The 55,699-nt window shown below is 64.9% G+C and carries 57 protein-coding genes and 5 tRNA genes (1 of these 62 cut by a window edge); 56 read left to right on the top strand and 6 right to left on the bottom strand.

Features of this window, described 5'->3' with window-relative positions; translation table 11 throughout:
- Positions 1-173: 173 nt before the first annotated feature.
- The 4 genes from ppk2 to hemA all read right to left on the bottom strand — a co-directional run bounded on the left by ppk2 (position 174) and on the right by hemA (position 5,194).
- Positions 174-956 carry a polyphosphate kinase 2 gene (gene ppk2, locus ARC23_RS11060; protein WP_057497288.1) on the bottom strand — a complete coding sequence of 261 codons (783 nt, stop codon included), beginning with the start codon at positions 954-956 and terminating at the stop codon, positions 174-176.
- A gap of 176 nt (positions 957-1,132) precedes the next feature.
- Positions 1,133-2,845, bottom strand: a complete 1,713-nt coding sequence (locus ARC23_RS11065; protein ID WP_057497289.1) for an O-linked N-acetylglucosamine transferase, SPINDLY family protein — start codon at positions 2,843-2,845, stop codon at positions 1,133-1,135.
- Positions 2,846-2,850: 5 nt separating this feature from the next.
- Positions 2,851-3,933, bottom strand: coding sequence for a peptide chain release factor 1 (gene prfA, locus ARC23_RS11070; RefSeq protein ID WP_005415394.1), 1,083 nt, complete (start codon positions 3,931-3,933; stop codon positions 2,851-2,853).
- The gene (hemA, locus tag ARC23_RS11075; RefSeq protein WP_057497290.1) at positions 3,911-5,194 is read right to left on the bottom strand and encodes a glutamyl-tRNA reductase; all 1,284 of its coding nucleotides are present in this window, start codon (positions 5,192-5,194) and stop codon (positions 3,911-3,913) included. Before hemA ends, prfA begins: the two co-directional genes overlap by 23 nt.
- Before the next feature lie 63 nt (positions 5,195-5,257).
- Here hemA and ARC23_RS11080 point away from each other — a divergent pair, with 63 nt between their 5' ends.
- From ARC23_RS11080 to ychF, 8 genes are all read left to right on the top strand, one after another.
- Entirely contained in the window at positions 5,258-6,943 is a 1,686-nt protein-coding gene (locus ARC23_RS11080) for a tetratricopeptide repeat protein (protein ID WP_203226355.1), read from the top strand.
- Complete coding sequence (gene lolB, locus ARC23_RS11085; protein WP_057497292.1) at positions 6,940-7,602, top strand: lipoprotein insertase outer membrane protein LolB; 663 nt, start codon at positions 6,940-6,942, stop codon at positions 7,600-7,602. The genes ARC23_RS11080 and lolB overlap by 4 nt, the downstream gene beginning before the upstream one ends.
- The gene (ispE, locus tag ARC23_RS11090; RefSeq protein ID WP_057497293.1) at positions 7,599-8,468 is read left to right on the top strand and encodes a 4-(cytidine 5'-diphospho)-2-C-methyl-D-erythritol kinase; all 870 of its coding nucleotides are present in this window, start codon (positions 7,599-7,601) and stop codon (positions 8,466-8,468) included. The genes lolB and ispE overlap by 4 nt, the downstream gene beginning before the upstream one ends.
- 11 nt (positions 8,469-8,479) lie before the next feature.
- Positions 8,480-8,556 (top strand) — tRNA-Gln (locus tag ARC23_RS11095).
- Between the two features lie 140 nt (positions 8,557-8,696).
- The gene (locus ARC23_RS11100) at positions 8,697-9,656 is read left to right on the top strand and encodes a ribose-phosphate diphosphokinase (protein WP_005415400.1); all 960 of its coding nucleotides are present in this window, start codon (positions 8,697-8,699) and stop codon (positions 9,654-9,656) included.
- Between the two features lie 110 nt (positions 9,657-9,766).
- Positions 9,767-10,384, top strand: a complete 618-nt coding sequence (locus tag ARC23_RS11105; protein ID WP_005415401.1) for a 50S ribosomal protein L25/general stress protein Ctc — start codon at positions 9,767-9,769, stop codon at positions 10,382-10,384.
- A 48-nt stretch (positions 10,385-10,432) separates the two neighbouring features.
- Positions 10,433-11,011 carry an aminoacyl-tRNA hydrolase gene (gene pth, locus ARC23_RS11110; RefSeq protein WP_005408192.1) on the top strand — a complete coding sequence of 193 codons (579 nt, stop codon included), beginning with the start codon at positions 10,433-10,435 and terminating at the stop codon, positions 11,009-11,011.
- Positions 11,012-11,128: 117 nt separating this feature from the next.
- A complete protein-coding gene (ychF, locus tag ARC23_RS11115) occupies positions 11,129-12,220 on the top strand; it encodes a redox-regulated ATPase YchF (RefSeq protein ID WP_057497294.1) in 1,092 nt (363 codons plus the stop codon).
- Positions 12,221-12,804: 584 nt separating this feature from the next.
- Here ychF and ARC23_RS11120 read toward each other — a convergent pair.
- Positions 12,805-15,543: a TonB-dependent receptor plug domain-containing protein gene (locus tag ARC23_RS11120; RefSeq protein ID WP_057497295.1), complete on the bottom strand. Its 2,739-nt coding sequence runs from the start codon at positions 15,541-15,543 to the stop codon at positions 12,805-12,807.
- 170 nt (positions 15,544-15,713) lie between these two features.
- On the opposite strand from ARC23_RS11120, the gene ARC23_RS11125 reads away from it, so the two are divergent.
- The 47 genes from ARC23_RS11125 to ARC23_RS11355 all read left to right on the top strand — a co-directional run bounded on the left by ARC23_RS11125 (position 15,714) and on the right by ARC23_RS11355 (position 52,287).
- Complete coding sequence (locus ARC23_RS11125; protein ID WP_057497310.1) at positions 15,714-16,730, top strand: cyanophycinase; 1,017 nt, start codon at positions 15,714-15,716, stop codon at positions 16,728-16,730.
- 105 nt (positions 16,731-16,835) lie between these two features.
- A complete protein-coding gene (locus ARC23_RS11130) occupies positions 16,836-17,852 on the top strand; it encodes an isoaspartyl peptidase/L-asparaginase family protein (protein ID WP_057497296.1) in 1,017 nt (338 codons plus the stop codon).
- A 137-nt stretch (positions 17,853-17,989) separates the two neighbouring features.
- Positions 17,990-18,075 (top strand) — tRNA-Tyr (locus ARC23_RS11135).
- Positions 18,076-18,099: 24 nt separating this feature from the next.
- A tRNA-Gly gene (locus tag ARC23_RS11140) sits at positions 18,100-18,173 on the top strand.
- Between the two features lie 49 nt (positions 18,174-18,222).
- Positions 18,223-18,298, top strand: a tRNA-Thr gene (locus ARC23_RS11145).
- 41 nt (positions 18,299-18,339) lie between these two features.
- A complete protein-coding gene (gene tuf, locus ARC23_RS11150; RefSeq protein WP_057497297.1) occupies positions 18,340-19,530 on the top strand; it encodes an elongation factor Tu in 1,191 nt (396 codons plus the stop codon).
- A 102-nt stretch (positions 19,531-19,632) separates the two neighbouring features.
- Positions 19,633-19,708 (top strand) — tRNA-Trp (locus tag ARC23_RS11155).
- Positions 19,709-19,757: 49 nt separating this feature from the next.
- Entirely contained in the window at positions 19,758-20,171 is a 414-nt protein-coding gene (secE, locus tag ARC23_RS11160) for a preprotein translocase subunit SecE (RefSeq protein WP_057497298.1), read from the top strand.
- A gap of 10 nt (positions 20,172-20,181) precedes the next feature.
- The gene (gene nusG, locus ARC23_RS11165) at positions 20,182-20,742 is read left to right on the top strand and encodes a transcription termination/antitermination protein NusG (protein ID WP_004154362.1); all 561 of its coding nucleotides are present in this window, start codon (positions 20,182-20,184) and stop codon (positions 20,740-20,742) included.
- Between the two features lie 257 nt (positions 20,743-20,999).
- The gene (gene rplK, locus ARC23_RS11170) at positions 21,000-21,428 is read left to right on the top strand and encodes a 50S ribosomal protein L11 (RefSeq protein ID WP_004145248.1); all 429 of its coding nucleotides are present in this window, start codon (positions 21,000-21,002) and stop codon (positions 21,426-21,428) included.
- Between the two features lie 4 nt (positions 21,429-21,432).
- Complete coding sequence (gene rplA / locus ARC23_RS11175) at positions 21,433-22,131, top strand: 50S ribosomal protein L1 (RefSeq protein WP_004154350.1); 699 nt, start codon at positions 21,433-21,435, stop codon at positions 22,129-22,131.
- 383 nt (positions 22,132-22,514) lie between these two features.
- Positions 22,515-23,051 (top strand): 50S ribosomal protein L10, encoded by a 537-nt coding sequence (gene rplJ / locus ARC23_RS11180; RefSeq protein ID WP_005408203.1) that lies wholly within the window; start codon positions 22,515-22,517, stop codon positions 23,049-23,051.
- A 63-nt stretch (positions 23,052-23,114) separates the two neighbouring features.
- Entirely contained in the window at positions 23,115-23,483 is a 369-nt protein-coding gene (rplL, locus tag ARC23_RS11185; RefSeq protein ID WP_057497299.1) for a 50S ribosomal protein L7/L12, read from the top strand.
- Between the two features lie 330 nt (positions 23,484-23,813).
- Entirely contained in the window at positions 23,814-27,968 is a 4,155-nt protein-coding gene (rpoB, locus tag ARC23_RS11190; RefSeq protein WP_057497300.1) for a DNA-directed RNA polymerase subunit beta, read from the top strand.
- Between the two features lie 87 nt (positions 27,969-28,055).
- Positions 28,056-32,279, top strand: coding sequence for a DNA-directed RNA polymerase subunit beta' (gene rpoC / locus ARC23_RS11195; protein ID WP_057497301.1), 4,224 nt, complete (start codon positions 28,056-28,058; stop codon positions 32,277-32,279).
- A gap of 284 nt (positions 32,280-32,563) precedes the next feature.
- The gene (gene rpsL, locus ARC23_RS11200) at positions 32,564-32,938 is read left to right on the top strand and encodes a 30S ribosomal protein S12 (protein WP_004145320.1); all 375 of its coding nucleotides are present in this window, start codon (positions 32,564-32,566) and stop codon (positions 32,936-32,938) included.
- Positions 32,939-32,950: 12 nt separating this feature from the next.
- The gene (gene rpsG / locus ARC23_RS11205) at positions 32,951-33,424 is read left to right on the top strand and encodes a 30S ribosomal protein S7 (protein WP_004145321.1); all 474 of its coding nucleotides are present in this window, start codon (positions 32,951-32,953) and stop codon (positions 33,422-33,424) included.
- Positions 33,425-33,562: 138 nt separating this feature from the next.
- Positions 33,563-35,704: an elongation factor G gene (gene fusA, locus ARC23_RS11210; protein WP_057497302.1), complete on the top strand. Its 2,142-nt coding sequence runs from the start codon at positions 33,563-33,565 to the stop codon at positions 35,702-35,704.
- Positions 35,705-35,756: 52 nt separating this feature from the next.
- The gene (tuf, locus tag ARC23_RS11215) at positions 35,757-36,947 is read left to right on the top strand and encodes an elongation factor Tu (protein WP_057497303.1); all 1,191 of its coding nucleotides are present in this window, start codon (positions 35,757-35,759) and stop codon (positions 36,945-36,947) included.
- Between the two features lie 332 nt (positions 36,948-37,279).
- Complete coding sequence (gene rpsJ, locus ARC23_RS11220) at positions 37,280-37,591, top strand: 30S ribosomal protein S10 (RefSeq protein WP_005408208.1); 312 nt, start codon at positions 37,280-37,282, stop codon at positions 37,589-37,591.
- Positions 37,592-37,602: 11 nt separating this feature from the next.
- Positions 37,603-38,253, top strand: a complete 651-nt coding sequence (rplC, locus tag ARC23_RS11225) for a 50S ribosomal protein L3 (RefSeq protein WP_004145336.1) — start codon at positions 37,603-37,605, stop codon at positions 38,251-38,253.
- Positions 38,254-38,265: 12 nt separating this feature from the next.
- Complete coding sequence (rplD, locus tag ARC23_RS11230) at positions 38,266-38,871, top strand: 50S ribosomal protein L4 (protein WP_057497304.1); 606 nt, start codon at positions 38,266-38,268, stop codon at positions 38,869-38,871.
- Positions 38,868-39,167 (top strand): 50S ribosomal protein L23, encoded by a 300-nt coding sequence (gene rplW / locus ARC23_RS11235; protein ID WP_004145338.1) that lies wholly within the window; start codon positions 38,868-38,870, stop codon positions 39,165-39,167. Before rplD ends, rplW begins: the two co-directional genes overlap by 4 nt.
- A 10-nt stretch (positions 39,168-39,177) precedes the next feature.
- Entirely contained in the window at positions 39,178-40,005 is an 828-nt protein-coding gene (gene rplB / locus ARC23_RS11240; RefSeq protein ID WP_004145339.1) for a 50S ribosomal protein L2, read from the top strand.
- 6 nt (positions 40,006-40,011) lie between these two features.
- Positions 40,012-40,281, top strand: a complete 270-nt coding sequence (gene rpsS / locus ARC23_RS11245; protein ID WP_005415413.1) for a 30S ribosomal protein S19 — start codon at positions 40,012-40,014, stop codon at positions 40,279-40,281.
- A 12-nt stretch (positions 40,282-40,293) separates the two neighbouring features.
- Positions 40,294-40,629, top strand: a complete 336-nt coding sequence (gene rplV, locus ARC23_RS11250) for a 50S ribosomal protein L22 (RefSeq protein ID WP_080375339.1) — start codon at positions 40,294-40,296, stop codon at positions 40,627-40,629.
- 18 nt (positions 40,630-40,647) lie between these two features.
- Complete coding sequence (rpsC, locus tag ARC23_RS11255; protein WP_004145350.1) at positions 40,648-41,382, top strand: 30S ribosomal protein S3; 735 nt, start codon at positions 40,648-40,650, stop codon at positions 41,380-41,382.
- Positions 41,383-41,387: 5 nt separating this feature from the next.
- The gene (gene rplP, locus ARC23_RS11260) at positions 41,388-41,801 is read left to right on the top strand and encodes a 50S ribosomal protein L16 (protein WP_025879305.1); all 414 of its coding nucleotides are present in this window, start codon (positions 41,388-41,390) and stop codon (positions 41,799-41,801) included.
- Positions 41,801-41,986, top strand: coding sequence for a 50S ribosomal protein L29 (gene rpmC, locus ARC23_RS11265; RefSeq protein WP_004154487.1), 186 nt, complete (start codon positions 41,801-41,803; stop codon positions 41,984-41,986). The genes rplP and rpmC overlap by 1 nt, the downstream gene beginning before the upstream one ends.
- Positions 41,987-41,997: 11 nt before the next feature.
- Entirely contained in the window at positions 41,998-42,267 is a 270-nt protein-coding gene (rpsQ, locus tag ARC23_RS11270; RefSeq protein WP_053519744.1) for a 30S ribosomal protein S17, read from the top strand.
- A gap of 12 nt (positions 42,268-42,279) precedes the next feature.
- Complete coding sequence (rplN, locus tag ARC23_RS11275) at positions 42,280-42,648, top strand: 50S ribosomal protein L14 (protein ID WP_010483978.1); 369 nt, start codon at positions 42,280-42,282, stop codon at positions 42,646-42,648.
- A 16-nt stretch (positions 42,649-42,664) separates the two neighbouring features.
- The gene (rplX, locus tag ARC23_RS11280; RefSeq protein ID WP_053519745.1) at positions 42,665-42,982 is read left to right on the top strand and encodes a 50S ribosomal protein L24; all 318 of its coding nucleotides are present in this window, start codon (positions 42,665-42,667) and stop codon (positions 42,980-42,982) included.
- A gap of 11 nt (positions 42,983-42,993) precedes the next feature.
- On the top strand, positions 42,994-43,536 hold the full coding sequence (gene rplE / locus ARC23_RS11285; RefSeq protein ID WP_004145361.1) for a 50S ribosomal protein L5: 543 nt from the start codon (positions 42,994-42,996) through the stop codon (positions 43,534-43,536).
- 18 nt (positions 43,537-43,554) lie between these two features.
- On the top strand, positions 43,555-43,860 hold the full coding sequence (gene rpsN / locus ARC23_RS11290) for a 30S ribosomal protein S14 (RefSeq protein ID WP_057497305.1): 306 nt from the start codon (positions 43,555-43,557) through the stop codon (positions 43,858-43,860).
- A gap of 258 nt (positions 43,861-44,118) precedes the next feature.
- Positions 44,119-44,517 (top strand): 30S ribosomal protein S8, encoded by a 399-nt coding sequence (rpsH, locus tag ARC23_RS11295; protein ID WP_005415417.1) that lies wholly within the window; start codon positions 44,119-44,121, stop codon positions 44,515-44,517.
- A gap of 18 nt (positions 44,518-44,535) precedes the next feature.
- On the top strand, positions 44,536-45,060 hold the full coding sequence (gene rplF / locus ARC23_RS11300) for a 50S ribosomal protein L6 (RefSeq protein ID WP_049401434.1): 525 nt from the start codon (positions 44,536-44,538) through the stop codon (positions 45,058-45,060).
- An 80-nt stretch (positions 45,061-45,140) separates the two neighbouring features.
- Positions 45,141-45,500: a 50S ribosomal protein L18 gene (rplR, locus tag ARC23_RS11305; RefSeq protein ID WP_203226356.1), complete on the top strand. Its 360-nt coding sequence runs from the start codon at positions 45,141-45,143 to the stop codon at positions 45,498-45,500.
- Positions 45,501-45,661: 161 nt separating this feature from the next.
- Positions 45,662-46,204, top strand: coding sequence for a 30S ribosomal protein S5 (gene rpsE / locus ARC23_RS11310; protein ID WP_005415419.1), 543 nt, complete (start codon positions 45,662-45,664; stop codon positions 46,202-46,204).
- Complete coding sequence (gene rpmD, locus ARC23_RS11315) at positions 46,197-46,388, top strand: 50S ribosomal protein L30 (RefSeq protein ID WP_004145412.1); 192 nt, start codon at positions 46,197-46,199, stop codon at positions 46,386-46,388. Before rpsE ends, rpmD begins: the two co-directional genes overlap by 8 nt.
- Positions 46,389-46,394: 6 nt before the next feature.
- A complete protein-coding gene (gene rplO, locus ARC23_RS11320; protein WP_004154498.1) occupies positions 46,395-46,838 on the top strand; it encodes a 50S ribosomal protein L15 in 444 nt (147 codons plus the stop codon).
- Between the two features lie 7 nt (positions 46,839-46,845).
- A complete protein-coding gene (gene secY, locus ARC23_RS11325; RefSeq protein WP_005415420.1) occupies positions 46,846-48,213 on the top strand; it encodes a preprotein translocase subunit SecY in 1,368 nt (455 codons plus the stop codon).
- A gap of 347 nt (positions 48,214-48,560) precedes the next feature.
- Complete coding sequence (rpsM, locus tag ARC23_RS11330; protein WP_004154500.1) at positions 48,561-48,917, top strand: 30S ribosomal protein S13; 357 nt, start codon at positions 48,561-48,563, stop codon at positions 48,915-48,917.
- A gap of 11 nt (positions 48,918-48,928) precedes the next feature.
- The gene (gene rpsK, locus ARC23_RS11335; RefSeq protein WP_004145443.1) at positions 48,929-49,318 is read left to right on the top strand and encodes a 30S ribosomal protein S11; all 390 of its coding nucleotides are present in this window, start codon (positions 48,929-48,931) and stop codon (positions 49,316-49,318) included.
- Positions 49,319-49,333: 15 nt separating this feature from the next.
- Positions 49,334-49,963 (top strand): 30S ribosomal protein S4, encoded by a 630-nt coding sequence (rpsD, locus tag ARC23_RS11340; protein ID WP_004145446.1) that lies wholly within the window; start codon positions 49,334-49,336, stop codon positions 49,961-49,963.
- A gap of 56 nt (positions 49,964-50,019) precedes the next feature.
- The gene (locus ARC23_RS11345) at positions 50,020-51,018 is read left to right on the top strand and encodes a DNA-directed RNA polymerase subunit alpha (RefSeq protein ID WP_005408216.1); all 999 of its coding nucleotides are present in this window, start codon (positions 50,020-50,022) and stop codon (positions 51,016-51,018) included.
- A 193-nt stretch (positions 51,019-51,211) separates the two neighbouring features.
- Positions 51,212-51,595, top strand: coding sequence for a 50S ribosomal protein L17 (rplQ, locus tag ARC23_RS11350; RefSeq protein ID WP_053519752.1), 384 nt, complete (start codon positions 51,212-51,214; stop codon positions 51,593-51,595).
- 185 nt (positions 51,596-51,780) lie between these two features.
- Positions 51,781-52,287 carry a disulfide bond formation protein B gene (locus ARC23_RS11355; RefSeq protein WP_057497307.1) on the top strand — a complete coding sequence of 169 codons (507 nt, stop codon included), beginning with the start codon at positions 51,781-51,783 and terminating at the stop codon, positions 52,285-52,287.
- A 105-nt stretch (positions 52,288-52,392) separates the two neighbouring features.
- Here ARC23_RS11355 and ARC23_RS11360 read toward each other — a convergent pair whose 3' ends face one another.
- On the bottom strand, positions 52,393-54,519 hold the full coding sequence (locus tag ARC23_RS11360; RefSeq protein WP_057497308.1) for a TonB-dependent receptor: 2,127 nt from the start codon (positions 54,517-54,519) through the stop codon (positions 52,393-52,395).
- Positions 54,520-54,739: 220 nt separating this feature from the next.
- On the opposite strand from ARC23_RS11360, the gene ARC23_RS11365 reads away from it, so the two are divergent.
- Positions 54,740-55,699: the 5' portion of a class II 3-deoxy-7-phosphoheptulonate synthase gene (locus ARC23_RS11365; RefSeq protein ID WP_057497309.1), read on the top strand. The gene runs 432 nt beyond the window's last position; the window shows 960 of its 1,392 coding nt (coding positions 1-960); its start codon is at positions 54,740-54,742; its stop codon lies off the right edge, out of view.

Here is a 55,699-nt window from a genome sequence, read left to right on the forward strand (position 1 = left end):
GGGTGGGCAGGACCGTTGGCGCCATGGATGGCGCCATCGAGCCTCCATGGACGGGTCTACGGCGTGTCCTGCCCACCCGCACCGCCCCGCCATCCTGCGGATAGCCCGCTGTTGCCGTTGCCGTTGCCGTTGCGTTGAGCAGGTGCAGGGCCGCAGCCCCAGCCGAACAAACCCTAATCCTCGATCGGGAAGTCCTCGATCGGCTTCAGCACGTCGTAGTGCTCGCGGTGCAGCTTGCCTTTCAGCTTCGGCAGCTCCGGCAACGGTGCATCCACCCGTGTATCGGGCAACCGGTCCAGCAGGTTGCGCACCAGGGTCAACCGCCCAAGCCGCTGGTCGTTGAAATCCACCAGCGTCCACGGTGCCGCCTCGCGATGCGTCGCGCGCAGCATCGCCTCGCGGGCTTCGGTATAGGCGCTGTACTTGCTGCGCGATTTCAGGTCCACCGGGGACAGCTTCCAGCCCTTCAGTGGGTCGAGGTGGCGCTCGGCAAAGCGCTTCTCCTGCTGCTCCTGGTCCACGCACAGCCAGTACTTGAACAGCAGGATGCCGTCGTCGACCAGCAGCTGCTCGAACACCGGTGCCTGGCGCAGGAACTGCTGGTACTCGGTCTCGCTGCAGTAGCCCATCACCCGCTCGACGCCGGCACGGTTGTACCAGCTGCGGTCCATCAGCACGATCTCGCCAGCGGCCGGAAGATGCGCGGCGTAGCGCTGGAAATACCACTGCGTGGCTTCGCGGTCGGTGGGCTTGGGAAGTGCCACCACCCGGCATTGGCGCGGGTTGAGATGCTGGCTGATGGCCTGGATCGCGCCGCCTTTGCCGGCTGTGTCGCGGCCCTCGAACAGGACCAGCAGGCGCTGCCCGCTGTGCTGCACCCAGCGCGCCATCGCGGTCAGTTCCAGCTGCAGCGGCAGCAGCAGTTCGTCGTAGTCCTTGCGCTTGAGCTTGGCCATCGTCACACCACGCGGGGAGGAAGCCCGAGCGTAGCGCAGCGGTGGCTCAGGCGATGTCGACGCCTGGTAGAGTCGACTGTCAGTCGACTATCGCGCGCAGCGCGGGGTTTTAGGCTTCCTGCCGAGGGCAGTCGACTGACAGTCGACTCTACCCAGTCGACATCATCCAATCGACATTACCCAGTCGGTACGGTTGTTCCCAGCCAGCCATGTTCGCGCGCCAGCTGTTGCAGCAGTGCCGACAGGTCGCGGGCGAACCCGGCCATGTCGAACAGGCCACTGCGTTCGCGCGCCTGCGCCAGATCGGCGCGCAGCGCGGCCAGGGCCGATGGGTCGTTGCCCAGCGCAGTGGCGGTGGCGATGAAGGCGGCATCGTCGGTGACGTTCATGTGCACCAGCCCCAGATGATGATTGAGGCTGCCGGCCACGCGCGCGGCAAAGGTATCGCCCGGGCAGGTCAGCACCGGGCAGCCGGCCCACAGCGCATCGGAAGCGGTGGTGTGCGCGTTGTATGGATGGGTGTCAAGGAACAGATCGGCCAGTCGATAGCGGGCCAGGTACTGTGGATGCGGCAGCTTGGGCATGAACACCACGCGCCCCGGATCCAGGCCGGCGGACTGTGCCGCTGCGCGCAGCCGGGCATCGGCCTGGCCGGGGCCGGACAACAGCCACAGCACACTGCCCGGCACTGCATGCAGTACTGCGAAGGCCCGGCCCATGCTGCGCGGGTTGAGCTTGTAGCTGTTGTTGAAGCAGCAGAACACCACGCCCTGTGCGGGCAGGCCGCAGTCGGCGCGGGTCGGCGCGGGTTCCAGCACACGGGTGTTGTCCGAGGGCTGGAAGGCGCGCGGCAGCCGCAGCACGCGTTCGCTGTAATAGGGCTCCAAGGTGGATGGCAGGACGAAGGCATCGCCGACCACCGCATCCATCCACGGCGCGCCCGACGTGCCCGGATAGGCCAGCCAGTTCAATTGCAACGGGGCCGGGCGCATCGCCAGCACCTCCGGCGTGCCGCCACCGCCCCAGCCACGCAGGTCGAACAGCAGATCGATGCCGTGTGCACGGATGCGTGCGGCCGTTTCGGCGTGTCGCAGCCCTGCCACATCGTGCAGCTGGGTCGCCCCCTGCAGTCGCTGGCGGATGCGGCTGCCGTCATCGCGGTTCAGTGCGTACAGATGCAGCTGCAACGCCGGGTCGTGACGCAGCTGCTCGAACAGGGCCACGGTCAGCAGACCGGTTGGATGCGCGCCAAAGCCATTGGAAAGGAAGCCGACCCGCAGCGGGCCGTGCTCGCGAACCTTCACTGCAGGAAGGGGGCGCACCGCCGACGCAACGACCGCGGCGCGTGCGCGCGCACAGGCCAACTGTTCGGCGGCGCTGGCGTCCTCGCTGAGGAAGGCGAACGGTTCGACCACGCCCTGGCCGGAGGCCAGCGCGCCGCGTACCTGTGCGGCCAGGGCCTCCAGGTCCTGCCAGTCGCACAGGCGGCGCTGCCAGGCCAGGCGCTGGGCGGCGATGTAGGGCTCAGCAGGCATCAGCGTGTGCGCGCGCCGATAGGCCGCAGCCGCGCCCTCGGCATCATCGGCATCTTCCAGTGCGTGGCCCAGCCACAGCGCAATGCCGGGATGCCCCGGCGCCAGCGCCGAGGCCTGGCCAAGCAGCTTTGCCGCGTCGGCATGCGCACCGGCCATCCAGGCCACGCGGCCCAGGCGCGCCAGTGCCTCGGGGTGGTTCGGGCGCAGTTGCAATGCACGTCGTGCCGCCTGCTCGCCGGCGGCGATGTCGCCGGCCTCCAGTTCCAGGTCGGCCAGCATCACCCAGGCGACGAAGTCGCCGGGCTGGCGGGCGATCGCCTGTTGCAGGTGCTGCCGCTGCTGCCAGGCCGACATCGCGCTCAGCCCGCCGACAGCTGGGCCAGAGCGTCGACCTGGTGCTCGTGGCTGAGCCGTTGCAGCAGCGGGTCGAGGTCGCCGGCCAGGATGTTGGGCAGGTCGTACAGGGTCAGGCCTTCCACGCGGTGATCGGTGATGCGGCCCTGTGGGAAGTTGTAGGTGCGGATGCGCTGGCTGCGGTCGCCGCTGCCGACCTGCAGGCGCCGCGATTCGGCCTGTGCCGCGTCCTGGCGCTGGCGCTCGGCATCGAGCAGCTGCGCCTTCAGGCGCTTCATCGCCTTGTCGCGGTTGGCGTGCTGGCTGCGCTCGGTCTGGCACTCCACCACCACGCCGGTGGGCACGTGGGTGATGCGGATCGCTGATTCGGTCTTGTTGACGTGCTGGCCACCGGCGCCGGAGGAGCGGAAGGTATCCACCTTGAGGTCAGCCGGATTGATGACGATGTCATCGACTTCGTCGGCTTCGGGAATGATCGCCACCGTGGCGGCGGAGGTGTGGATGCGGCCCTGCGATTCAGTGGCCGGCACGCGCTGCACACGGTGCGTGCCCGATTCGAATTTCAGCCGCGAGAACGCACCGCGGCCGACCACGCGCGCCACCACTTCCTTGTAGCCGCCGTGCTCGCCGGGGTTGTCCGATTCGATCTCGACCTTCCAGCCCTGGCGCTCGGCATAGCGCGCGTACATGCGGAACAGGTCGCCGGCGAAGATCGCGGCTTCGTCGCCGCCGGTGCCGGCGCGTACTTCAAGGAACAGGTTGCCTTCGTCGCGCGGATCGCGCGGCACCAGCAACAGGGCCAGTTCCTGTTCCAGCTCCTGCAGGCGCGCCTGGGCGGCGGCGATTTCCTCGTCGGCCAGCTCGCGCAGATCGGGGTCGGCACGCATGCCTTCGGCGGCGGCCAGGTCGGCCTTGGCACGGGCTTCATCGGCGAGCGCGGCAGCGACCGGCTCCAGTTGGGCGAATTCGCGCGAAAGATCGCGGAAACGGGTGTTGTCGGCGACCACATCGGGTTCGGCGAGCAGGCGTTCCAGTTCTTCGCGGCGCTCGGCCAGCGCTTCCAGCTTACGGCGCAGGGTCGGCGTCATCGGGTCTCACGGGGGAATGGTGGTAACCCGGCGTGGCCGGGAACAGGCGCTGCGCGGCGCGCGTCAGGTCGGCATCGCCGCTCAATGCGGCCGCGCGCAACGCAGCGGTGGGCGGGTGCAGCAGGCGGTTGGTCAGGCCGTGGGCCAGCAGTTCCAGCACTTCATCGGCCGGCTTGCCATTGGCCAGCTGCTGGCGCGCGCGCTCCAGCAGCTCGGCGCGGGTGGCCTCGCCGAACGCGCGCAGCTGCCGCAGCGGGGCCTGGTGGGCGCTGGCCTGCTGGGTCTCGATGAAGCGCGACACCTGCAGGTCGATGATCGCCTCGGCTTCGGCGGCGGCCTCGCGACGGCCACGGCGGTTGTCTTCCACCGCGCGCTCGAGATCGTCGACGGTGTAGAGGAAGGCGTCGTTGAGTGTGCCGACCTCGGCTTCGATGTCGCGCGGCACGGCCAGGTCGAACAGCAGCATCGGCTTGTGCCGGCGCGCGCGCAGCGCCTTGGCGACCATCTCGCGGTGGATCACCGGTTCGCGCGCGGCGGTGGCCGAGAACACCACGTCGGCCTCGGCCAGGTGGCGGTCCAGCTCGGTCAGCGGCAGCGCCACGCCACCGTGGCGGGTCGCCAGCTCCTGGGCGTGGGCGAGGGTGCGGTTGGCGATCAGCAGCCGGCGCACCTTGCCTTCACTCAGGTGGCGCGCGGCCAGTTCAATGGTCTCGCCGGCACCGACCAGCAGTACCGTGGAATCATCCAGGCGCGCGAATGCATTCTGCGCCAGGCGCACCGCCGCCGAGGCCACCGATACCGGGTTGGCCCCCACCTGGGTGTCGGTGCGGGCGCGCTTGGCCACCGAGAAGGTCTGCTGGAACAGCCGGTCCAGGCGCTGGCCCAGCAGGCCGTGGTCGCGCGCGGTGGACCAGGCATCCTTCACCTGGCCCAGGATCTGCGGCTCGCCCAGCACCATCGAGTCCAGCCCGGTGGCGACGCGGAACAGGTGGCGCACGGCCTCGGCATCGGCGTGCTGGTACAGGTAGCCCTGCAGGTCGCCGGCCTGGCTGTGCAGCCACTGGTCCAGCGCCTGTGCCGAATCGGCCACGGCGTACAGTTCGGTGCGGTTGCAGGTGGACAGCAGGACTGCCTCGGCAATCTGCGGGGTGTCGCGCAGCGAACCCAGCGCGCGCGGCAGCGCCTCACCGGCGAAGGCCGCGCGCTCGCGCAGCTCCACCGGTGCGGTCTGGTGATTCAGTCCGAGCACCCACAGGGTCATTGTTCAGTTGCTTGCGATAAGCTGCTGGCCATTGGACGACATTTTAAGGCCCCGATGCCGACGATGCCCGCATTGATTCGCATCCCCAGTGTTCTGCTGCTGTCCCTGGCCTGCGGCCAGGCCCTGGCGGCAGTGCCGGCCAAGGCCCCGGTGCGGGTCCCGGCCACTGAGGAACTGGCGCTGGAACCGGTGATGGCCGGTGAGTTCGCGCTGCAGGCCGGCAAGTTGGCCGAGGCCGCGCGCTGGTACCTGCAGGCGGCCGAGCAGACCGACGGCGATGCCGGCCTGGCCGAGCGTGCCACCCGTATTTCCATGCTGGCCAACGATGATGCCAGCGCCGCAAAGGGCCTGGCCCTGTGGCAACAACGCGCGCCGCGCTCGTTGACACTGCGCAGTGCCGCCGGTGCGCTGGCCATGCGCCAGGGCGACGTGAAGGCGGCCCGCGCCGAGCTGCAGGCACTGCTGGCTGACCCTGATGAACGTGGCTGGAAGTTCGCCCTGGCCGCGCTGATCGGTGGTGGCCGCGATCCAGCGGTGCCGGCACAGGTGCTCGGCGAGCTGGTCGACGCCAACGCCATTCCGCCGAAAATCGAGGCCTGGCAGGAGTTCGGCCGCCTCGCCCTGCGCATGGACAAGCCCGAACTGGCGCGGCGCATGATCGATGAAGTGGTCAAGCGCTTCCCCGAAGAGCCGCGCGTGGCCCTGCTGCGTGCCAGCCAGCTGCAGCAGGCCGGCGAGACCGGCAAGGCACTGGCGCTGCTGCACGACGTCGAGCCGAAGACCCGCCAGGACCCGGAACTGCGCAACGCGGTGGCCATCGCCTACGACAGCCTCGGCCAGCCCTCCGCGGCCGAGCGCGTGCTGGCGTTCGGCCCGCAGGACGTGCAGACCTGGGGCATGCGCGCCTCGCTGCTGGCCAAGCAGGGTGACAAGGCCGCGCTGTCCAACCTGTACAACGAGCTGTCGCGGCAGGCGGCCAAGCCGGACCCGGCGCAGCGCCTGCTGCTGGGCAAGATCGCCGAGTATCTCAAGCGCTATCCCGAGGCGGTGCAGTGGTACCACAGCGTGCCGGGTGGTGATGAGCTGAGCGAGGCGCGCCTGCGCGCAGCCAACGCCCAGGCCCTGGCCGGGCGCCTGCCGCTGGCGCTGGATGAAGTGCACGCGATCCAGTCCGATGCGGTCGTCGATGACGATGTGCGCCGCGACGCCTACCTGCTGGAGGCCGAACTGCGCCAACGCGCCGACGACAGCGCCGGTGAGCTGGATGCGCTGGCCCGCGGCCTGGCGGCGTTCCCCGATGACAACGGCCTGCTGTATGCGCGCGCGCTCACCTGGGAGCGCCGCGATGACATCCCGCGTGCCGAGGCCGACCTGCGCAAGATCCTGGTGACCGACCCGGAGAACGTGCCGACGCTGAACGCACTCGGCTACACCCTGGCCGACCGCACCGGGCGCCTGCAGGAGGCACTGGAGCTGATTGACCGTGCGCGCGTGGCCGAGCCGGACAATGCGGCCATCGTCGACAGCTATGGCTGGGTGCTGTACCGCCTGGGCCGCAAGGAGGAAGCACTGGTGCAGCTGCGCCGCGCCTGGACCCTGGCCAAGGACCCGGAGATCGCCGCCCATGTCGGTGAAGTGCTGTGGGTGCTGGGCAAGCACGACGAGGCCCGCCACTTCTTTGAAGAAGCGGCCAAGCTTGATCCCGAGAACCGCGCGCTGCTGCGCGCCCGCGAGAAGTTCAATCCATGAGTGTTTCCCTGATCCGGCCGTTGTTGTTGGCGGCCGCGACCCTGGCGGTTTCTGCCTGCACCAGCGTGGGTACCCAGAAGACGGCGCCGCCGGCCGTGGTCGAAACGGTTTCGGCCGAGGCGGCGCAGGCCGAAGCGACGCGCGTGGCTACACTGCAGGCACAGCCGGACTGGGCCTTCCAGGGCCGGGTCGCGGTCAGCAAGGGCAAGGACGGCGGCAGCGGTCGCATCGACTGGAAGCAGGAAGGGCGCCGTTACGTGGTCGAGCTGAGCGCGCCGGTGACCCGGCAGAGCTGGAAGCTGAGTGGCGATGCCCATTCCGGAGGGGGGCGCCTGGAAGGGCTGTCCGGCGGTCCGCGCGAGGGCGAGGATGCCCAGCAGCTGCTGCTGGAAGCGACCGGCTGGGACATCCCGGTCAACCAGCTGCCCGAGTGGATCCGCGGCCTGGTGGCGGCTGGCGCCGGCGATGACGCGCAGGCGATCGAACGCGACGGCGAGGGCCGGCCGCGTCGCATGCAGCAGATGGGCTGGCAGGTGCAGTACCTGGACTGGTATCCGGCCGAGGCCGGGCGCCCGGCAGTGCCGCGCCGGATCGAGGCCAGCCGGGGCGATGCCAAGGTGCGCCTGCTGGTGGACCAGTGGGCGCAGGGCGCCCCATGAGTGGCGTAGCCGACGACGCGGGCTGGTCCTGGTGGCCGGCCCCGGCCAAGCTGAACCTGTTCCTGCATATCACCGGCCGCCGCGCCGATGGTTACCACGAGTTGCAGACCGTGTTCCGCCTGCTCGACTGGGGTGACCGCATCGGCCTGCGCCTGCGTGAAGATGGCCAGGTGCGCCGGCAGGGCGAGGGGCTGGCCGGCGTGGCCGAGGCCGATGACCTGGCAGTGCGTGCCGCGCGGCTGCTGAAAGAAGTGGCAAATGTCGCGCAAGGTGCCGACATCATCGTCGAAAAGCATGTTTCTGCCGGTGGCGGCTTTGGGGGCGGCTCCTCGGATGCGGCCACCGTGCTGGTGGCGCTGAACCGGCTCTGGCGGGCCGGCCTGGACGAAGATGCGCTGGCTGCGCTGGGCCTGCGCCTGGGCGCGGACGTGCCGGTGTTCGTGCGTGGCCGCAACGCCTGGGCCGAAGGCGTGGGCGAGCGCCTGCGTCCGATCACGCTCGCTCCGGCCTGGTATGTGGTGGTCGAGCCCGGCGTTCATGTTCCCACCCCGGCCCTGTTCGCAGACCCGGATTTGACGCGCGACAGCCCAGTGGCGAAAATAGAGGACTTCGCTTCCGGGACCCTGGTCGGGAACGCGTTCGAACCGGTGCTGCGCCGCCGTGAGCCTGCCGTCGAGGCCGCGCTCGCAGCGTTGAGCGGCATAGGATCGGCGCGGCTGACCGGTTCGGGAAGTGGTTGTTTCGTCGAGTTCGCATCGCAGTCTGCTGCAGAGCAGGGACGGTCGAAGTTGCCGAAGGAGTTGCGGGCAAGGGTGGCAGCGGGCGTTGCGCGTTCGCCACTGCTGGATGCACTCGAGCAACACTGATTTATCAATGCAGGGGCGTCGCCAAGAGGCCCAAGGCACCAGGTTTTGATCCTGGCATTCGTAGGTTCGAATCCTACCGCCCCTGCCAATAGCGGCTGTGTCCGCGCCTTCCAGCGCATCGCCCGCGCGGGACGTGGAAACAACCGCGGTGTTGTCAGCAGCAAGGGTCCATCGGGGTCCTTGCCGACTCCGGATCCCCGCCACTCGTCCCCGCCCGAGACAATCATGATGCAAGAGTCCCCGAACCTGCTGGTCTTTTCCGGCAACGCCAACAAACGTCTGGCGCAGAACATCTGCAAGGAACTGGGGGTTCGCCCGGGCAAGGCGCTGGTCTCGCATTTCTCCGATGGCGAAGTGCAGGTGGAGATCGAAGAAAACGTCCGCAAGCAGGACGTGTTCGTGATCCAGCCGACCTGCGCGCCGAGCGCGGAAAACCTGATGGAACTGCTGGTGCTGATCGACGCGCTCAAGCGCGCATCGGTGGCCAGCGTGACCGCCGTGGTGCCGTACTTCGGCTACTCGCGCCAGGATCGCCGCATGCGTTCCTCGCGCGTGCCGATCACCGCCAAGCTGGCGGCGAAGATGTTCAGCACCGCTGGCGCTGACCGCGTGCTGACCGTCGACCTGCACGCCGACCAGATCCAGGGCTTCTTCGATATTCCGGTCGACAACGTGTATGCGTCCCCGCTGCTGCTGGCCGACATCTGGCGCGCCTACGGCACCGAGAACCTGATCGTCGTCTCGCCGGACGTGGGCGGCGTGGTCCGCGCCCGTGCAGTGGCCAAGCGCCTGGATGACGCCGACCTGGCGATCATCGACAAGCGCCGCCCGCGCGCCAACGTCTCCACCGTGATGAACATCATCGGTGACGTCGAAGGCAAGACCTGCGTGATGGTCGATGACATCGTCGACACCGCCGGCACCCTGTGCGCCGCTGCCGCTGCCCTGAAGGCGCGCGGTGCGCTCAAGGTCGCCGCCTACTGCACCCACGCGGTGCTGTCGGGCCCGGCGGTGGACAACATCACCAATTCCCAGCTCGACGAGCTGGTGGTGACCGACACCATCCCGCTGAAGGACGCGGCGCGGGTGTGCAGCAAGATCCGCCAGCTGAGCGTGGCGGAAATGCTGGCCGAAACGATGCGCCGCATCGCCTTCGGCGAGTCGGTCAGCTCGCTGTACGTCGACTGAGTTTTTCGCCCCTGCCGGCAACGGTGGGGGCATACCCCGGGTGCTTCTGGTCGCGGAAGCATCTTCAACCGCCACGCCGCAGGGCGCGGCAACAACCTGAGTAGTCGAAAATGTCGAAGACCCATGAAATCAAGGTCACCAAGCGTGAACTGCAGCGTAAGGGTGCGAGCCGCCGCCTGCGTCACGCCGGTGTGATCCCGGCCATCGTGTACGGCGGCAACGCCGAGCCGGTCGCCATCAGCCTGGACCACAACGAAATCTGGCTGGCCCAGCAGAACGAGTGGTTCTATGCCTCGATCCTGGACCTGAACCTGGACGGCCAGGTGCAGAAGGTCCTGCTGCGTGACATGCAGCGCCACCCGTACAAGCAGCTGATCATGCACCTGGACTTCCAGCGCGTGAACGAGAACGAAGCCCTGACCGCTTCGGTCCCGCTGCACTTCGTCAACGAAGACACCTCGCCGGCCGGCAAGGCTGCCGACGTCGTGGTCACCCACGAACTGAAGGAAGTGACCATCACCTGCCTGCCGAAGGACCTGCCGGAGTCGATCGAAGTCGACCTGGGCGAGCTGAAGGCCGGTGACGTGGTGTACCTGTCCGACATCAAGCTGCCGAAGGGCGTGGAAATCCCGGCCCTGGCGCTGGGCAAGGACCACGACGACGCCATCGTCACCGCCAAGGCCGGCAAGGCCGATGCGGCTGACGAAGAAGCGGCTGCCGCCGAGTAATACCGCTACGGTGCCTGCCTCCGGGCAGGCACCGTACTGGAAGGAACCATGGCAGGACTGCGACTGATCGTCGGTCTGGGCAATCCCGGATCGGAACACGCCCGGACCCGGCACAATGCCGGGTTTCATTTCGTTGAGGCCCTGGCGGAAAAAGCCGGTGCACGATGGAATGTGGACAGCAAGCTGTTCGGTGAGACCGCCAAGGTCGAGATCGCCGGGCAGACGGTGTGGCTGCTCAAGCCCGCCACCTTCATGAACCTCAGCGGCAAGTCGGTCACCGCCGCACAGCGGTTCTGGAAGATCGAGCCGGAGGAAACCCTGCTGGCCCACGACGAGCTGGACCTGGCGCCCGGCGTGGCACGATTGAAGTTCGACGGCGGCCACGGCGGCCAGAACGGCCTGCGCGACACCATCCGCCTGCTCGGCCACGGCAAGTTCCATCGCCTGCGCGTAGGCATCGGCCATCCCGGCCACAAGGACCGCGTGGTGGGCTGGGTGCTCGGTCGCCCATCCAAGGAAGACGACGTGCTGATCGCGCGCGCCATCGACGATGCGATCGACGTGATGCCGCTGGCAGTGCAGGGCGATTTCAGCGAAGCGATGAAGCGGCTGCACACCCCGAAGTAGCCTGCTTTGGGTAGGTGCCAACCCTGGTTGGCACACAATGATCGACACCGAGACGGATTGGCCAAGCAGCGCGCGCGCTGTTTCACCAATCACTTTCACCCCAGAGAGCTGTCACCCATGGGTATCAAATGCGGCATCGTCGGCCTGCCCAACGTCGGCAAGTCGACCCTGTTCAATGCGCTGACCAAGGCGGGCATCGCCGCGGCGAACTTCCCGTTCTGCACCATCGAGCCGAACGTCGGCATCGTGCCGGTGCCGGATCCGCGCCTGAACGAGCTGGCGGGCATCATCAACCCGCAGAAGGTCATCCCGACCGCGGTCGAGTTCGTCGACATCGCCGGCCTGGTGGCCGGTGCCGCCAGCGGTGAAGGGCTGGGCAACAAGTTCCTGGCGCACATCCGCGAAGTCGATGCGATCACTCACGTGGTGCGCTGCTTCGAGCACGGCGACATCGTGCACGTGGCCGGCAAGGTCGACCCCATCTCGGACATCGAAACCATCGACACCGAACTGGCGCTGGCTGACCTGGACAGCGTCGAGAAGGCGCTGAACCGTGCCGAGCGTGCGGCCAAGGGTGGCGACAAGGACGCGGCGGCGCGCAAGCCGGTGCTGGCCAAGCTGCAGGCCGCACTGTCCGACGGCAAGGCCGGTCGCTCGGCCGGCCTGGACGAGGAAGAGAAGGCGCTGGTGCGCGACCTGTTCCTTCTGACCCTGAAGCCGGTGATGTACATCGCCAACGTGCTGGAAGACGGTTTCGACAACAACCCGCACCTGGAAGCCGTGCGTGCGCATGCTGCCGCCGAAGGCGCGCAGGTGGTGCCGGTGTCGGCCGCGATCGAAGAAGAGCTGTCCCAGCTCGACGACGAGGACCGCGATACCTTCCTGGCCGACCTGGGCCTGAGCGAGCCGGGCCTGAACCGCGTGATCAACGCGGCCTACAGCCTGCTCGGCCTGCAGACCTACTTCACTGCCGGCGTGAAGGAAGTCCGTGCGTGGACCGTGCGCAAGGGCGCCACCGCCCCGCAGGCCGCGGCGGTCATCCACACCGACTTCGAGAAGGGCTTCATCCGCGCCGAAACCATCGCGTATGACGACTTCATCAAGTACAAGGGCGAAGCCGGCGCCAAGGAAGCCGGTCGCCTGCGCCTGGAAGGCAAGGAATACCGTGTGCAGGAAGGCGACATCCTGCACTTCCGCTTCAACGTCTGATCCAGCGGCATCGGATCGGCCCCGGACGCCCCGCCTTGCGCGGGGCGTCTGCGTTTCCGGTATGGACAAAAAAACACCACGTTGCGAAACGCTTGCGGCGTGATGCTTGCCGGCACTTGTCCACAGCAAACTCCCATCGCTTTCCACGTCGGGTGTGGAAAACCCCGCGTACCGCCGTAGAGCCGAGCCCATGCATCGGCTGATGCCAGCCGGAGCCGAGCATGGGCTCGGCGCTACACGAGCCTGCCCGCGTCACCTGGACAAAATTTCACCGCGCGCGAAAACGCCTGCCGCGTAACGCTCGCACCCACTTGTCCACATCAAGTTCCCATCGCTCTCCACGTACCGTGTGGAAAACAATCTGGGTCGTGGACAAAAAATAACCACGCCCGGAAACGCCTGCGGCGCAGTGCTCCCGCCCACTTGTCCACACCAAGTTCCCATCGCTTTCCACGTACGGTGTGGAAAACCCCGGATGGCCCGCTCTGGCAGTCGCCCACCAAGGTGGGCATCAACCAAGGCCGCAAACAACAAGGCCCGCCAATGGCGGGCCCTGCTGTCCACATCCTGCAATGCGGCGTGCCTTACAGCGCGCTGCCGCCGAACTTGTGGGTGTACTGCAGGTTGATCGTGCGGCCGACACTGTCGAACCAGGACACGTCGTAGTACGGGTAGGCCGTATAGGTCAGGTCCTTCGGCGGCATCTTGTTGAACACGTTGACCACCGACAGCGACAGGCGCGAATGGTCGTCGAAGCGGTACTGCACCGATGCGTTGTAGCGGTAGGTTGCCTTGACGTACGGGCTGTCGCCGCTGTCCCAGTCGAATACCTGGTCGTAGCTGTCCGAGGTCGGCAGCTTGCCCAGGCGCGAGCCGTAGACCGTGGCCGACCACGCCGCCTTCTCCCAGGTCACGCTCAGGCTGGTCTTGGTTCGCGGAATGTCGAAGCCGCTGTTGACTGCGAACTGGTCCTCGCTCACATCGCCAGCGAAACGCTGGAAATCATGCTGCTTCACCCAGGTGTGGGTGCCGTTGAGGATGAAGTCACCGATGCGGGTCTGCAGGCGGTAGCGCAGGCCGACGTCGATGCCGGACGTGGACTCGCGGGCGACGTTGATCGGCTCTACGCGCACGCCGTACAGGCGGCCGTCGGCGGTACGGGTGATGCGGCCAAGCGCGTCCACGCAGGTCGGCGAGCGGATGTCTGCGCTGCCAAGGCGGCAGTTGGCTTCATTGGCCAGGATCGTGCGCACGTCCATATCCTGCACCTGGTTGCGCATGTCGATGTCGAACCAGTCCACCGACAGGTCCAGGCCGATGGCCGGCGACCAGACGAATCCGGCGCTCCACGAGGTGCTGGTTTCCGGGTCGAGCTGGCGGTTGCCGGTGCGGCTGCGGACCAGATCGCGCTCGTAGTCGGCGCAGTCGCTGGCCTCTTCCAGGCGGCAGGTGTACAGATCTTCGGCGCTGGTCTCGTCGTTGCCCGGGCCTGCGAACACGTAGTGCAGGTCCGGCGCCCGGAACGCGGTGCCATACGAACCGCGCACCAGCAGGGAATCGATCGGGCGCCATTCCAGGCCGCCGCTCCAGGTGGCCTTGCCGATGGTGTGGCCGGAATAACGGTACTGGTCGTAACGGCCGGCCACGCTCAGGTTGACCGTCTCATGCAGGGGCAGGCGCAGTTCGGCGGCGGTGGCCCAGCGGTTGCGCGAGCCCTTGCCGTCTGAATCCTTCCAGCTGTAGTAGTAGTACTGCGTCGCCAGCGGATCGGGATTGAGCGAGTACGCCTGCTGGCCCACTTCCACGGTGGCCGCGAAGCCGGCATCGCCCCCCGGCAGGCCGAACAGTTCGCTGTTGGTCAGGGTGAAGGCCGCCGTCTCCGTGCGCGACTTCGGGGTGTAGGTCGTGCGCGCGGCAATCGAATCGTACTCGGCGCGGGTCAGCGGCCGGTACAGGCGCGACGGGTCGGCGTTGTAGATCGGGAAGCCTTCATCATCCTCGCCCAGCTGCGGGCCCAGGAACAGGTCATTGGCCCTGGCGGCGACGATCTGCGCCCAGCTGATGCGGGACTGGTACTGCGAGTGGCCCAGGGCAGCTTCGTAGTCCCAGTTGCCGGCCAGATTGCCCTTGAAGCCGGTGGTCACGCTGAAGGTGCGCTGCGTGCTGCGCACCATGGCGTTGCGCAGTCCGCCCATTTCCTCAGGGGAGAACTGCCGCTGCCAGAACTCGATCCCGCCGGTGGCTTCGTTGTTGAAGTAGCCCGACTCATCGCCGTTGGCGTCCATGCGGCCCCACGAGGTGACGTCGCGCATCAGCGACAGCGTGTGGTAGCCCAGCTGTACATCGGCGAACCACTGCTGGCCGTTGTCGAAGTCGTAGCTCAGCGACGCGTAGCCGTTGGCGCCGCGGCGCTTGTTCAGGATGGTGCCGTAACCGATCGATGCGTCGCTGCCGCAGTAGTAGCCGTAACGCGGCCGGTAGGCGTGGTAGGTGCTGCCCTGGTTCTGTGCGGCCAGTGCATCGCAGGTGGCCACACCCGGGTCCAGATAGTCATCGTTGTAGTCGGTGCGCAGATAGGCGCGACGGCCGATGCGCGAACCTTCGGTGGGGCCGTCCTGGGTCGAATCCTGGATGCCGCGCTGGTAGGCCCACAACGGGGTCTGCGACTGCAGCTCGACGCTGTACACGGCGTTGAAACCGCCGTGGCTGAATCCACTGGCGATGCTCATGTCGAACGATTCGCCACCGCCTTCAGTGGTGGTGCCCATGCGCAGGTCAACCGTGGTGCCGTCGGCCTTCTTCTTCAGGATGAAGTTGACCACGCCGGCGATCGCATCCGAACCGTAGATGGCCGAGGCGCTGCCGGTCAGCACTTCGATGCGCTCGATCATCCCCAGCGGAATGTTGGAGACGTCGGTGAAATTGCTGCGGCCCTTGAACGGCATCGGGAAGTCGGCGATGCGGCGGCCATTGACCAGCACCAGGGTGTGGTTCGGGCCAAGCCCGCGCAGGTCTACCTGCTGCGCGCCCGGCGAGAAGTCGGCGCCGTTGGACGATTGCTGGCTCTGGGTCTCGCCGCCGTTCTGGGTCATCGCACGCAGCACGTCCGGCACGCTGGTGAAACCGCTCGAGCGGATCTGCTCGGCATTGATCACCGTGATCGGGGCGGGGCCTTCCACCTGGGCGCGCGGAATGCGCGAACCGGTGACCTGCACCGCATCCAGTTGTTGAACCGAAGAAGAAGCCGGTGCCTGGGCCGCTGCGGAAGCAGCCACGCCCAGCAACGCCAGCTGGATCGACCACGCCATCGCCTGTCTACGCATGAGGAATTCTCAAGAATGATGCCGGCCCGCAGAGGAGGGGCCCTGTCCCCCATTCATGTTTGAGCAATGGGCGCGCGCATTTAACGCCTTTTTCATGCTCTTGACTACTGGGTGGCCATCTGGCAAAGAGTGAAAACGCTTGCAGGTCGATTTTGTTCAGGGAGATCAAGATGCGACGCCTCCATCGGGCCCTGGCCCCGATCACCTGGCTGGTGGTCCTGGTGCTGGCCTGGCCGCTGGCCACGTCCGCGCAAGACCTGCACGGTCCGGGCTTTGCCTACTACGAAGTGGGCGATCTGGACGCGCCGCGCCCCGGTCCGCGCGCCCCGGCCATGATGCTGATGGGCGGTGGTGAATGGGTGCCCGGCGCCTTCCAGTGGTGGTTGCGGCAGGCCGGCAACGGGCGCGTGCTGATCCTGCGTGCCTCCGGCAGCGATGAACTGCAGGACCGGCTGTACCACGACATCGGCGGCACCACCGCCGTGCAGACCCTGGTCTTTGACAGCCGCCGTGGCGCCGACGATCCGGCCGTGCTGCGCGTGGTGGCGGCAGCCGACGCCATCTTCATCGCCGGTGGCGACCAGTCGCGCTACATCCGCTTCTGGAAAGGCACCGCGCTCAACCGTGCGCTCAATGCACACGTGCGTGCCGGCAAGCCGATCGCCGGCACCAGTGCTGGCCTGGCGATCCTTGGCGGCTACGCCTATGGCGCGCTGGATGGGGGCAGCATCACCTCCGCCGGTGCGCTGGCCGATCCCATGGGCAGCGCGGTCACCCTGGACCATGGTTTCCTGCAGATGCCTTACCTGCAGCGCGTGGTCACCGACACCCACTTCGACAAGCGTGACCGGCTCGGTCGCCTGATCGTGTTCGTGGCGCGCGCCGCGCAGGACAGCGGTGATCCCGGCATCGTCGGCATCGGCGTGGATGAAGACACCGCGCTGTGCGTGGAACCCGATGGCCAGGCCCAGGTCTACAGTGCCGATGGCGAGGGCAAGGTCTGGGTGGTCAGTCCCGGTCGCGATGCCGACCGACTGGTGGAGGGTGAACCCTTGCGCTTCCATGCGGTGCCGGTGAGGGTGGTCGCCAGCGGCAGCCGCATGCGGCTGGATGATGTCCAGGCCGGGGCCGACTACCACGCCCTGGCCGACATCGACGACGGCGCAATCGAGTTCACGCTTCGGTAGTGCCGGCCGCTGGCCGGCAACGCACATTCCCTGATACGCCCCTCGCCGGCCAGCGGCCGGCACTACCCTGCAATCCATTCCTCGTTACTGCTGGAGACGTACCTGATGAAACTGCGCCTGGCGCTGTCCGCGCTGTTGTCCCTGCCGATGCTCGCCCAGGCCGCGCCGGCGGCTTCGCCGCTGCTGGTCATCCACGGCGGTGCCGGTGTCGAGCGCAAGGATCTGTCGCCGGCCGAAGAGAAGGCCGCGCGCGAGGCACTGCGTGCCGCGCTGCTGAAGGGCCACGCCGAACTGGCCGCCGGCCGTCCGGCGCTGGCCGCGGTCACGGCGGCGATCACCGTGCTTGAGGACGATCCCACCTTCAATGCGGGAAAGGGGGCCGTGTTCACCCACGACGGCCGCAATGAGCTGGATGCCGCGGTCATGGACGGCGCCACCCTGGCCGCCGGTGCGGTGGCAGGCGTGCAGCGGGTGCGCAACCCGATCCTGCTCGCGCAGACGGTGATGCAGAAGTCCAGGCACGTGATGATGGTTGGGCAGGGCGCTGAGGCGTTCGCAGTGGAGCAGGGCACGGCGTTGGTCGATCCGTCGTACTTCCGCACCGAAAAGCGCTGGCAGCAGCTGCAGCGTGCGTTGAAGGAAGAGGCCAGCGGCCAGGCCCATGCCGACCTGGAGACCGCAAGGCATTTCGGAACTGTCGGTGCGGTCGCCCTGGATGCGCAGGGGCAGCTCGCGGCGGGCACCTCCACCGGCGGCATGACCAACAAGCGCTATGGCCGGGTGGGCGACTCGCCGATCATCGGTGCGGGCACCTGGGCCGATGCGCGCTGCGCCGTGTCAGGCACCGGCTGGGGCGAGTACTACATCCGCACGGCCGCAGCGTACGAGATCTGTGCACGCATGCGCTACCAGGGGCAGACCCCGGAACAGGCGGGCAAAGGCGTGATCAACGAATCGATTCCGAAGATGGGCGGCGACGGCGGCGCGATCGTGCTCGCGGCGGACGGAAAAATGGCCACGCCGTTCAACACCCAGGGCATGTATCGGGGCTGGATTGGCGCCGACGGTGTCCCTCATGTCGCAATTTTCGCCAGCGAGACCCTGCCGGTCCCCGGGCAATAACCTTGCGTATCAATGGGTTTGCGACAACGTGTGAAAAAGATGGAAAAAAGCGTTGACAGGCCTCCGTCCCATCAGCAGAATAAGCGGCTCACCACCACACACCGCAACGCTTCGGCGGCAACGGAACGGGGTGGTAAGGAGGGATACCCAAGCGGCCAACGGGGGCAGACTGTAAATCTGCTGGCTTACGCCTTCGGTGGTTCGAATCCACCTCCCTCCACCAGTTTCACGTTGTGACATTCCCGGCGCGGGAGTAGTTCAATGGTAGAACCTCAGCCTTCCAAGCTGATGGTGCGGGTTCGATTCCCGTCTCCCGCTCCATTGAATGAACTTTGAATATTATCGAGTTCATGTCATAATGCAAAACTCGGCTCACGTAGCTCAGTCGGTAGAGCACTTCCTTGGTAAGGAAGAGGTCGAAGGTTCGATTCCTTTCGTGAGCACCATCTTCAGCATCACCTCTCAGACGAATTCGAGATAAGCAGCCATGGCCAAGGGTAAGTTCGAGCGCACCAAGCCGCACGTCAACGTCGGCACCATCGGTCACGTCGACCACGGCAAGACCACGCTGACCGCCGCACTGACCAAGATCGGTGCCGAGCGCTTCGGTGGCGAGTTCAAGGACTACTCCGCGATCGACGCTGCGCCGGAAGAGAAGGCGCGTGGTATCACGATCTCGACCGCGCACGTCGAATACGAATCCCCGACCCGTCACTACGCCCACGTTGACTGCCCGGGCCACGCTGACTACGTCAAGAACATGATCACCGGTGCCGCCCAGATGGACGGCGCGATCCTGGTGTGCTCGGCCGCTGACGGCCCGATGCCGCAGACCCGCGAACACATCCTGCTGTCGCGTCAGGTCGGTGTGCCGTACATCGTCGTGTTCCTGAACAAGGCCGACATGGTGGACGACGCCGAGCTGCTCGAGCTGGTCGAGATGGAAGTGCGCGAGCTGCTGAGCAAGTACGAGTTCCCGGGCGACGACACCCCGATCATCGCGGGTTCGGCCCGCCTGGCGCTGGAAGGCGACCAGAGCGACATCGGCGTGCCGGCCATCATCAAGCTGGTCGAGGCGCTGGACACCTGGATTCCGGAGCCGGAGCGTGCGATCGACAAGCCGTTCCTGATGCCGGTGGAAGACGTGTTCTCGATCTCGGGTCGCGGCACCGTGGTGACCGGTCGTATCGAGCGCGGCGTGATCAAGGTCGGCGACGAAATCGAAATCGTCGGTATCCGTCCGACCCAGAAGACCACCGTCACCGGCGTGGAAATGTTCCGCAAGCTGCTGGACCAGGGTCAGGCAGGTGACAACGCCGGTCTGCTGCTGCGCGGCACCAAGCGTGACGACGTCGAGCGCGGTCAGGTTCTGGCCAAGCCGGGTTCGATCACCCCGCACACCGAGTTCGAAGGCGAAGTCTACGTCCTGTCGAAGGACGAGGGCGGCCGTCACACCCCGTTCTTCAACGGCTACCGTCCGCAGTTCTACTTCCGCACCACCGACATCACCGGCGCTGCCAAGCTGCCGGAAGGCGTCGAAATGGTGATGCCGGGTGACAACGTCAAGATGGTCGTCACCCTGATCAACCCGGTGGCCATGGACGAAGGCCTGCGCTTCGCCATCCGCGAAGGTGGCCGTACCGTCGGCGCCGGCGTGGTCTCGAAGATCATCAAGTAAGCCTGCAGTGCCGGCGGTTGCATAGCGCTGCCGGTTACGCGAATGGCGGGCCGGGAACCTCGGTCCGCCTTCGCCGTCTAAGGGAAGGCAAGTTTCAAACGTACGCCAGTAGCTCAATTGGCAGAGCAGCGGTCTCCAAAACCGCAGGTTGGGGGTTCGAGTCCCTCCTGGCGTGCCATCTGCCCACCTTATCCAGCGGCCTGGGCCGCTAAAGCAGACACAGCCGGATGAATAGCAAGATCGAACACTCCAAGGACACCTCCGCCACGGGCGGGGATATCGTCAAGTATGTCGCCGCATCGCTGCTGGTGCTGGCCGGTCTGTTCGTCTGGTTCTGGTTCTCCGCCGACTCCGGTCGCGCCGCCCAGCTGGGTGCGTGGGGCGGTCAGTTGCGTGCGTTGGCGGTTGTGGTCGGCCTGGTTGGCGGTATCGGCGTGTTCATGCTGACCGGCAAGGGGCGCGACACCCGCGAATTCCTCTCCGAGTCGCGTTTCGAACTGCGCAAGGTGGTCTGGCCGACGCGCCAGGAAGCCATCCGCATGACCTGGGTCGTGATGGTGGTGGTAACCATTCTCAGCCTGCTGCTGGGTGGGTTCGATTACGTCATTCAGTGGCTGGTTCAGCTGTTCCTGAGCCGCTAAGGAGATTTGCATGAAGCGTTGGTACGTCGTTCACGCCTATTCGGGCTTCGAGAAGTCGGTGGCGCAGGCTCTGCGCGATCGCATCGTCCGTGACGGCATGGAAGAGCGCTTCGGCGACGTCCTGGTCCCGACCGAAGAAGTGGTCGAGATGCGCGCTGGCCAGAAGCGCCGCTCCGAGCGCAAGTTCTTCCCGGGCTACGTGCTGGTCCAGATCGAGACCCACGAAGAAGCCGGCATCCCGCGCATCGACAACGAAAGCTGGCACTTGGTCAAGGAAACCCCGCGTGTGATGGGCTTCATCGGCGGCACCGCCGATCGTCCGTTGCCGATCGCCGACTCCGAGGCCGAAGCCATCCTGAATCGTGTTCAGGAAGGTGTCGAGAAGCCGCGCCCGAAGGTGCTGTTCGAGCCGGGCCAGATGGTCCGCGTCACCGACGGCCCGTTCAACGATTTCAATGGCGTCGTCGAAGAAGTCAACTACGAGAAGAGCCGTCTGCGCGTCTCGGTACTGATCTTCGGTCGTGCCACGCCCGTCGAGCTCGAGTTCGGCCAGGTCGAAAAGGCCGTCTGATCCAGCTGTAGAGTCGAGCCATGCTCGACTCCTGAACAGAAACCGGGCTTGGCCCGGTTTCTCTCGTTTACGTGCCGCTTCAGGCATGTGAAGGGAAAACCTGTTATAGTGCGCGGCTCCCCGCTGGGAAGCCAGCGGGACGAGGCCGCCGGAAGGTGGCCTTCGGCATGATTTCAAAACGCGATGCCGGGACGCGTGATTCCCGGTCCGATGGGGAGCCTGTTGTCGAAAGGCGCTAGCACCCGGAGAGCACTCACATGGCAAAGAAAGTTGTCGGTTACATCAAGCTGCAGGTGAAGGCCGGTCAGGCCAACCCCTCGCCGCCGGTCGGTCCCGCGCTGGGTCAGCGTGGTCTGAACATCATGGAATTCTGCAAGGCGTTCAACGCTGCCACGCAGAAGCTCGAGCCGGGTCTGCCGGTTCCGGTGATCATCACGGCCTACTCGGACCGTACGTTCACCTTCATCACCAAGAGCACCCCGGCCACCACCCTGCTGAAGAAGGCCGCTGGCATCTCGTCGGGCTCCAAGCGCCCGAACACCGAGAAGGTCGGCAAGGTCACCCGTAAGCAGCTGGAAGAGATCGCCAAGGCGAAGGAACCGGATCTGACTGCCGCCGACCTGGACGCCGCCGTGCGTACCATCGCTGGCTCTGCCCGTTCCATGGGCCTCGTGGTGGAGGGTTAATAAGATGGCACAGACCAAGCGTGAGAAGGCCATCAAGGCCGCCGTCGTTCCGGGCAAGGCATACGCCTTCGAGGACGCGATCAACATCCTGAAGAGCGCCACCAAGGCCAAGTTCGTCGAGTCGATCGACGTTGCCGTGCGCCTGGGCGTCGATGCGAAGAAGTCCGACCAGCAGGTCCGTGGCTCCACCGTGCTGCCGGCCGGTACCGGCAAGTCGGTCCGCGTTGCCGTGTTCGCTCCGGCCGGTGCCAAGGCTGACGAAGCCCTGGCCGCTGGCGCCGAAGCCGTCGGTATGGATGACTTGGCCGAGAAGATGCAGGCCGGCGATCTGAACTACGACGTCGTCATCGCGACCCCGGACGCCATGCGCGTCGTCGGTAAGCTGGGCACCGTGCTGGGCCCGCGCGGCCTGATGCCGAACCCGAAGGTCGGCACCGTTTCCCCGAACCCGGGTGAAGCCGTGAAGAACGCCAAGTCGGGTCAGGTCCGTTACCGCACCGACAAGGCCGGCATCATCCACTGCACCATCGGCAAGGCCGACTTCGCCGAAGACGCGCTGAAGTCGAACCTGACCGCGCTGCTGCTGGACCTGATCAAGGCCAAGCCGGCCACCTCGAAGGGCACCTACCTGCAGAAGGTTTCGGTCAGCTCGACGATGGGCCCGGGCGTCACCGTCGACCAGTCGTCGCTGACCCTGAAGTAATTGTTTGAAGCGGTCACGGTGCCCCGGGTGCCGTGACCGTGACATTTGAAGGCATCGCTGGCAGTGCATCGCCGGTGGTAGCCGTCAAAGACCGCAGGCGCGGTCGTGGCAATACCGGCGACGGGCACGGAAGCTCGATCTGGCAAGGAGTCGCCGCCGGAGCAGTCATGAGCGCTTAATCGATTCCCCGGAATCACCCTGCGTAGATGGTGCCCTTCTGGAGTTTTTCTGGTTCACGCATGTCTGGGATTTCCCTGATTGCCTCCAGGTCTGGAACGGCCCACCCCCGGAACATCATCCCGATGTTCCCGGCGTCCAGGACGGATGCCGCACAGGACCGCACACGGCAGGAGCCGTAAGCGGAGTTCAATAGGAGGAGTGCAATGGCTCTCAATCTGTCCCAGAAGCAAGAAGTAGTCGCCGAGCTGGCAGACGTCGCCGCCAAGGCCCACTCCTTGATCGCAGCCGAATACGCTGGCACCACGGTCGCCCAGATGACCGCGATGCGCAAGCAGGCTCGTGAAACCGGTGTTTTCTTGAAGGTTGTCAAGAACACCCTGGCTTCGCGCGCCGTTGAAGGCACCGAGTTCGCAGTCGCCCAGGACCAGATGGTTGGTCCGCTGCTGTACGCGTTCTCGCTCGAGGAGCCCGGCGCTGCCGGTCGCCTGATCAAGGAAGCCGCCAAGGGCAACGACAAGCTGAAGGCTAAGGTCGTCGCCATCGGTGGCGAAGTGTTCCCGGCAAGCCACGTTGACGTGCTGGCCTCGCTGCCGACCCGCGATCAGGCCCTGGCCATGCTGGCCCGCGTCCTGACCGAGCCGGTCACGATGTTCGCCCGCGCGATCAAGGCTGTTGGCGAGAAGCAGGGGGGTGGCGACGTCGCCGCCGACGCTGCCGAGCCGGCCGCCGAGACCGCCTGAGTTTCGACTTACCGTGGTTCCTGACGGAACCTCAACCCAGAAAATCATCCAAAGGTATTTATCATGTCCCTTACCAACGAACAGATCGTCGACGCCATCGCCGAGAAGTCCCTGATGGAAGTGATGGAGCTGGTCAAGGCCATCGAAGAGAAGTTCGGCGTCTCCGCCGCTGCTCCGGTTGCCGTGGCTGCTGCCGCCGGCCCGGCTGCTGCTGTTGAAGAGCAGACCGAATTCACCGTCACCCTGAAGACTGCCGGCGAGAAGAAGGTCGAAGTCATCAAGGCCGTCCGCGCCATCACCGGCCTGGGCCTGAAGGAAGCGAAGGACCTGGCCGAAGCCGGTGGCGTCCTGAAGGAAGCCGCTTCGAAGGACGAAGCCGAGAAGATGAAGAAGGACCTGGAAGCTGCTGGCGCGACTGTCGAAGTCAAGTAAGCACTTCCCTTGCATCGTCATCGATTCACGGCGATGCAGCCAAGGCTGGGGGCGTAAGCCCCCGGCCTTTGGTCGTTGTTGCGGTACCGGTAGGGTCGACTGTTAGTCGACTGTTTCAAAAGCAGGAAAAAGCCCAACACGGGCTGCGGTCAGACCCCGGCAGGCCAGCGCAGAGCGCGGCAGCGGGGGAGTGGATGCAGACGAGTTGGCAGTTGGAAGTAGCGGGAGAAGGCGTGCTGGTGCCGGCAATACCAGCGACTTCCAACTGACAATTTCAAGTTCCCTTCAGGGTCGTGGACGCACGGCCCGCACAACAAGGTGGAAGACCTCATGACGTCCTATTCGTTCACCGAAAAAAAGCGTATCCGCAAGGATTTCGGCAAGCAGCGCTCGATTCTCGAAGTGCCGTTCCTGCTTGCCATCCAGGTGGATTCCTATCGTGAATTCCTGCAGGAAAACGTCGATCCGGCCAAGCGCACGGACCACGGCCTGCACGCTGCGCTGAAGTCGGTCTTCCCGATCGCCAGCTACAGCGGCAATGCTGCCCTGGAATACGTCGGCTACAAGCTGGGCGAACCGGTCTTCGACGAACGCGAGTGCCGCCAGCGCGGCATGAGCTACGGCGCCCCGCTGCGCGTCACCGTGCGCCTGGTGATCTACGACCGTGAGTCGTCGACCAAGGCCATCAAGTACGTGAAGGAGCAGGAGGTCTATCTGGGCGAAATCCCGCTGATGACCGAGAACGGCACCTTCATCGTCAACGGCACCGAGCGCGTCATCGTCTCGCAGCTGCACCGCTCGCCGGGCGTGTTCTTCGACCACGACCGTGGCAAGACCCACAGCTCGGGCAAGCTGCTGTACAGCGCCCGCATCATTCCTTACCGCGGTTCCTGGCTGGACTTCGAGTTCGACCCGAAGGACGCGCTGTTCACCCGTATCGACCGCCGCCGCAAGCTGCCGGTGTCGATCCTGCTGCGCGCGCTCGGCTACAGCAACGAAGAGATGCTGGCCGAGTTCTTCGAGATCAACACCTTCCACATCAACCCGGATGAAGGCGTCCAGCTGGAGCTGGTGCCCGAGCGCCTGCGTGGCGAAACCCTGGGCTTCGACCTCGCCGACGGCGACAAGGTCATCGTGGAAGCCGGCAAGCGCATCACCGCGCGCCACATCAAGCAGCTGGAAGCCTCGGGCATCGCTGCCCTGGCCGTGCCGGACGACTACATCGTCGGCCGCATCCTGTCGCACGACGTGGTCGATGCCTCGACCGGCGAACTGCTGGCCCAGGCCAACGACGAGATCACCGACGAACAGCTGCAGGCCTTCCGCAAGGCCGGCGTGGACGCGGTCGGCACCCTGTGGGTGAACGACCTGGATCGTGGCCCGTACCTGTCCAACACCCTGCGCATCGACCCGACCAAGACCCAGCTGGAAGCCCTGGTCGAGATCTACCGCATGATGCGTCCGGGCGAGCCGCCGACCAAGGACGCCGCGCAGAACCTGTTCCACAACCTGTTCTTCACCTTCGAGCGCTACGACCTGTCCGCGGTCGGCCGCATGAAGTTCAACCGTCGCGTGGGCCGCAAGGAAACCACCGGCGAAGCGGTGCTGTACGACAGCAAGTACTTCGGTGAGCGCAACGACGAAGAGTCCAAGCGCCTGGTTGCCGCCCATGGCGACAGCTCCGACATCCTGGACGTGATCAAGGTCCTGACCGAGATCCGCAACGGTCGCGGCGTGGTCGACGATATCGACCACCTGGGCAACCGCCGCGTGCGTTCGGTCGGCGAGATGGCCGAGAACGTGTTCCGCGTGGGCCTGGTCCGCGTCGAGCGCGCGGTCAAGGAGCGCCTGTCGATGGCCGAGTCCGAAGGCCTGACCCCGCAGGAGCTGATCAACGCCAAGCCGGTCGCCGCGGCCATCAAGGAGTTCTTCGGTTCCTCGCAGCTGTCGCAGTTCATGGACCAGAACAACCCGCTGTCGGAGGTGACCCACAAGCGTCGCGTCTCGGCCCTGGGCCCGGGCGGTCTGACCCGTGAGCGCGCCGGCTTCGAAGTGCGCGACGTGCACCCGACCCATTACGGCCGCGTCTGCACCATCGAAACCCCGGAAGGCCCGAACATCGGCCTGATCAACTCGCTGGCCGTGTACGCCCGCACCAACCAGTACGGTTTCCTCGAGACCCCGTACCGCAAGGTCGTGGACGGCAAAGTCTATGACGAAGTCGAGTTCCTGTCGGCGATCGAAGAAAACGAGTACGTCATTGCGCAGGCCAACGCGCTGACCGACGCCAACAGCGTGCTGACCGAGCAGTTCGTTCCCTGCCGTTACCAGGGCGAATCGCTGCTGAAGCCGCCGGCGGAAGTCCACTTCATGGACGTCTCGCCGATGCAGACCGTGTCGATCGCGGCCGCGCTGGTTCCGTTCCTGGAGCACGATGACGCCAACCGCGCGCTGATGGGCGCCAACATGCAGCGTCAGGCCGTGCCGACCCTGCGTGCGCAGAAGCCGCTGGTCGGTACCGGTATCGAGCGCGCCGTGGCGCGTGACTCCGGCGTGACCGTGAACGCCCGCCGTGGTGGTGAGATCGTGCAGATCGACGCCGCCCGCATCGTGGTCAAGGTCAACGAGGAAGAGATCGTTGGCGCCACCGACGCCGGCGTGGACATCTACAACCTGGTCAAGTACACCCGCTCGAACCAGAACACCTGCATCAACCAGCGTCCGCTGGTCCAGGTCGGTGACGTCATCGCCCGCGGCGACGTGCTGGCCGACGGCCCGTCCACCGACATCGGCGAACTGGCCCTCGGCCAGAACATGCTGATCGCGTTCATGCCGTGGAACGGCTACAACTTCGAAGACTCCATCCTGCTCTCCGAGCGCGTGGTGGAAGAGGATCGCTACACCACGATCCACATCGAAGAGCTGACCTGCGTTGCGCGTGACACCAAGCTGGGGCCGGAGGAAATCTCCGCCGACATCCCGAACGTCTCCGAGCAGGCGCTGAACCGCCTGGACGAGAGCGGCGTGGTGTACATCGGTGCCGAAGTCCGTGCCGGCGACATCCTGGTCGGCAAGGTCACTCCGAAGGGCGAAAGCCAGCTGACCCCGGAAGAGAAGCTGCTGCGCGCGATCTTCGGCGAGAAGGCTTCGGACGTGAAGGATAGCTCGCTGCGCGTTCCGCCGGGCATGGATGGCACCGTCATCGACGTGCAGGTCTTCACCCGCGACGGCATCGAGAAGGACAAGCGCGCCCGCCAGATCGAAGAGTCTGAAATCAAGCGCGTCAAGAAGGACTTCGACGACCAGTTCCGCATCCTGGAAGCGGCCATCTACATGCGCCTGCGTTCGCAGATCGTGGGCAAGGTGGTCAACGGCGGTGCTGGCCTGAAGAAGGGTGACGTGATCACCGACGCCTTCCTCGACGGCCTGAAGAAGGCTGACTGGTTCGCCCTGCGCATGAAGGACGAAGACGCTTCGGAAGCCATCGAGCGCGCGCAGAAGCAGATCCAGGCGCACGAGAAGGAGTTCGAGCGTCGCTTCGCCGACAAGCGCGGCAAGATCACCGCCGGTGACGACCTCGCTCCGGGCGTGCTGAAGATGGTCAAGGTGTTCCTGGCCGTGAAGCGCCGCATCCAGCCGGGCGACAAGATGGCAGGCCGCCACGGCAACAAGGGTGTGGTGTCCAACGTGGTGCCGGTCGAGGACATGCCGTACATGGCCTCGGGCGAGACCGTGGACATCGTGCTGAACCCGCTGGGCGTGCCGTCGCGTATGAACATCGGCCAGATCCTGGAAGTGCACCTGGGCTGGGCCGCCAAGGGCCTGGGCCGCAAGATCCAGGCGATGATGGAAGCCCAGGCGGCGGTCGCCGACCTGCGCAAGTTCCTGGACGACATCTACAACCACGACGACACCAACGTGGCCAACCGTGTCGACCTGTCGCAGTTCAGCGACGAGGAACTGCTGCGCCTGGCCCGTAACCTGACCGACGGCGTGCCGATGGCCACCCCGGTGTTCGACGGCGCCACCGAAGCGGAAATCAAGCGCATGCTGGAACTGGCCGACCTGCCGAGCAGTGGCCAGACCCAGCTGTACGACGGCCGCACCGGTGAAGCATTCGACCGCCACACCACTGTCGGTTACATGCACTACCTGAAGCTGAACCACCTGGTCGACGACAAGATGCACGCCCGTTCGACCGGCCCGTACTCGCTCGTCACCCAGCAGCCGCTGGGCGGCAAGGCGCAGTTCGGCGGCCAGCGCTTCGGTGAAATGGAAGTCTGGGCGCTGGAAGCCTACGGCGCGGCCTACACCCTGCAGGAAATGCTGACGGTGAAGTCCGATGACGTGCAGGGCCGCAACCAGATGTACAAGAACATCGTCGACGGTGAGCACGAGATGGTCGCGGGCATGCCGGAATCCTTCAACGTGCTCGTGAAGGAAATCCGCTCGCTGGCCATCAACATGGAACTGGAAGACAACTGATCCATGCCGGCGCGGCGGTCCGCCGCCGCGCCGCTGGCAGTGAACTGAAAGCCCATCGACACAGCATTCCTCCTTCTGGAGAACACCATGAAAGACCTGCTCAACCTCTTCAACCAGCAGCGCCAGACGCTGGACTTCGACGCGATCAAGATCGCGCTGGCCTCGCCGGACCTGATCCGTTCGTGGTCCTTCGGCGAAGTGAAGAAGCCGGAAACCATCAACTACCGTACCTTCAAGCCGGAGCGTGACGGCCTGTTCTGCGCCGCCATCTTCGGGCCGGTCAAGGACTACGAGTGCCTGTGCGGCAAGTACAAGCGCATGAAGCACCGCGGCGTGGTCTGCGAAAAGTGCGGCACCGAAGTGACCCTGGCCAAAGTGCGCCGCGAGCGCATGGGCCACATCGACCTGGCATCGCCGGTCGCGCACATCTGGTTCCTGAAGTCGCTGCCGTCGCGCATCGGCCTGATGCTGGACATGACCCTGCGTGACATCGAGCGCGTGCTGTACTTCGAAGCCTACGTGGTGACCGAGCCGGGCCTGACCGCCCTGGAGCGCCGCCAGCTGCTGACCGAAGAACAGTACCTGCAGGCCCGCCAGGAGCACGGTGACGACTTCGACGCCGCGATGGGCGCCGAGGCCGTGTACGAACTGCTGCGCACCATCGACCTGCAGTCGGAAATGACCCGCCTGCGCGAGGAAATCGCCGCTACCGGTTCGGAAACCAAGCTCAAGCGCCTCACCAAGCGCATCAAGCTGATCGAAGCCTTCCTGGAATCGGGCAACCGTCCGGAATGGATGGTCATGACCGTGCTGCCGGTGCTGCCGCCGGACCTGCGCCCGCTGGTGCCGCTGGACGGCGGCCGCTTCGCGACCTCCGACCTGAACGACCTGTACCGCCGCGTCATCAACCGCAACAACCGCCTGCGCCGCCTGCTCGAACTGAGCGCGCCGGACATCATCGTGCGCAATGAAAAGCGCATGCTGCAGGAATCGGTCGATGCGCTGCTGGACAACGGCCGTCGTGGCCGTGCCATCACCGGCACCAACAAGCGCCCGCTGAAGTCGCTGGCCGACATGATCAAGGGCAAGCAGGGTCGCTTCCGCCAGAACCTGCTCGGCAAGCGCGTCGACTACTCGGGCCGTTCGGTCATCGTGGTCGGCCCGTACCTGCGCCTGCACCAGTGCGGCCTGCCGAAGAAGATGGCGCTGGAGCTGTTCAAGCCGTTCGTCTTCGCCAAGCTGCAGCGTCGTGGCCTGGCCACCACCATCAAGGCCGCCAAGAAGCTGGTCGAGCGCGAAGAAGCCGAAGTCTGGGACATCCTGGAAGAGGTCATCCGCGAGCATCCGGTGATGCTGAACCGTGCGCCGACCCTGCACCGCCTGGGCATCCAGGCGTTCGAGCCGGTGCTGATCGAGGGCAAGGCCATCCAGCTGCACCCGCTGGTCTGCACCGCGTTCAACGCCGACTTCGACGGTGACCAGATGGCCGTCCACGTGCCGCTCTCGCTGGAAGCCCAGCTGGAAGCGCGTGCGCTGATGATGTCCACCAACAATATCCTGTCGCCGGCCAACGGCGAGCCGATCATCGTGCCGTCGCAGGACGTCGTGCTGGGTCTGTACTACATGACCCGCTCGCTGGAAAACAAGAAGGGCGAGGGCATGGCCTTCGCCAACATCGCCGAAGTCAAGCGCGCCTATGACAACCGCGTGGTGGAACTGCACGCACGCGTCAAGGTCCGCATCACCGAGGTGGTGACCGACGAGGAAGGCAACAAGCAGAACAAGACCTCGATCGTGGACACCACGATCGGTCGCGCCCTGCTGGCTGAAATCCTGCCGGAAGGCCTGCCGTTCGCGCTGGCCAACACCGAGCTGACCAAGAAGAACATCAGCCGCCTGATCAACTCCAGCTACCGCCAGCTGGGCCTGAAGGACACGGTCGTGTTCGCCGACAAGCTGATGTACACCGGCTTCGCCTACGCGACCCGCGCCGGCGTCTCGATCGGCATCGACGACATGCTGATCCCGGACGAGAAGAAGGGCATCCTCACCGAGGCCGAAGCCGAAGTGCTGGAAATCCAGGAGCAGTACCAGTCGGGCCTGGTCACCGCCGGCGAGCGCTACAACAAGGTGGTCGACATCTGGTCGCGCACCAACGAGCGCATCGCCAAGGCGATGATGGACACCATCGGTACCGAGAAGGTGGTCAATGCCAAGGGCGAGACCATCGACCAGAAGTCGATGAACTCGCTGTACATCATGGCCGACTCCGGTGCGCGTGGTTCGCAGGCGCAGATCCGTCAGCTGGCCGGCATGCGCGGCCTGATGGCCCGCCCGGATGGCTCGATCATCGAGACGCCCATCAAGGCGAACTTCCGCGAAGGCCTGAACGTGCAGGAGTACTTCAACTCCACCCACGGTGCCCGTAAGGGTCTGGCCGATACCGCGCTGAAGACCGCGAACTCGGGTTACCTGACCCGTCGTCTGGTCGACGTGGCGCAGGACGTGGTGATCACCGAGGTGGATTGCGGTACCACCGAAGGCCTGATCATGACCCCGATCGTGGAAGGCGGCGACGTGGTCGAGCCGCTGAAGGACCGCGTGCTGGGCCGCGTGGTTGCCGAGGACGTGTTCCTGCCGGGCAACGACGAGGATCCGATCGTCACCCGCAACACCCTGCTCGACGAAGCCTGGGTCGCCAAGCTGGAAGATGCCGGCGTGCAGACCATCAAGGTCCGCTCGACCATCTCCTGCGAATCGGCGTTCGGTGTCTGCTCGCGCTGCTACGGCCGCGACCTGGCCCGTGGCCACCTGGTCAACATCGGTGAAGCGGTCGGCGTCATCGCCGCCCAGTCCATCGGTGAGCCGGGTACCCAGCTGACCATGCGTACGTTCCACATCGGTGGTGCGGCGTCGCGAGCTGCAGCGGTCGACAACATCACCGTCAAGACCACCGGTTCGGTCAAGTTCAACAACCTCAAGTCGGTCGAGCATGCCAATGGCTCGCTGGTCGCAGTGTCGCGCTCGGGCGAAATCTCGGTGCTCGACGCGCACGGCCGTGAGCGTGAGCGCTACAAGCTGCCCTACGGTGCCAACATCACCTCCAAGGACGGCGAGGCGGTCAAGGCTGGCCAGACCGTGGCCAACTGGGATCCGCACAACCACCCGATCGTTTCCGAAGTGGCCGGTTTCGTGCGCTTCGTGGACTTCATCGACGGCATCACCGTCATCGAGAAGACCGACGAACTGACCGGCCTGGCGTCGCGCGAGATCACCGACCCGAAGCGTCGTGGTTCGCAGGGCAAGGATCTGCGTCCGCTGGTCCGCATCGTCGATGCCAAGGGCAACGACCTGTCGATCCCGGGCACCGATCTGCCGGCGCAGTACCTGCTGCCGCCGCGCTCGATCGTCAACCTGCAGGACGGCGCCCCGGTGGGCGTGGGCGACGTCGTCGCCAAGATCCCGCAGGAAGCATCGAAGACCCGCGACATCACCGGTGGTCTGCCGCGCGTGGCCGACCTGTTCGAAGCGCGCAAGCCGAAGGATCCGGCGGTGCTGGCCGAGCGTTCGGGCATCATCAGCTTCGGCAAGGACACCAAGGGCAAGCAGCGCCTGATCATCAAGGACACCGATGGTTCGGAGCACGAAGAGCTGATTCCGAAGTACCGCCAGGTCATCGTGTTCGAAGGCGAGCATGTGACCAAGGGTGAAACCATCGTGGACGGCGAGCCGAGCCCGCAGGACATCCTGCGCCTGCTGGGTGTCGAGCCGCTGGCGGCCTACCTGGTGAAGGAAATCCAGGACGTGTACCGCCTGCAGGGCGTGAAGATCAACGACAAGCACATCGAGGTGATCACCCGCCAGATGCTGCGCAAGGTCGAGATCACCGATCAGGGCAGCAGCAAGTTCCTGAACGGCGAGCAGGTGGAGCGTCAGCGCGTGATCGAGGAGAATGCGCGCCTGTCGACCCGCAACGAGCTGCCGGCCCAGTTCGATCCGGTGCTGCTGGGCATCACCAAGGCCTCGCTGGCGACCGAGTCGTTCATCTCGGCGGCGTCCTTCCAGGAAACCACCCGCGTGCTGACCGAAGCGGCCGTCCGCGGCACCTCGGACAACCTGCGTGGCCTGAAGGAAAACGTCATCGTCGGCCGCCTGATTCCGGCCGGTACCGGCCTGGCGTACCACAGCAACCGCCGTCGTGGCGCTTCCGGTCTCACCGAGTCGGAGATGCAGACCCTGGCCGGCACCCCGGCTGCGGTCGAGGCCCCGGCGGTGGAAGCCGCGGCCGAGCAGGCTGCGGGCGAAGAATGAGGTATCCGGTCCGGCCGCAAGGCCGGGCCACCCCATCGGTGCATTGATGGGATTGGGAAAGGGCAGGGCGGATCGTCCGCGATCCACCCCGCCAACCTGAACGGGGTACACGGAGGCCCCCCAGTAACGTTCCGGGATCAGGAACGGGCTTGACAGGAGGCGTTTGACTGCTTTCCTGGCAGGTTGCTACAATCGTCTGTCTCAGCAGGCCAAAATTTCGGCCTGCTTTAACATTTCCGCATCTCTGGTCGGATTTTCCGGCCACCAATCAGAAGAACCTACTGATGGCGACGATCAACCAGCTGGTCCGCAAGCCGCGGCAAGCGACCACCTACAAGAGTGCCTCGCCGGCGCTCGACAAGTGCCCGCAGCGCCGTGGCGTCTGCACCCGTGTCTACACCACCACTCCGAAGAAGCCGAACTCGGCTCTGCGCAAGGTTGCCAAGGTCCGCCTGACCAACCAGGAAGAAGTGATTTCCTACATCGGTGGTGAAGGCCACAACCTGCAGGAGCACTCCGTGGTCCTGATCCGCGGCGGTCGCGTCAAGGACCTGCCGGGTGTGCGTTACCACACCGTTCGTGGCTCGCTCGACGCCGCCGGCGTTGCCAAGCGTCGCCAGGCCCGTTCCAAGTACGGCGCCAAGCGTCCGAAGGCATAAGGAGAGAGCACAATGTCGCGTAAGGGTAATACTCCGCAGCGTTCCGTCCTGCCCGATCCGAAGCACGGAAGCGAAACCATCGCCCGCTTCATCAACATGGTCATGCAGAGCGGCAAGAAGTCCGTCGCCGAAAAGATCGTGTACGGCGCCATGGACGTGATCACCGAGAAGAACAGCAGCGCCAACGCCATTGAACTGGTGCAGAAGGCGCTGGACAACGTCGCTCCGGCGGTCGAAGTCAAGTCGCGCCGCGTCGGTGGTGCCACCTACCAGGTGCCGGTCGAAGTGCGCTCGTCGCGCAAGATGGCTCTGGCCATGCGCTGGCTGATCGACTCCGCGCGCAAGCGTGGTGAGAACACCATGCCGAAGAAGCTGGCTGCTGAACTGATCGACGCCTCGGAAAACCGTGGCGGCGCCATCAAGAAGCGCGAAGAAACCCACCGCATGGCCGAAGCCAACAAGGCATTCGCCCACTACCGCTGGTGAGTTTGACGGCCTTGTAAAACAGGCAGGGCAGCACCATTACGGTGCTGCCTCGCGGCCCCAGAAGGGCTGCGCCAATCCGAAGGCCGCCGCAAGGCGGCGTTCGGCCATCCGAATTCCAAGAAATCTGAGAGGCTCCCCGTGGCCCGTTCCACTCCCATCGAGCGTTACCGCAACTTCGGCATCATGGCCCACATCGATGCCGGCAAGACCACCACGTCCGAGCGCATCCTGTTCTACACCGGCAAGAGCCACAAGATCGGTGAAGTGCATGACGGCGCCGCCACCATGGACTGGATGGAGCAGGAGCAGGAGCGTGGCATCACGATCCAGTCCGCTGCCACCACCGCGTTCTGGAAGGGCATGGACAAGTCCCTGCCGGAGCACCGCTTCAACATCATCGACACCCCCGGGCACGTCGACTTCACCATCGAAGTGGAGCGCTCGCTGCGCGTGCTCGACGGTGCCGTCTTCGTCCTGTGCGCCGTCGGTGGCGTGCAGCCGCAGTCGGAAACCGTGTGGCGCCAGGCCAACAAGTACCACGTGCCGCGCATCGCGTTCGTCAACAAGATGGACCGCACCGGTGCCAACTTCCAGAAGGTCGTCGGCCAGCTGAAGGCCAAGCTGGGCGCCGTTGCCGTGCCGATGCAGCTGCCGATCGGCGCTGAAGACAACTTCAAGGGCGTTGTCGACCTGCTGAAGATGAAGGCCATCCATTGGGATGAGGCTTCGCAGGGCATGAAGTTCGAGTACAGCGACATCCCGGCCGAGCTGCAGGCGGCTGCCGAAGAGGCTCGCCAGTTCATGGTCGAGACCGCTGCCGAAGCCAGCGAAGAGCTGATGGAAAAGTACCTGGGCGGCGAAGAGCTGGCCGAGGCTGAAATCATCAACGCGCTGCGTACCCGCACCCTGGCCACCGAGATCGTGCCGATGTACTGCGGCTCGGCCTTCAAGAACAAGGGCGTGCAGGCCATGCTGGACGGCGTGATCCAGCTGCTGCCGTCGCCGGTCGACGTGCCGGACGTGAAGGGCGTGGACGTTGACGACGACACCGTCGAAATGACCCGCAAGTCGGACGACAAGGCTCCGTTCTCGTCGCTGGCCTTCAAGATCATCACCGACCCGTTCGTCGGCGCGCTGACCTTCTTCCGTGTCTACTCGGGCACCCTGAACGGTGGCGACACCGTGCTGAACTCGGTGAAGGGCAAGAAGGAGCGCATCGGCCGCATCCTGCAGATGCACTCGAACAACCGCGAGGAAATCAAGGAAGTTCTGGCCGGTGACATCGCCGCGGCGGTGGGCCTGAAGGACACCACCACCGGTGACACCCTGTGCGCCGTGGACGCCCCGATCATCCTGGAGCGCATGACGTTCCCGGAGCCGGTGATCTCGATGGCCGTCGAGCCGAAGACCAAGTCGGACCAGGAAAAGATGGGCCTGGCCCTGGGCCGTCTGGCGCAGGAAGATCCGTCGTTCCGCGTCAAGACCGACGAAGAATCCGGCCAGACCATCATCTCGGGCATGGGCGAGCTGCACCTGGACATCATCGTCGACCGCCTGAAGCGCGAGTTCAACGTTGAAGCCAACGTCGGCGCGCCGCAGGTGGCCTACCGCGAAACCATCACCCTGGCCGACGTCAAGTCGGACTACAAGCACGCCAAGCAGTCTGGTGGTAAGGGTCAGTACGGTCACGTCGTGATCGAGCTGTCGCCGATCACTGCTGCCGACCGTGCCGATCCGAAGCTGGCTCCGGCCATCAAGGACGACTTCCTGTTCATCAACGACATCACCGGCGGCGTGATCCCGAAGGAATTCATTCCGTCGGTCGAGAAGGGCCTGCGCGAAACCATCACCAGCGGTCCGCTGGCTGGCTTCCCGGTGGTGGACGTCAAGGTGAAGCTGGTGTTCGGTTCGTACCACGACGTCGACTCCTCGGAAATGGCGTTCAAGCTGGCTTCGTCGATGGCCTTCAAGCAGGGCTTCGCCAAGGCCAAGCCGGTGCTGCTGGAGCCGATCATGAAGGTCGAGATCGTGACCCCGGAGGATTACCAGGGTGACGTGATGGGCGACGTCAGCCGTCGTCGCGGCGTGCTGCAGGGTTCCGACACCACCGGTGACGGTTCGGCCAGCATCATCAACGCGATGATCCCGCTGGGTGAAATGTTCGGCTACGCCACTGCGCTGCGTTCGCAGACCCAGGGCCGCGCCACCTTCACCATGGAATTCGATCACTACGAGCCGGCGCCGACCAACATCGCCGAAGCCGTCATGAAGAAGGGCTGAGCCTCGCTCAGCCTCTCTTGAAACCACTTACGAACAATCAAGGTATAGAACAATGGCAAAGGGTAAGTTCGAGCGCACCAAGCCGCACGTCAACGTCGGCACCATCGGTCACGTCGACCACGGCAAGACCACGCTGACCGCCGCACTGACCAAGATCGGTGCCGAGCGCTTCGGTGGCGAGTTCAAGGCGTATGACGCCATCGACGCCGCACCGGAAGAAAAGGCGCGTGGTATCACGATCTCGACCGCACACGTCGAATACGAATCCCCGACCCGTCACTACGCCCACGTTGACTGCCCGGGCCACGCTGACTACGTCAAGAACATGATCACCGGTGCCGCCCAGATGGACGGCGCGATCCTGGTGTGCTCGGCCGCTGACGGCCCGATGCCGCAGACCCGCGAGCACATCCTGCTGTCGCGTCAGGTCGGCGTGCCGTACATCGTCGTGTTCCTGAACAAGGCCGACATGGTCGACGACGCCGAGCTGCTCGAGCTGGTCGAGATGGAAGTGCGCGAACTGCTGAGCAAGTACGAGTTCCCGGGCGACGACACCCCGATCATCGCGGGTTCGGCCCGCCTGGCGCTGGAAGGCGACCAGAGCGACATCGGCGTGCCGGCCATCCTGAAGCTGGTCGATGCCCTGGACACCTGGATTCCGGAGCCGGAGCGTGCGATCGACAAGCCGTTCCTGATGCCGGTGGAAGACGTGTTCTCGATCTCGGGCCGCGGCACCGTGGTGACCGGTCGTATCGAGCGCGGCATCATCAAGGTCGGCGACGAAATCGAAATCGTCGGTATCCGTCCGGTGCAGAAGACCACCGTGACCGGCGTTGAAATGTTCCGCAAGCTGCTGGACCAGGGCCAGGCAGGCGACAACGCCGGCCTGCTGCTGCGCGGCACCAAGCGTGACGACGTCGAGCGCGGCCAGGTTCTGGCCAAGCCGGGTTCGATCAAGCCGCACACCAAGTTCGAAGGTGAAGTCTACGTCCTGTCGAAGGACGAGGGCGGCCGTCACACCCCGTTCTTCAACGGCTACCGTCCGCAGTTCTACTTCCGCACCACCGACATCACCGGCGCTGCCAAGCTGCCGGAAGGCGTCGAAATGGTGATGCCGGGTGACAACATCAAGATGGAAGTCACCCTGATCAACCCGGTGGCCATGGACGAAGGCCTGCGCTTCGCCATCCGCGAAGGTGGCCGTACCGTCGGCGCCGGCGTGGTCTCGAAGATCATCGAGTAATCTGGTAGTATCTGCGCCCCGATGTTGCCTGGGTAGGGCATCGGGGCGTATCAAATGGGAAAGCAGGCACAGGATGTGCCTTGTGTTCCCCGGACCAGGAAGGGTCAATGCCATTCAGGCGGCGTCAACAGGCGACTGTTGACAGCTGCCTTGTGTGCCATTATGCTTCTACGTCTGGGCAGGCCTGGGAACGGGTCTGCCTACGTTTTTGAGGTCTACGGATTGACCTTGTCGGCCTGCAGGAGTGCGGGCCGTCCGTATTCAGGAATTTCATGGGGCAAAGCAACCCAGAGGCTTTGTCTGTCGCTCTTTTAACGAAGGAACCTACCGCCATGGCGGACCAAAAGATCCGGATCCGGCTGAAAGCGTTCGATCATCGTCTGATCGACCGTTCGGCCAGCGAGATCGTTGAAACGGCAAAGCGGACCGGCGCGCAAGTGCGTGGCCCGATCCCGCTGCCGACCAAGATCGAGCGTTACACCGTTCTCGTCTCCCCGCACGTCGACAAGGACGCGCGTGACCAGTACGAGACCCGCACGCACAAGCGCGTGCTCGATATCGTTGACCCGAATGACAAGACCGTGGACGCGCTGATGAAGCTCGAACTGGCTGCCGGCGTCGACGTTCAGATCAAGCTGACCTGAGGACTACGACCATGACGAAGAAGTATTCGTTGGGCTTCGTGGGCCGCAAGGCCGGCATGAGCCGCGTGTTCACCGAAGATGGTCGTTCCATCCCGGTGACCCTGATCGAAGCAACCCCGAACCGCATCGCGCAGATCAAGACCGTCGAAACCGACGGCTACAGCGCCGTGCAGGTGACCGTCGGCGCGCGTCGCGCTGCCCTGGTCAACAAGCCGGAAGCCGGCCACTTCGCCAAGGCGAAGGTGGAAGCGGGTCGTGGCCTGTGGGAATTCCGCGTTGAAGACGCGCAGCTCGGCGATTTCGCCGTTGGCGGCGAAGTCAAGGCGGACATCTTCGAAGTCGGCCAGATCGTCGACGTCCAGGGTGTCACCAAGGGTAAGGGCTTCCAGGGCACCATCAAGCGCCACAACTTCCGTATGGGCGATGCAACCCACGGTAACTCGCTGTCGCATCGCGCGCCGGGTTCGCTGGGTCAGCGCCAGACCCCGGGTCGCGTTTTCCCGGGCAAGAAGATGTCGGGCCACATGGGCGCGGTGCAGCAGAGCACCCAGAACCTGGAAGTGGTCAAGGTCGACGTCGAGCGCGGTCTGATTGCGGTTCGCGGCGCCGTTCCGGGCGCGGCGGGTGGCGATGTGATCGTCCGTCCGGCGAGCAAGGCATAAGGAGAGATGACGATGGAACTCGTTATCACGGGTAGCAACAACAAGGTCTCGGTCTCCGAAGCCGTGTTCGGTCGCGATTTCAGCGAAGATCTGGTCCACCAGGTCGTCGTTGCTTACCGCAACGCCGGTCGCGCCGGCACCAAGGCGCAGAAGACTCGCTCCGAAGTGGCTGGTACCACCAAGAAGTCGAAGAAGCAGAAGGGCGGCGGCGCGCGTCATGGCGCACTGACGGCTCCGATCTTCGTCGGCGGCGGTGTCACCTTCGCGGCCAAGCCGCGCAGCTTCGAGCAGAAGGTCAATCGTAAGCAGTACCGTGCCGCCATGTGCGCGATCCTGTCCGAGCTGAACCGTCAGGGCCGTCTGACCATCGTGGAGGCCTTCGACGTCGAAGCCACCAGCACGAAGGGTCTGATCGCCAAGCTGGCCGGCCTGGAAGTGGGCAAGCGCCCGCTGATCGTCACCGAAGATGCCTCCGAGCACCTGTACCTGTCCGCCCGCAATCTGCCGTACGTGCAGGTGCGTGACGTCCAGGGCCTGGATCCGGTGTCGCTGGTCGGTGCCGACACGGTCGTCATCACCGCTGACGCGGTCAAGAAGGTCGAGGAGTGGCTGGCATGAACAGCAACGAAAAAATCTTCAGCGTGCTGCGTGCCCCGCGTGTCTCCGAAAAGACCGCGCGCCTGCAGGAACTCTCCAACCAGTATGTCTTCGAAGTTTCGAACGAAGCCACCAAGGCCGATGTAAAGGCCGCGGTTGAGCAGCTGTTCGACGTCAAGGTCGAAGCCGTCAACGTGGTCAACGTCAAGGGCAAGAACAAGTCCTTCCGTAACCGTGCTGGCCGCCGCGGCGATTGGCGCAAGGCGTACGTTCGCCTGGCCGACGGCCAGTCGATCGATGTAACGGCCAAGGCCTGAGGTACATCCCATGCCATTGATGAAATTCAAGCCCACTTCCCCCGGTCGTCGTTCGGCCGTGCGCGTGGTCACGCCCGACCTGCACAAGGGTGCTCCGCACGCCGCACTGGTCGAGTCGCAGAGCCGCTCGGGTGGTCGTAACCACCACGGCCGCATCACCGTGCGTCACGTCGGTGGTGGTGCCAAGCAGCACTACCGCATCATCGACTTCAAGCGCAACAAGCTGGGCATTCCGGCGCGCGTGGAACGCATCGAATACGATCCGAACCGCACCGCCCACATCGCCCTGCTGTGCTACGTCGACGGTGAGCGCCGCTACATCATCGCCCCGAAGGGCCTGAAGGCTGGTGATCAGGTGATCGCTGGTTCGGACGCCCCGATCAAGGCCGGCAACACCCTGCCGCTGCGCAACATCCCGGTCGGTACCACCATCCACTGCATCGAACTGAAGCCCGGCAAGGGCGCTCAGATCGCCCGTGCCGCAGGTGCGGCCGTGCAGCTGGTGGCCCGTGAAGGCATCTACGCCACCCTGCGCCTGCGCTCGGGTGAAATGCGTAAGGTTCCGGTCGAGTGCTGCGCCACCATCGGCGAAGTCGGCAACGACGAGCACAGCCTGGAAAAGCTGGGCAAGGCCGGTGCCAAGCGCTGGCGCGGCGTCCGCCCGACCGTTCGTGGTGCTGCCATGAACCCGGTTGACCACCCGCACGGTGGTGGTGAGGCGAAGGCCGGCCAGGGTAACCCGCACCCGGTCACCCCGTGGGGTGTCCCGACCAAGGGTTACAAGACGCGCCATAACAAGCGCACTCAGCAGTTCATCGTCCGCGATCGTAGGGGCTAATCGACCATGGCACGTTCACTCAAGAAGGGCCCGTTCGTCGATCACCACCTCGTCAAGAAGGTGGAGGCCGCTGCGGGCAGCAAGAAGCCGATCAAGACCTGGTCGCGCCGTTCGATGATCCTGCCTGACATGGTAGGCATCACCATTGCCGTGCATAACGGCAAGAACCACATCCCGGTTCTCGTCAACGAGAACATGGTCGGCCACAAGCTCGGCGAATTTGCCATCACCCGGACCTTCAAGGGTCACGGTGGTGACAAGAAGTCGGGCAAGTAAGGAGAGATGACAATGGAAGCGAAAGCCATCCTGCGCACTGCGCGCATCTCCCCGCAGAAGGCTCGTCTGGTCGCTGACCAGGTGCGCGGTCTGCCGGCCGAGCGTGCGGTCAACCTGCTGAAGTTCTCGGACAAGAAGGCTGCCCACCTGATCAAGAAGGTGGTGGAGTCGGCTATTGCCAACGCCGAGAACAACCAGGGCGCCGACGTCGACGAGCTGAAGGTTCAGACCATCATGGTTGATGAAGGTCCGACCCTGAAGCGTTTCATGGCGCGGGCGAAAGGCCGCGGTACCCGCATCCTCAAGCGCACCAGCCACATCACTGTGGTTGTGGGCGCCGGCAAGTAAGCGGATAAGGAAAAGACCATGGGTCATAAAGTTCATCCGATTGGTATCCGTCTCGGTATTTCCAAGGACTGGAACTCCAAGTGGTACGCCAACAAGGCCGAGTTCGCTGGTTACCTGGCAGCCGACCTGAAAGTGCGCGAAATGCTGCGCAAGAAGCTGGCTCAGGCCGGCATCAGCAAGATCCTGATCGAGCGTCCGGCCAAGACCGCTCGCGTGACGATCCACACCGCCCGCCCGGGCGTGGTGATCGGCAAGCGCGGTGAGGACATCGAGAAGCTGCGCAAGGAAGTGAGCGAGATGATGGGCGTTCCGGCGCACATCAACGTCACCGAAGTGCGCAAGCCGGAACTGGACGCGCAGCTCGTTGCCGAGTCGATCGCCCAGCAGCTGGAGCGTCGCATCATGTTCCGCCGCGCCATGAAGCGCTCGGTCGGCAACGCGATGCGCCTGGGTGCCCTGGGCATCAAGGTCAACGTGGGTGGCCGCCTCAACGGTGCGGAAATCGCCCGTTCGGAGTGGTACCGCGAAGGCCGCGTGCCGCTGCACACCCTGCGTGCCGACATCGACTATGGCTTCGCTGAAGCCAAGACGACCTACGGCATCATCGGCATCAAGGTCTGGATCTACAAGGGCGAAGTCTTCGATTTCTCCCAGGTTGGCCAGGAAAAGCAGGACGACACCCCGTCGCGCAACGATCGTCACGATCGCGGCGACCGCGGTGACCGTCAGCGCCCGGCTCGTGAAGCGAGGTAACGACAATGTTGCAACCCAAGCGAACCAAGTACCGCAAGGTACACAAGGGCCGTAACGAAGGCCTGAGCTGGAGCGCCAACGCTGTCAGCTTCGGCGAGTACGGCCTGAAGGCAACCGCACACGGTCAGCTGACCGCGCGTCAGATCGAAGCGGCCCGCCGCTCGATCAGCCGCTACGTCAAGCGCGGCGGCAAGATGTGGATCCGCGTGTTCCCCGACAAGCCCATCACCAAGAAGCCCATCGAAGTTCGAATGGGTTCGGGTAAGGGCAACGTGGAATACTGGGTGGCCCAGATCCAGCCCGGCCGCATGATCTATGAAATCGAGGGTGTTACCGAAGAAGTGGCACGCGAGGCGTTCCGCCTGGCCGCCGCCAAGCTCTCGGTCACCACCACTTTCGTGACCCGTACGGTGCGCTGATGGATATCAAAACTCTCCGTGAAAAGTCGGCTGACGAACTGAAGGCCCACCTGATCGACCTGCGTAAGGAACAGTTCTCTGTCCGTATGCAGCAGGTCACCGGCCAGCTGCCGAAGACCCACGACATCCGCCGGGTCCGTCGCGAGATTGCTCGCGTCAAGACCCTGCTCGGCAGCACGAAGTAAGGATGGCCGCTATGAGCGACAATACTGAAAACAAGACGCTGCGCACGGTCGAAGGCCGTGTCGTCAGCAACAAGATGGACAAGACGGTTACCGTCCTGGTTGAGCGTCAGGTCAAGCACGCGCTGTACGGCAAGTACATCAAGCGCTCGACCAAGCTGCACGCCCACGATGCCGACAACGCCTGCAAGGAAGGCGATGTCGTCCGCGTGACCGAGATTGCTCCGATGTCCAAGACCAAGAACTGGCGCGTGGTGGAAGTCATCACGCGTGCGGCTGAATAAGGAGTCTGAATCATGATCCAGATGCAGAGCTACCTTGACGTCGCGGACAATTCGGGTGCCAAGCAGGTGATGTGCTTCAAGGTGCTGGGTGGTTCCAAGCGCCGTTACGCCGGCATCGGCGACATCATCAAGGTCACCGTGAAGGATGCGATTCCGCGCGGCAAGGTCAAGAAGGGCGAAGTGTATGACGCCGTCGTGGTGCGTACCCGCAAGGGTGTGCGTCGCGCCGACGGCTCGCTGATCCGCTTCGACGGCAACGCTGCCGTTCTGCTGAACAACAAGCAGGAGCCGATCGGCACCCGTATCTTCGGGCCGGTGACCCGTGAACTTCGTTCGGAGAAGTTCATGAAGATCGTCTCGCTCGCTCCCGAAGTGCTGTGAGCGACAGGAGATAATCATGGCTAACCGTATCAAGAAGGGCGACCAGGTCGTCGTCAACACCGGCAAGGACAAGGGCAAGCAGGGCGAAGTCGTCCGCGTCGACGGCGACCGTGTGGTCGTCGCCAACGTGAACATCGTCAAGCGCCACACCAAGCCGAACCCGCAGGCAGGCGTTGCCGGCGGCGTGGTCGAGCGTGAAGCTTCGATCCATATCTCCAACGTGAATGTGCTGAACCCGGCTTCGGGCAAGGGCGAACGCGTTGGCTTCAAGGTGCTGGAGGATGGACGCAAACTGCGTGTGTTCCGCTCCAGCGGTGAGGCGCTCGACGCCTGAGGAATGTGAAGATGACTTCCCGTCTCGAAAAGTTCTACAAGGAAGAAGTGGTGCCGGCGCTGATGAAGCAGTTCGGCTACACCAATCCGATGGAAGTGCCGAAGCTCGTCAAGGTCACCCTGAACATGGGTGTCGGCGAAGCGGCAACCAACAAGAAGATCCTGGAAAACGCCGTCGGCGACATGACCAAGATTTCCGGCCAGAAGCCGGTTGTCACCAAGTCGCGTATCTCGGTTGCGTCGTTCAAGATCCGTGATGGCTGGCCGATCGGCTGCAAGACCACGCTGCGTCGCCACAAGATGTACGAGTTCCTGGACCGCCTGATCAACATCTCGCTGCCGCGCGTGCGCGACTTCCGTGGTGTTTCCGGTCGTTCCTTCGACGGTCGCGGCAACTTCAACATGGGTGTGAAGGAACAGATCATCTTCCCGGAAATCGACTTCGACGCCGTCGACGCGATCCGCGGTATGGATATCGCCATCACCACCACTGCGAAGACCGACGCGGAAGCGAAGGCGCTGCTGGCAGCGTTCAAGTTCCCGTTCCGTAACTGATCTGTCGAGGAAACCGAAATGGCAAAGACCTCCATGGTCAACCGCGACATCAAGCGGGAAAAGCTGGCCAAGAAGTACGCTGACAAGCGTGCGGCTCTGAAGAAGATCGTGTCCTCGGTGGATGCGACCTACGAAGAGAAGATCGAAGCCGCTACCAAGCTGGCCAAGCTGCCGCGCGACTCGTCGCCGAGCCGCCAGCGCAACCGCTGCGAGCTGTCCGGCCGTCCGCGTGGCGTTTACAGCAAGTTCGGCCTCGGCCGCAACAAGCTGCGTGAAGCTACCATGCGTGGCGACGTCCCGGGCCTGCGCAAGGCCAGCTGGTAATCCCAGCCGGTCCTGCGATCAGGAGCCCCCTCGGGGGTTCCTGAACCGGGGAGGGGAGGCATTCAGCTTCCCTTCTGCGAAAAAACCCGAAGAGCCCGACGCAAGTCGGGCTCTTTTGGCGTATACTCCCGCGTCTTGCCCTGTGCAAACCGGGTTATAGGGCGTGCCGCTGGCCCGCCGCAGGAAGGGACCTGGCCCGTTTCCAGGAGACAACAGATTTTCGCGAAAGCGGATATCGGTGCACTCAAAGGTACTCATATGAGCATGACTGATCCCATCGCCGACCTGCTGGTCCGCATCAAGAATGCGGCTGCGGTTGGCAAGCAGACGGTGAAAGCCCCGTCGTCCAAGATCAAGGTTGCGATCGCCCAGGTCCTGAAGGACGAGGGTTACATCACCGACCTGCGCGTGACCCAGCTGGAAAACAACAAGGCCGAGCTGGAAATCGTGCTGAAGTATTTCGAAGGCAAGCCGGTCATCGCGACCCTGAAGCGCTTCTCGCGTTCGGGCCTGCGCCAGTACCGCGGCAAGAGCGAGCTGCCGAAGGTCATGAATGGCCTGGGCATCTCCATCATTTCCACCTCCAAGGGCATCATGACTGATGCGCAGGCGCGCCAGCTGGGCGTCGGCGGCGAAGTCCTGTGCTTCGTGGCCTAAGGCGAAAGGAGTAGAACTATGTCCCGCGTAGCCAAGAAGCCGATCGACCTGGGTAAGGTTGAACTGAACGTCCAGTCGGACAGCGTCACCGCCAAGGGCCCGAAGGGCACCCTGTCGCTGGCCAAGCCGGCCGGCATTGCCATCAACGTCGACAACGGCGTTGCCACCCTGAGCACCGAAAACGCCGAGCTGGTCGCACTGACCGGTACCGTGCGTGCGATCCTGTCCAACATGGTCAAGGGCGTGTCCGAAGGCTTCGAGCGCAAGCTGGAGCTGGTCGGCGTGGGTTACCGCGCTGCCATGCAGGGCAAGGACCTGAGCCTGTCGCTGGGCTTCTCGCACCCGGTCGTGTTCGTGGCGCCGGAAGGCATCACCCTGTCGACCCCGACCCAGACCGAGATCCTGGTCCAGGGCGCTGACAAGCAGGTCGTCGGTGAAGTCGCCGCCAAGATCCGTGCGTTCCGCAAGCCGGAACCGTACAAGGGCAAGGGCGTGAAGTACTCCGACGAAGTCATCATCCGTAAGGAAGCCAAGAAGGCGTAAGTGCGAGTCCCTCGCAAGAGCCCGCAGATCCATGTGCGGGCTCCTCAGGGAGAAGCCCATCCTTCAGCTTTCAAGGAACAATCAAAATGAACAAGAACATCGCCCGCCTGCGTCGCGCCAAGTCGACCCGCGCCCACATCCGTGAGCTCGGCGTTGCCCGCCTGTCGGTGCTGCGCACCGGCCAGCACCTGTACGCCCAGGTCTTCACCGCTGACGGTTCCAAGGTGCTGGCCGCTGCCAACACCACCCAGGCCGACGTCAAGGAAGGCCTGAAGAACGGCAAGAACGCCGAGGCCGCTGCCAAGGTCGGCCGCATCGTGGCTGAGCGCGCCAAGGCCGCCGGCGTCGAGAAGGTGGCCTTCGATCGTTCGGGCTACCGCTACCACGGCCGCATCAAGGCCCTGGCAGAAGCCGCCCGCGAAGCCGGCCTGCAGTTCTAAGGGATAAGGGCAGGGGACTTCGGGTCCCCTGTCCGCCTGCTCGCCAGCCTGAGTGAGGCTGGACGGCGCCGCTCTTCTGCAGCGGCCCACCGGAACGACGCGTCACTCCACAACCATAAGCGGCCTCGAGCCGTACATACCCAAACTATCAAGGAATCAACATGGCAGAAGAGCGTCAGCAGCGGGGTCGCGATCGCGACCGTAACCGCGAAGAAAAGATCGACGACGGCATGATCGAAAAGCTGGTCGCGGTCAACCGCGTCAGCAAGACCGTCAAGGGTGGCCGCCAGTTCACCTTCACCGCCCTAACCGTGGTCGGCGACGGCGAAGGCAAGGTCGGCTTCGGCTATGGCAAGGCCCGCGAAGTGCCGGTCGCCATCCAGAAGTCGATGGAGCAGGCCCGCAAGAACCTGGTCAGCGTTGACCTGAACAACGGCACCCTGTGGCACACCATCAAGGATGGTCACGGCGCAGCCCGCGTGTTCATGCAGCCGGCTTCGGAAGGTACCGGCGTGATCGCCGGCGGTGCCATGCGCGCCGTGCTGGAAGCCGTTGGCGTGAAGAACGTGCTGGCCAAGGCCACCGGTTCGCGCAACCCGATCAACCTGGTGCGTGCCACCGTGAAGGGCCTGACTGCGGCGCAGTCGCCGGCTCGCATCGCGGCCAAGCGCGGCAAGAAGGTGGAGGAACTCAACCATGGCTAATGAGTCCAACAAGACTGTGAAGGTGCGCCTGGTGCGCGGCCTGCGTGGTGCTCAGTCGCGTCACCGCCTGTCGGTGCGTGCTCTGGGCCTGAACAAGCTCAACGATGTGCGTGAACTGAAGGACAGCCCGCAGGTTCGCGGCCTGATCAACACCGTTCACTACCTCGTCAAGGTTGAGGAGTAATCGATCATGACTCTGCGTCTCAATGAACTGAGCCCGGCACCGGGCGCCCGCACCGAGCGCACCCGCGTCGGTCGCGGTATCGGCTCGGGCCTGGGCAAGACTGCCGGCCGCGGCCACAAGGGTTCGTTCGCCCGCAAGGGTGGCGGCAAGATCAAGGCTGGCTTCGAAGGCGGCCAGACCCCCATGCAGCGTCGTCTGCCGAAGATCGGCTTCCGTTCGCCGATCGCCAAGGACACCGCTGAAGTGCTGCTGTACGCGCTGGACAAGCTGCCGGCCGGTGAGATCGACTTCGCCGCCCTGCGTGCTGCCAAGCTGGTCCCGAGCACTGCCAAGAAGGCCAAGGTCGTCGTCAAGGGCGAAGTGACCAAGGCGTTCACCCTGAAGGGTATTGCTGCCACGGCTGGTGCCAAGGCCGCGATCGAAGCTGCCGGCGGCAGCGTAACGGAGTAAGAAAATCATGGCGCAAGCTGGCATCGGTAACCTCGCGGGCGGAATGGGCAAGTTCACTGAACTTCGCCAACGTTTGCTGTTCGTCGTCGGGGCTTTGATCGTCTATCGCATCGGCTGCTACGTGCCGGTGCCGGGCGTCAATCCCGATGCCATGCTTGCCATGATGCAACAGCAGGGCGGCGGCATCGTGGACATGTTCAACATGTTCTCGGGCGGCGCCCTGCACCGTTTCAGCATCTTCGCGCTGAACGTGATGCCGTATATCTCGGCATCGATCGTGATGCAGCTGGCCGTTCACATCTTCCCCGCCCTGAAGGCGATGCAGAAGGAAGGTGAGTCCGGCCGCCGCAAGATCACCCAGTATTCGCGCATCGGCGCCGTGCTGCTGGCGGTGGTGCAGGGCGGTTCGATCGCGCTGGCCCTGCAGGGCCAGGTCTCGCCGTCGGGCGCTCCGGTCGTGTACGCACCGGGCATGGGCTTCGTGCTCACCGCCGTGGTCGCGCTGACCGCAGGCACGATGTTCCTGATGTGGGTCGGCGAGCAGGTCACCGAGCGCGGCATCGGCAACGGCGTGTCGCTGATCATCTTCGCAGGTATCGTGGCCGGCCTGCCGGGTGCGGTCATCCACACCTTCGACGCCTACCGCGACGGCAACATCCAGTTCATCCAGCTGCTGCTGATCGCCATCGTCGTGCTCGCCTTCACCTTCTTCGTGGTGTTCGTGGAGCGTGGCCAGCGCCGGATCACGGTCAATTACGCGCGCCGCCAGGGCGGTCGCAACGCGTACATGAACCAGACCTCGTTCCTGCCGCTGAAGCTCAACATGGCTGGCGTCATCCCGGCGATCTTCGCCTCGAGCCTGCTGGCCTTCCCGGCCACCCTGGCCATGTGGTCCGGCCAGGCCGCCAACCAGAGCAGCTTCGGCCAGGTCCTGCAGAAGGTCGCCAATGCACTGGGCCCGGGCGAACCGCTGCACATGATCGTGTTCGCCGCGCTGATCACCGGCTTTGCGTTCTTCTACACCGCGCTGGTGTTCAACTCGCAGGAAACCGCCGACAACCTGAAGAAGTCCGGTGCGCTGATTCCGGGCATCCGCCCGGGCAAGGCCACCGCCGACTACATCGACGGCGTGCTGACCCGCCTGACCGCAGCCGGTTCGGCCTACCTGGTGATCGTCTGCCTGCTGCCGGAATTGATGCGCACGCAGTTGAATGCCTCGTTCTACTTCGGCGGTACCTCGCTGCTGATCGTGGTGGTGGTGGTGATGGACTTCATCGCCCAGGTGCAGGCGCACCTGATGTCGCACCAGTACGAGAGCCTGCTGAAGAAGGCCAACCTGAAGGGTGGCAACCGCGGCGGCTTTGCCCGCGGCTGATTGGCCTGTTATACTTTCGTCTTCCTGACGTGATGGTCCCTCCGCTTCGCGGACTCCGGCCACACAAACGAAGGGCGGCCCCCGCAGCGGTTCCGGGTGGGGGTGTGATGAGGTGGTCCCGCGCTGGAGTAGCGCGGGCGGCTCCGGGGGAAACCCCAGGTCCAACCCCATCCGGCGCCGGAGCCTGGGCACACTCCCCAGGCCGGGTTCATGAAACCAATGGTTTCACGGGCTTCCATGTAAACCGGAACCTTGTTAGTATCGCTAGTTCACTTTTTTGATCCATCCTGCCGGATTGGCGTGCCCGAGGCGCGCTGTCGGCCATCACTCAGCTGGAGAACCGCGTCATGGCGCGTATTGCAGGCGTCAACCTGCCAGCCCAGAAGCATGTCTGGGTCGGGTTGCAAAGCATTTACGGCATCGGCCGTACCCGTTCGAAGAAGGTCTGCGAAGTCGCAGGCGTTGCTTCGACCACCAAGATCCGCGATCTGTCGGAGCCGGAAATCGAGCGCCTGCGCGCCGAAGTCGGCAAGTACATCGTGGAAGGCGATCTGCGCCGTGAAATCGGCATCGCGATCAAGCGCCTGATGGACCTGGGCTGCTACCGCGGCCTGCGTCACCGTCGTGGCCTCCCGCTGCGTGGCCAGCGCACCCGTACCAACGCCCGCACCCGCAAGGGTCCGCGCAAGGCGATCAAGAAGTAAGGGACTGAGAAATGGCTAAGCCCGCTGCTAAGACCAAGAAGAAGATCAAGCGCGTCGTCACCGACGGCGTTGCCCACGTCCACGCTTCGTTCAACAACACCATCGTCACCATCACCGACCGCCAGGGCAACGCTCTGTCGTGGGCGACCTCCGGTGGCGCTGGCTTCCGCGGTTCGCGCAAGTCGACCCCGTTCGCTGCCCAGGTGGCGGCTGAAAAGGCCGGTCGTGCTGCGCTGGACTACGGCGTGAAGTCGCTGGAAGTCCGCATCAAGGGCCCGGGTCCGGGCCGTGAGTCGGCCGTGCGTTCGTTGAACAACGTCGGCTACAAGATCACCAACATCATCGACGTGACGCCCATCCCGCACAACGGGTGCCGTCCGCCGAAGAAGCGTCGCGTCTAAAGGGAGCGATAAGAAATGGCTCGTTATATCGGTCCTACCTGTAAGCTCGCCCGCCGCGAAGGCGCCGACCTGTCCCTGAAGAGCCCGGCGCGTGCGCTGGACTCCAAGTGCAAGCTGGAGCAGAAGCCCGGCCAGCACGGCGCCACTGCCCGCAAGGGCAAGCTGTCCGACTACGCCACCCAGCTGCGTGAAAAGCAGAAGGTCAAGCGTATCTACGGCCTGCTGGAGCGTCAGTTCCGCAACTACTACAAGAAGGCCTCGACCAAGAAGGGCAACACCGGCGAGAACCTGCTGCAGCTGCTGGAAACCCGCCTGGACAACGTCGTCTACCGCATGGGCTTCGCCGTGACCCGTCCGGCTGCCCGTCAGCTGGTGTCGCACCGCGGCGTCACCGTGAATGGCAAGTCGGTCAACCTGGCTTCGTACCAGGTCAAGGCTGGCGACGCCATCGCTCTGTCTGAAAAGGCTGCCAAGCAGCTGCGCGTCCAGGAAGCCCTGACCGTCGCCGCCCAGCATGACCTGAGCCCGTCGTGGGTTGAAGTGGATTCCGGCAAGTTCACCGGCATCTTCAAGGCCGTTCCGGATCGTTCGGATCTGCCTGCGGACATCAACGAAGCGCTGATCGTCGAGCTGTATTCGAAGTAATTCATCATTGGAGAGCCCCCGGCGACGGCCGGGGGTTCACTAGGAGAACCCGCAACATGACGGTTACCGCCAACCAGGTTCTGCGTCCTCGCGGTCCGCAGATCGAACGCCTTACCGACACCCGTGCAAAGGTCGTTATCGAACCTTTGGAGCGGGGTTACGGGCATACGCTGGGCAACGCCCTGCGTCGCGTGCTGCTGTCGTCCATCCCGGGCTTCGCCATCACGGAAGTCGAAATCGACGGCGTGTTGCATGAGTACACCACGGTCGAAGGTCTGCAGGAGGACGTGCTCGAAGTCCTGCTGAACCTGAAGGACGTGGCCATCCGTATGCACTCCGGCGACAGCGCCACCCTGTCCCTGTCCAAGCAGGGCCCGGGCGTTGTCACCGCTGCCGACATCAAGGTCGACCACAATGTGGAGATCCTGAACGGCGACCATGTGATCTGCCACCTGACCAAGGACACGGCGATCAACATGCGTCTGAAGATCGAACGTGGTTTCGGCTACCAGCCGGCTGCCGCGCGTCGTCGTCCGGACGAAGAAACCCGTGCCATCGGCCGCCTGGTCCTGGATGCCTCGTTCTCGCCGGTCCGCCGTGTCGCCTACGCCGTGGAAGCGGCCCGCGTCGAACAGCGTACCGACCTGGACAAGCTGGTCATCGATATCGAGACCAACGGCACCATCGATGCCGAGGAAGCCGTGCGCACCGCCGCCGACATCCTCAGCGACCAGCTGTCGGTGTTCGGTGACTTCACCCACCGCGACCGCGGTGCGGCCAAGCCGGCCAACAACGGCGTGGATCCGGTGCTGCTGCGCCCGATCGACGATCTGGAGCTGACCGTGCGTTCGGCCAACTGCCTGAAGGCCGAGAGCATCTACTACATCGGCGATCTGATCCAGAAGACCGAAGTGGAGCTGCTGAAGACCCCGAACCTGGGCAAGAAGTCGCTCACCGAGATCAAGGAAGTGCTGGCTCAGCGCGGCCTGTCGCTCGGCATGAAGCTGGAGAACTGGCCGCCGGCCGGCGTCGCCAGCCACGGCATGCTGGGCTGATATCGGTAATGCCTGAGGGCTCCACCGGCAACGGTGGAGCCTTCAACCGGTTTACGAAACATGCCACGACGAACCCCAGGTTCGCGGGCAGGGCGTCCAGGACGGGCGACCAGGACCATCCGCAGTCCACGCAGCAACGCCAGGATGGCGACAACGATCCGCACAGTCTCATCATTAACCAAGGAATATCACCATGCGTCACCAGAAGTCTGGCCGTAAGTTCAGCCGCACCAGCGCCCATCGCGAAGCGATGTTCAAGAACATGGCCGCCTCGCTGTTCAAGCACGAGCTGATCAAGACCACCCTGCCGAAGGCCAAGGAACTGCGCCGCGTTGCCGAGCCGCTGATCACCCTGGCCAAGGTCGACTCCGTCGCCAACCGTCGTCTGGCCTTCGCCCGCCTGCGTGACAACGAAGCCGTGGGCAACCTGTTCACCATCCTGGGCCCGCGTTACGCGAACCGTCCGGGCGGCTACCTGCGCCTGCTGAAGTGCGGTTTCCGCGCCGGCGACAACGCACCGATGGCCTACGTCGAGCTGGTCGACCGTCCGGCCGTGGCCGAGGAAGTGGCCGAGTAATCGGACCGCTCCAACGCGACACAGTGAAAGCCCGGCATCCGCCGGGCTTTTGCGTTTCCAGGGGGCGGATCCCGATCCGCAGGAAAGGGCAGTGACCCACACCGTTCCGACAGGCGTCACCTGTGGCGGTTCGAATGGCGCGCGCTCTCGGTTACGCTTGGCGCCTGATCACTTGAGCGTTGACGATGAATCCACTGCGCTGGCCCTTCCGCGCCCAGTTCTTCCTGGGCTTCCTGATCTGCGCGGGCCTGCTCGGCTACGCGATCTTCCTGCAGCTGAAGATGGGCCTGGAGCCGTGTCCGCTGTGCATCTTCCAGCGGCTGGCCTTCGCCGCGCTGGGCCTGCTGTTCCTGATCGGTGCGCTGCACGGGCCGTCCAACCGCCCGGGACGCGCGACCTATGGGATTCTCGCCTTCATTGCCGCCGCGGTAGGCGTCGGCATTGCCGCGCGCCACGTCTACGTGCAGATGCTGCCGCCGGAGATGGGCGCGACCTGCGGCCCGCCGCTGAGCTTCCTGCGCGAGACGATGGGGCCGCTGGAAGTGTTCCGCACGGTGCTGACCGGCACCGGCAACTGCGGCAACATCGACTGGACCTTCCTGGGCCTGACCATGCCGATGTGGTCGGGCGTGTGGTTCGTGCTGCTGGCGCTGTGGGCGCTGGTGGTGTCGCTGCGCAAGGTCAGGCGCTGAAAACAGGACGGGGTCGGATCCCTTTGCAGCGCAAAGGGCTCTGACTCCATTCCCGGTGCGGGGTCAGAGCCCTTTCCTGCGGAAAGGGATCCGACCCCTGTCTCCTCAGAAGTCCTGCTGCAGGCTCAGGTAGGCACCGCGACGCGGTCCCCACTGCGGGGCAAATACACCGACGCCGCCGCCATCACGCAACTGGTAGCTGCGATCCAGTGCGTTGATCACGGCCAGCTGCACATGCAGCGGATGCCCGCTGCCGGCGTTGAAGTCATGCCCGGCGCTGAGGTTCACCTGCAGGTACGACGGCAGCTCGCCGCCGTTGGGCACGCCCTCGATGTCCGAACGCAGGCCACTGCCGAACACGTAGTTCGCACCGATCCGGTTGTGGCCGGCGAAGGCATAGCTGAGGCCACCGGACGAGGTCAGCTTCTGGTCGTGGTCCAGGTGGATCCAATGATCGGCGACGTAGGCCAGGGCGTCAGGGTCGAGGTTGTACTGGCCGGTGATGACCTGGGTGCCGAGGGCCTTGTTGTATGCCGCATTGAAGTAGGCACTGAACGGGCCGTTGCTGTAGTCGGCACTGAACTCCAGGCCACGGATGTGGCCGCGGCCGTAGTTGAAGGTCGAATAGACATACGCTGCGCCGAACTGGCCTTCGTCCTGCAGGCGCGCAACGCGGCGGTCGTACGCGTCCAGGCCTACGGTCAGGTGCTCGCCCAGCTGCTGCGAGACGCCGATGTCGTAGTAGTCACTGCGCTCGGACAGGGGCGTGGTGCTGCCACCACTGGGCTGCTGGTTGGTGGTGCCGTCGTACAGGGCGATGTCGCTGCTGGCGATCAGCTCGCTGGCCGGTGGTGTGAAGTAGCGTGAATAGCCGGCGTGCACGGTGGTGCTGTCGCTGGCATTCCAGACCACGCCCACGCGCGGGCTGAGCTGGCCTTCGGTGTGGCCGAAGGCCTTGTAACGGTCGCCGCGCAGGCCGTAGTTGACCGTCCAGGCATCGCCGATCTTCCATTCGTCCTGCACGTACAGCGCCAGCGTGCTGGCATGGAAAGCGCTGGGGTCGGGGATCAGCCGTGGCGTGGTGCTGGACTGCTGGCCGCCATCGTCCACCGGGAACACCCAGCTGTTGTTGCTGGCGCGCGCATTCTCGTAGTTGCCGTACAGGCCGTAGCGCAGCGTGTGGTCGTTGCCCAGCGGGGTGGAGAAGTCGGCCTGCAGGGTGTTGGCGCGGTTGCTGCGCTGCACCTGTGAGGCGACGCCACTGAACACCAGGTCGCCGATGACATCCGGGTGGAATGCTACATCGCTGTAGCGCTGCCCGGCCGAGAGCTGATAGGCGGTGGCGCCGAGCGTACCCTGCAGCACCAGCATGCCGAAGCGGGTGGCCTCGCGCTGGGTTTCATCCAGCTGGCTGGAATCGAAGGTGGCGGTGTCCAGGTAGCCGAACTGCGGCGTCTGGCCCGGATTGACCGGAATCTGGAAGCGGTTGTTGGCAAAGCCGGCAAACACACTCAGGCGGGTGCTGTCGTTGACCAGGTAGGTGAGGTCGGCGAAGGCCTTGCCCTGATGGGTATCGTCATGCAACGGCTTGCGCGCGTTGGTGGGGCTCTCCAGGCCGACCTCGTTCTGGTCGTAGTTGCCGGTCAGGAACCAGCTCCAGCGTCCCTGGCTGCCCCACCAGGAGGCATTGGGGTTGAGCTTGCCGAACGATCCGGTGGTCAGCCCGGCACTGCCGCCATTGCCAAGCTCGGCGCCGCTGCGGGTGGTGATGTCGACCACCGCCGCCGTGCGCTCGCCGAACTGTGCCGGCAGCGCGCCGTCCATCAATCGGATGCTCTTGATGGTGCGGGCATCCAGGGTCTGGCCGAAGCCGGAAATCGACTCGGGCAGCAGGACGCCGTTGATGCGGTACTGCAGGTTGGCGTGGTCACCGCGCACGTGCACACCGCCGTAAGAGTCCTGCACCACGCCCGGTGCCTGCAGCAGCACCTGGCTGAGCGGCGCGGAGGCGCCCAGCGGCTGCTTCTGGATGTCCTCGGCGGTGATCTGGTACTGGCTGCTGCCGATGTCCGGCGACAGTGCATTGCGGGCCTGGTCGAGCTGGGCGTGGACGGTGACCGCGTCCAGCTGTGTGACCGGCGCGGCCGCATCATTGGCGGCGGCGGCGAAGGCGGGAAGGCTGGCCGCGGCCAGGACGAGGGTGATGCCGGTAGCGAGGGGCGAGGGCTTCATGGGGAAGGGCGGAGCCTGTGGCGTAGGAGGGGGCCGGTCCGTGACGTGTCAGTGTTACTCCGTAACAAATCATGCGCCCGTTGCAGCGGCCGCGGGCATGCCGTGTCTGGCCGCTCGCGCCGCCCTTTCCCTGCCGTTCAGGCTGCCGCACGCGCCCCTGGCCCTTTGCGCCAGCGGCCGGCTCTGCGACCATGACCGCCCCCCACCCCGGAAGTCTGCAATGAGCCTGTCCGCCGTTCCGCCCGTGCCCGATCCTGCCGCAGCCGCCGTGGGCGCCGCCTGGTCGCCGGAGAGCTGGCGTGGCAAGACCGCGCTGCAGATGCCGACCTATCCCGATCCGGTGGCGCTGGACGCGGCGCTGCACGAACTGAAGCGGCTGCCGCCGCTGGTCACCTCGTGGGAGATCCTGGCGCTGAAGCAGCAGCTGGCCGAGGCCCAGGAGGGCAAGCGCTTCCTGCTGCAGGGGGGCGACTGCGCCGAGAACTTCAGCGATTGCGAATCGGGCACCATCTCCAACCGGTTGAAAGTGCTGCTGCAGATGAGCCTGGTGCTGGTGCACGGCCTGCGCCAGCCGGTGATCCGCGTGGGCCGCTTCGCCGGTCAGTACGCCAAGCCGCGCTCGGCCGACACCGAGACCCGCGACGGCGTGACCCTGCCCAGCTACCGCGGCGATGTGATCAACGCGCCGGCGTTCACCGAAGCGGCACGCCTGCCTGACCCGAAGCGGATGCTGCAGGCCCACGCGCATTCGGCGATGACGATGAACTTCGTGCGGGCGCTGATCGATGGCGGCTTCGCCGACCTGCACCATCCCGAGTACTGGAACCTGGAATGGGTGCGGCATTCGCCGCTGGCCGCCGAGTACCAGAAGATGGTGGCCTCGATTGGTGATGCGGTGCACTTCATGGAGACCCTGGCCGGGGCCCGCGTGCACAACCTCAACCGCATCGATTTCTACACCTCGCATGAAGCGCTGCTGCTGCCCTACGAGCAGGCGTTGACCCGGCAGGTGCCTCGCCAGCAGGGCTGGCTGAACCTGAGCACGCATTATCCGTGGATCGGCATGCGCACCGCTGCGCTGGATGGCGCTCACGTCGAGTACCTGCGGGGGGTGCGCAACCCGATTGCGATCAAGGTCGGGCCATCGGTGTCGCCGGACCAGCTGCTGCGCCTGATCGAT

Source organism: Stenotrophomonas beteli (genome assembly GCF_001431665.1).
GTDB lineage: Bacteria > Pseudomonadota > Gammaproteobacteria > Xanthomonadales > Xanthomonadaceae > Stenotrophomonas > Stenotrophomonas beteli.

Bases quoted from the DNA above. Each gene is read 5' to 3' on its own strand.
- rpsK (WP_004145443.1), top strand. From the start codon at position 48,929: ATGGCTAAGCCCGCTGCTAAGACCAAGAAGAAGATCAAGCGCGTCGTC.
- lolB (WP_057497292.1), top strand. From the start codon at position 6,940: ATGAGTGTTTCCCTGATCCGGCCGTTGTTGTTGGCGGCCGCGACCCTG.
- rpoC (WP_057497301.1), top strand. From the start codon at position 28,056: ATGAAAGACCTGCTCAACCTCTTCAACCAGCAGCGCCAGACGCTGGAC.
- ychF (WP_057497294.1), top strand. From the start codon at position 11,129: ATGGGTATCAAATGCGGCATCGTCGGCCTGCCCAACGTCGGCAAGTCG.
- rplW (WP_004145338.1), top strand. From the start codon at position 38,868: ATGAACAGCAACGAAAAAATCTTCAGCGTGCTGCGTGCCCCGCGTGTC.
- ARC23_RS11080 (WP_203226355.1), top strand. From the start codon at position 5,258: ATGCCCGCATTGATTCGCATCCCCAGTGTTCTGCTGCTGTCCCTGGCC.
- ARC23_RS11105 (WP_005415401.1), top strand. From the start codon at position 9,767: ATGTCGAAGACCCATGAAATCAAGGTCACCAAGCGTGAACTGCAGCGT.
- ispE (WP_057497293.1), top strand. From the start codon at position 7,599: ATGAGTGGCGTAGCCGACGACGCGGGCTGGTCCTGGTGGCCGGCCCCG.
- rplE (WP_004145361.1), top strand. From the start codon at position 42,994: ATGACTTCCCGTCTCGAAAAGTTCTACAAGGAAGAAGTGGTGCCGGCG.
- rplP (WP_025879305.1), top strand. From the start codon at position 41,388: ATGTTGCAACCCAAGCGAACCAAGTACCGCAAGGTACACAAGGGCCGT.
- rplA (WP_004154350.1), top strand. From the start codon at position 21,433: ATGGCACAGACCAAGCGTGAGAAGGCCATCAAGGCCGCCGTCGTTCCG.
- tuf (WP_057497303.1), top strand. From the start codon at position 35,757: ATGGCAAAGGGTAAGTTCGAGCGCACCAAGCCGCACGTCAACGTCGGC.
- secY (WP_005415420.1), top strand. From the start codon at position 46,846: ATGGCGCAAGCTGGCATCGGTAACCTCGCGGGCGGAATGGGCAAGTTC.
- rpsM (WP_004154500.1), top strand. From the start codon at position 48,561: ATGGCGCGTATTGCAGGCGTCAACCTGCCAGCCCAGAAGCATGTCTGG.
- tuf (WP_057497297.1), top strand. From the start codon at position 18,340: ATGGCCAAGGGTAAGTTCGAGCGCACCAAGCCGCACGTCAACGTCGGC.
- rpoB (WP_057497300.1), top strand. From the start codon at position 23,814: ATGACGTCCTATTCGTTCACCGAAAAAAAGCGTATCCGCAAGGATTTC.
- rpsS (WP_005415413.1), top strand. From the start codon at position 40,012: ATGGCACGTTCACTCAAGAAGGGCCCGTTCGTCGATCACCACCTCGTC.
- ARC23_RS11120 (WP_057497295.1), bottom strand. From the start codon at position 15,543: ATGCGTAGACAGGCGATGGCGTGGTCGATCCAGCTGGCGTTGCTGGGC.
- rpsG (WP_004145321.1), top strand. From the start codon at position 32,951: ATGTCGCGTAAGGGTAATACTCCGCAGCGTTCCGTCCTGCCCGATCCG.
- ARC23_RS11360 (WP_057497308.1), bottom strand. From the start codon at position 54,519: ATGAAGCCCTCGCCCCTCGCTACCGGCATCACCCTCGTCCTGGCCGCG.
- rplL (WP_057497299.1), top strand. From the start codon at position 23,115: ATGTCCCTTACCAACGAACAGATCGTCGACGCCATCGCCGAGAAGTCC.
- rpsD (WP_004145446.1), top strand. From the start codon at position 49,334: ATGGCTCGTTATATCGGTCCTACCTGTAAGCTCGCCCGCCGCGAAGGC.
- rpsQ (WP_053519744.1), top strand. From the start codon at position 41,998: ATGAGCGACAATACTGAAAACAAGACGCTGCGCACGGTCGAAGGCCGT.
- secE (WP_057497298.1), top strand. From the start codon at position 19,758: ATGAATAGCAAGATCGAACACTCCAAGGACACCTCCGCCACGGGCGGG.
- ARC23_RS11355 (WP_057497307.1), top strand. From the start codon at position 51,781: ATGAATCCACTGCGCTGGCCCTTCCGCGCCCAGTTCTTCCTGGGCTTC.
- nusG (WP_004154362.1), top strand. From the start codon at position 20,182: ATGAAGCGTTGGTACGTCGTTCACGCCTATTCGGGCTTCGAGAAGTCG.
- ppk2 (WP_057497288.1), bottom strand. From the start codon at position 956: ATGGCCAAGCTCAAGCGCAAGGACTACGACGAACTGCTGCTGCCGCTG.
- rpsH (WP_005415417.1), top strand. From the start codon at position 44,119: ATGAGCATGACTGATCCCATCGCCGACCTGCTGGTCCGCATCAAGAAT.
- ARC23_RS11125 (WP_057497310.1), top strand. From the start codon at position 15,714: ATGCGACGCCTCCATCGGGCCCTGGCCCCGATCACCTGGCTGGTGGTC.
- rpsL (WP_004145320.1), top strand. From the start codon at position 32,564: ATGGCGACGATCAACCAGCTGGTCCGCAAGCCGCGGCAAGCGACCACC.
- ARC23_RS11100 (WP_005415400.1), top strand. From the start codon at position 8,697: ATGCAAGAGTCCCCGAACCTGCTGGTCTTTTCCGGCAACGCCAACAAA.
- rplJ (WP_005408203.1), top strand. From the start codon at position 22,515: ATGGCTCTCAATCTGTCCCAGAAGCAAGAAGTAGTCGCCGAGCTGGCA.
- pth (WP_005408192.1), top strand. From the start codon at position 10,433: ATGGCAGGACTGCGACTGATCGTCGGTCTGGGCAATCCCGGATCGGAA.
- rplF (WP_049401434.1), top strand. From the start codon at position 44,536: ATGTCCCGCGTAGCCAAGAAGCCGATCGACCTGGGTAAGGTTGAACTG.
- rplX (WP_053519745.1), top strand. From the start codon at position 42,665: ATGGCTAACCGTATCAAGAAGGGCGACCAGGTCGTCGTCAACACCGGC.
- rpmC (WP_004154487.1), top strand. From the start codon at position 41,801: ATGGATATCAAAACTCTCCGTGAAAAGTCGGCTGACGAACTGAAGGCC.
- rplN (WP_010483978.1), top strand. From the start codon at position 42,280: ATGATCCAGATGCAGAGCTACCTTGACGTCGCGGACAATTCGGGTGCC.
- rplV (WP_080375339.1), top strand. From the start codon at position 40,294: ATGGAAGCGAAAGCCATCCTGCGCACTGCGCGCATCTCCCCGCAGAAG.
- ARC23_RS11130 (WP_057497296.1), top strand. From the start codon at position 16,836: ATGAAACTGCGCCTGGCGCTGTCCGCGCTGTTGTCCCTGCCGATGCTC.
- rplD (WP_057497304.1), top strand. From the start codon at position 38,266: ATGGAACTCGTTATCACGGGTAGCAACAACAAGGTCTCGGTCTCCGAA.
- rpsJ (WP_005408208.1), top strand. From the start codon at position 37,280: ATGGCGGACCAAAAGATCCGGATCCGGCTGAAAGCGTTCGATCATCGT.
- hemA (WP_057497290.1), bottom strand. From the start codon at position 5,194: ATGACCCTGTGGGTGCTCGGACTGAATCACCAGACCGCACCGGTGGAG.
- rpsN (WP_057497305.1), top strand. From the start codon at position 43,555: ATGGCAAAGACCTCCATGGTCAACCGCGACATCAAGCGGGAAAAGCTG.
- ARC23_RS11345 (WP_005408216.1), top strand. From the start codon at position 50,020: ATGACGGTTACCGCCAACCAGGTTCTGCGTCCTCGCGGTCCGCAGATC.
- prfA (WP_005415394.1), bottom strand. From the start codon at position 3,933: ATGACGCCGACCCTGCGCCGTAAGCTGGAAGCGCTGGCCGAGCGCCGC.
- rpmD (WP_004145412.1), top strand. From the start codon at position 46,197: ATGGCTAATGAGTCCAACAAGACTGTGAAGGTGCGCCTGGTGCGCGGC.
- rpsE (WP_005415419.1), top strand. From the start codon at position 45,662: ATGGCAGAAGAGCGTCAGCAGCGGGGTCGCGATCGCGACCGTAACCGC.
- ARC23_RS11065 (WP_057497289.1), bottom strand. From the start codon at position 2,845: ATGTCGGCCTGGCAGCAGCGGCAGCACCTGCAACAGGCGATCGCCCGC.
- rplQ (WP_053519752.1), top strand. From the start codon at position 51,212: ATGCGTCACCAGAAGTCTGGCCGTAAGTTCAGCCGCACCAGCGCCCAT.
- rplK (WP_004145248.1), top strand. From the start codon at position 21,000: ATGGCAAAGAAAGTTGTCGGTTACATCAAGCTGCAGGTGAAGGCCGGT.
- rplB (WP_004145339.1), top strand. From the start codon at position 39,178: ATGCCATTGATGAAATTCAAGCCCACTTCCCCCGGTCGTCGTTCGGCC.
- rpsC (WP_004145350.1), top strand. From the start codon at position 40,648: ATGGGTCATAAAGTTCATCCGATTGGTATCCGTCTCGGTATTTCCAAG.
- rplO (WP_004154498.1), top strand. From the start codon at position 46,395: ATGACTCTGCGTCTCAATGAACTGAGCCCGGCACCGGGCGCCCGCACC.
- rplC (WP_004145336.1), top strand. From the start codon at position 37,603: ATGACGAAGAAGTATTCGTTGGGCTTCGTGGGCCGCAAGGCCGGCATG.